General features: G+C 65.7%; 29 protein-coding genes and 1 pseudogene. 1 reads left to right on the forward strand and 29 read right to left on the reverse strand.

Translation table 11 applies throughout. The annotated features are described in order from the left end of the window. Positions 1-742: 742 nt before the first annotated feature. The 6 genes from nifS to ACQRCJ_RS04195 all read right to left on the reverse strand — a co-directional run bounded on the left by nifS (position 743) and on the right by ACQRCJ_RS04195 (position 5,596). The gene (gene nifS, locus ACQRCJ_RS04170; protein ID WP_168934631.1) at positions 743-1,897 is read right to left on the reverse strand and encodes a cysteine desulfurase NifS; all 1,155 of its coding nucleotides are present in this window, start codon (positions 1,895-1,897) and stop codon (positions 743-745) included. Positions 1,898-1,899: 2 nt separating this feature from the next. After that, positions 1,900-2,742, reverse strand: a complete 843-nt coding sequence (nifU, locus tag ACQRCJ_RS04175; protein ID WP_040368928.1) for a Fe-S cluster assembly protein NifU — start codon at positions 2,740-2,742, stop codon at positions 1,900-1,902. Beyond that, complete coding sequence (locus tag ACQRCJ_RS04180; RefSeq protein WP_168934630.1) at positions 2,726-3,175, reverse strand: RrF2 family transcriptional regulator; 450 nt, start codon at positions 3,173-3,175, stop codon at positions 2,726-2,728. Before ACQRCJ_RS04180 ends, nifU begins: the two co-directional genes overlap by 17 nt. 11 nt (positions 3,176-3,186) lie before the next feature. Next, positions 3,187-4,113, reverse strand: coding sequence for a homoserine O-acetyltransferase MetA (gene metA / locus ACQRCJ_RS04185; RefSeq protein WP_168934629.1), 927 nt, complete (start codon positions 4,111-4,113; stop codon positions 3,187-3,189). 91 nt (positions 4,114-4,204) lie between these two features. Beyond that, the gene (locus ACQRCJ_RS04190) at positions 4,205-4,927 is read right to left on the reverse strand and encodes an ATP-binding protein (RefSeq protein ID WP_302261304.1); all 723 of its coding nucleotides are present in this window, start codon (positions 4,925-4,927) and stop codon (positions 4,205-4,207) included. Positions 4,928-4,933: 6 nt separating this feature from the next. After that, entirely contained in the window at positions 4,934-5,596 is a 663-nt protein-coding gene (locus ACQRCJ_RS04195; protein WP_320861635.1) for an HAD family hydrolase, read from the reverse strand. Positions 5,597-5,793: 197 nt separating this feature from the next. Here ACQRCJ_RS04195 and ACQRCJ_RS04200 point away from each other — a divergent pair, with 197 nt between their 5' ends. Then, entirely contained in the window at positions 5,794-6,690 is an 897-nt protein-coding gene (locus ACQRCJ_RS04200; RefSeq protein ID WP_168934626.1) for an ornithine carbamoyltransferase, read from the forward strand. A 113-nt stretch (positions 6,691-6,803) separates the two neighbouring features. Here ACQRCJ_RS04200 and ACQRCJ_RS04205 read toward each other — a convergent pair whose 3' ends face one another. From ACQRCJ_RS04205 to fusA, 23 genes and pseudogenes are all read right to left on the reverse strand, one after another. Continuing rightward, the gene (locus ACQRCJ_RS04205) at positions 6,804-7,538 is read right to left on the reverse strand and encodes a 4'-phosphopantetheinyl transferase family protein (protein WP_204674017.1); all 735 of its coding nucleotides are present in this window, start codon (positions 7,536-7,538) and stop codon (positions 6,804-6,806) included. After that, positions 7,538-8,365, reverse strand: coding sequence for a class I SAM-dependent methyltransferase (locus tag ACQRCJ_RS04210; RefSeq protein ID WP_297137610.1), 828 nt, complete (start codon positions 8,363-8,365; stop codon positions 7,538-7,540). The genes ACQRCJ_RS04205 and ACQRCJ_RS04210 overlap by 1 nt, the downstream gene beginning before the upstream one ends. 32 nt (positions 8,366-8,397) lie before the next feature. Beyond that, the gene (locus tag ACQRCJ_RS04215; protein WP_427799387.1) at positions 8,398-9,732 is read right to left on the reverse strand and encodes a DUF1302 family protein; all 1,335 of its coding nucleotides are present in this window, start codon (positions 9,730-9,732) and stop codon (positions 8,398-8,400) included. Between the two features lie 91 nt (positions 9,733-9,823). Beyond that, positions 9,824-10,633, reverse strand: coding sequence for an outer membrane lipoprotein-sorting protein (locus ACQRCJ_RS04220; protein WP_303955901.1), 810 nt, complete (start codon positions 10,631-10,633; stop codon positions 9,824-9,826). 30 nt (positions 10,634-10,663) lie between these two features. Beyond that, a complete protein-coding gene (locus ACQRCJ_RS04225; protein ID WP_427799388.1) occupies positions 10,664-13,006 on the reverse strand; it encodes an efflux RND transporter permease subunit in 2,343 nt (780 codons plus the stop codon). Next, entirely contained in the window at positions 13,003-13,773 is a 771-nt protein-coding gene (locus tag ACQRCJ_RS04230) for a thioesterase II family protein (RefSeq protein WP_006003916.1), read from the reverse strand. The genes ACQRCJ_RS04225 and ACQRCJ_RS04230 overlap by 4 nt, the downstream gene beginning before the upstream one ends. 58 nt (positions 13,774-13,831) lie before the next feature. Further along, positions 13,832-19,453 (reverse strand): amino acid adenylation domain-containing protein, encoded by a 5,622-nt coding sequence (locus ACQRCJ_RS04235; protein ID WP_427799395.1) that lies wholly within the window; start codon positions 19,451-19,453, stop codon positions 13,832-13,834. A gap of 114 nt (positions 19,454-19,567) precedes the next feature. After that, positions 19,568-23,572, reverse strand: a pseudogene (locus ACQRCJ_RS04240) (KR domain-containing protein); the annotation flags it as partial. Between the two features lie 13 nt (positions 23,573-23,585). Then, positions 23,586-26,705: a type I polyketide synthase gene (locus ACQRCJ_RS04245; RefSeq protein ID WP_427799389.1), complete on the reverse strand. Its 3,120-nt coding sequence runs from the start codon at positions 26,703-26,705 to the stop codon at positions 23,586-23,588. Between the two features lie 45 nt (positions 26,706-26,750). Beyond that, complete coding sequence (locus ACQRCJ_RS04250; protein ID WP_427799390.1) at positions 26,751-35,435, reverse strand: amino acid adenylation domain-containing protein; 8,685 nt, start codon at positions 35,433-35,435, stop codon at positions 26,751-26,753. Positions 35,436-35,468: 33 nt separating this feature from the next. Continuing rightward, entirely contained in the window at positions 35,469-44,366 is an 8,898-nt protein-coding gene (locus ACQRCJ_RS04255) for an amino acid adenylation domain-containing protein (protein ID WP_427799391.1), read from the reverse strand. A 616-nt stretch (positions 44,367-44,982) separates the two neighbouring features. Beyond that, positions 44,983-45,540, reverse strand: a complete 558-nt coding sequence (locus ACQRCJ_RS04260) for a hypothetical protein (RefSeq protein ID WP_006003923.1) — start codon at positions 45,538-45,540, stop codon at positions 44,983-44,985. Between the two features lie 7 nt (positions 45,541-45,547). After that, positions 45,548-46,276, reverse strand: a complete 729-nt coding sequence (queC, locus tag ACQRCJ_RS04265; protein ID WP_168934618.1) for a 7-cyano-7-deazaguanine synthase QueC — start codon at positions 46,274-46,276, stop codon at positions 45,548-45,550. A 4-nt stretch (positions 46,277-46,280) separates the two neighbouring features. Further along, positions 46,281-46,982: a thermonuclease family protein gene (locus ACQRCJ_RS04270; RefSeq protein WP_297137602.1), complete on the reverse strand. Its 702-nt coding sequence runs from the start codon at positions 46,980-46,982 to the stop codon at positions 46,281-46,283. A 2-nt stretch (positions 46,983-46,984) separates the two neighbouring features. Then, entirely contained in the window at positions 46,985-48,754 is a 1,770-nt protein-coding gene (gene rpoD, locus ACQRCJ_RS04275; RefSeq protein WP_006003927.1) for an RNA polymerase sigma factor RpoD, read from the reverse strand. Continuing rightward, positions 48,741-50,468, reverse strand: a complete 1,728-nt coding sequence (gene dnaG / locus ACQRCJ_RS04280) for a DNA primase (protein ID WP_427799392.1) — start codon at positions 50,466-50,468, stop codon at positions 48,741-48,743. The genes rpoD and dnaG overlap by 14 nt, the downstream gene beginning before the upstream one ends. 28 nt (positions 50,469-50,496) lie before the next feature. Next, positions 50,497-52,878 (reverse strand): endonuclease MutS2, encoded by a 2,382-nt coding sequence (locus tag ACQRCJ_RS04285; RefSeq protein WP_303955889.1) that lies wholly within the window; start codon positions 52,876-52,878, stop codon positions 50,497-50,499. An 8-nt stretch (positions 52,879-52,886) separates the two neighbouring features. Next, the gene (locus ACQRCJ_RS04290; RefSeq protein WP_297137599.1) at positions 52,887-53,342 is read right to left on the reverse strand and encodes a GatB/YqeY domain-containing protein; all 456 of its coding nucleotides are present in this window, start codon (positions 53,340-53,342) and stop codon (positions 52,887-52,889) included. A 90-nt stretch (positions 53,343-53,432) separates the two neighbouring features. Next, positions 53,433-53,636 carry a 30S ribosomal protein S21 gene (gene rpsU / locus ACQRCJ_RS04295; RefSeq protein ID WP_040368982.1) on the reverse strand — a complete coding sequence of 68 codons (204 nt, stop codon included), beginning with the start codon at positions 53,634-53,636 and terminating at the stop codon, positions 53,433-53,435. Positions 53,637-53,830: 194 nt separating this feature from the next. Next, complete coding sequence (locus ACQRCJ_RS04300; RefSeq protein ID WP_204625595.1) at positions 53,831-54,235, reverse strand: YbjN domain-containing protein; 405 nt, start codon at positions 54,233-54,235, stop codon at positions 53,831-53,833. A gap of 127 nt (positions 54,236-54,362) precedes the next feature. After that, positions 54,363-54,635 (reverse strand): HU family DNA-binding protein, encoded by a 273-nt coding sequence (locus tag ACQRCJ_RS04305; RefSeq protein WP_168934613.1) that lies wholly within the window; start codon positions 54,633-54,635, stop codon positions 54,363-54,365. Positions 54,636-54,731: 96 nt separating this feature from the next. Next, complete coding sequence (gene rsmA / locus ACQRCJ_RS04310; RefSeq protein ID WP_297137598.1) at positions 54,732-55,550, reverse strand: 16S rRNA (adenine(1518)-N(6)/adenine(1519)-N(6))-dimethyltransferase RsmA; 819 nt, start codon at positions 55,548-55,550, stop codon at positions 54,732-54,734. After that, positions 55,550-57,583 (reverse strand): elongation factor G, encoded by a 2,034-nt coding sequence (gene fusA, locus ACQRCJ_RS04315; protein WP_427799393.1) that lies wholly within the window; start codon positions 57,581-57,583, stop codon positions 55,550-55,552. Before fusA ends, rsmA begins: the two co-directional genes overlap by 1 nt. Between the last annotated feature and the right edge of the window lie 88 nt (positions 57,584-57,671).

Here is a 57,671-nt window from a genome sequence, read left to right on the forward strand (position 1 = left end):
GAAAAAACTTTTTTCAGGTCTGCATGCCGGTCCCCGTCGTTGTGTGGTGGTAGCTGGCGTCGCAGTCCGTATGTCAAAAGCCTGCCTTGCGCAGGCTTTTTTGTTTTGGGCGCTCACCGGGGATACTCGGAATGCAGGAGCGCAAGGACAGCTCGCGCCATGATGCAAGCCCGGATCAGGCATCCGCAGGAGAAGAGGAGGAATCCCTGTGATGCGCTCTCCGGAGGCTTGGGGCGAACAGCTCCGACATCCGAAAACGTTATGGCGTCGTTCGTCGTCATATGCATGAAGGCCGGATGACGATCTGCCGTCAAAATGGGGATGTGAATTTTGTCGGAGTGCCGACTGGGGAAAAGGGCGTTTTTGTAAGAGCTGGCCTTCTTTCTCCCAGTCCCCCGTCCAATCCCGAAAACATTTTTCTCGGAGCTGTGTACCGGTCCCCCTCGTTGTGCGACGGTGACCGACTTCACAGCCTGTATGTCACACGCCTGCCTTGAGCAGGCGTGTGTTTTTTTGGCGCAGGCTGGTCTTGCAGGGGACTTGCCGAAAGAAAAAAGCCCGGATGCGACATCACAGACAGCGTGGGGCAGCATGCGCCTTCCACAAGAAAGCTCTCCTGGCCTGCAGGCCAGGAGGGCTTTCTTGTGGAAGTATGAGCGGTTTTTGAAGGAGGGAGGGGTGCAGGGGAGGGAGGGAACTTTTTTCCGCAAGGAAAAGTTCCCTCCCTCCTCGCATATCCTCGTTAGTTCTTGAAGGGCGAGATGGCGCGCAGGGTCTTGATGACCTGGGGCATGTTCTCGACCACGAAGTCGATCTCTTCTTCCGTGGTGTAACGGGAAAGGGAGAGACGGACGGAGCCGTGGGCGTAGGTGAAGGGCACGCCCATGGCGCGGAGCACATGGGAGGGTTCCAGGCTGCCGGAGGTACAGGCGGAACCGGAGCTGGCACAGATGCCCAGCTGGTCCAGCATCAGCAGGATGGCTTCGCCTTCCACGTTCTTGAACGCGATGTTGGTGGTGTTGGGCAGGCGGTTCTCGGGATCGCCGTTGACCATACAGTCAGGGATGGCGGCCAGCAGGCCCTGTTCCAGCTTGTCGCGCAGGCGGGCCACCTGGGTGCGTTCTTCCTGCATGTGCTGCCCGGCCAGCTGGGCGGCCATGCCCAGACCGACGATGTAGGGCACGTTCTCGGTACCGGCACGGCGGCCGCGTTCCTGGTGCCCGCCGCGCAGGAAGGGACGGAAGCGCACGCCCTTGCGCACATAGAGCACGCCGATGCCCTTGGGCGCGTGCAGTTTGTGGCCGGACAGGGAGAGCATGGAGATGGGCTGCTTGCCAAGGTCGATGGCTTCCTTGCCCACGGCCTGCACGGCGTCGGTATGGAAGAGCACGCCCTTTTCGGCGGCCATCTCCGCCATGCGGCTGATGGGGAAGACGTTGCCCACTTCGTTGTTGGCGTACATGATGGAGACCAGCGCCGTGTCGTCGGACAGGGCGGCGGCGTATTCGTCCAGATCCAGACGGCCCTTGTTGTCCACGCCGAGCAGGGTCACGCGGTAGCCCTGGCGTTCCCAGTACTGGGCCACGTTGAGGATGGCGGGATGCTCCACGCGGGTGGTGATGAGGTGGCGCTTTTCGGGCTGGGTCTGCAGGGCGGACCAGATGGCGGCGTTGTCGCTTTCGGAACCACAGGACGTGAAGATGATCTCGTCGGGATGGGCGCCCAGCAGGGCGGCCATGCGTTCGCGGGCTTCTTCCACGGCGCGGCCCACCTGGCCGCCGAAGGTGTGCATGCTGGACGGGTTGCCGTACAGATCCGTGAGGTAGGGCAGCATGGCTTCCCGGACTTCGGGAGCCACGGCAGTGGTCGCGTTGTTATCGAGATAGATGGTCTTCATGGCTAGGCTTCCTCGACGACGATATCGGCTTCCACATGTTCACGCAGGACACGTTCCACCAGGTTGCGGATGGTCACTTCGCTGGAGCGGCACTGGGCGCAGCGGCCGCGCAGGGACACGACCACGCGCTTGCCGTCCACGTCCACCAGCTCGATGTCGCCGCCGTCGGCGGCCAGCTGGGGACGGATCTCTTCTTCGATGGTCTTCATGACCAGCTGCATGCGCTGCACGTTGGTCATGCGGGGCTTGCTGACCGGGCGCAGTTCGGTAAGGGGCTTCTGCTTGAGCTCGGCGGCCAGGATCTCGGCGATCTGGTCCTGGCAGTCACCGCAGGCGCCGCCGGCCTTGGTGTAGTTGGTGATCTCTTCCACGGTCTTGAGGCCGTTCTCGCGGATGGCGCGGATGATCTGGGCGTCGGTGATGCCGAAGCACTTGCAGACAAGGCGGCCTTCCTCATGGGCGTGGGGCACGGGCGTCTCGCCCTTCCACTGGCGGATGGCGGCTTCCAGAGCTTCCTGGCCCATGACGGAGCAGTGCATCTTTTCCTTGGGCAGGCCGCCCAGGGCTTCGGCGATCTCCTTGTTGGTGAGCTTGAGGGCGTCTTCGGCCTTCATGCCCTTGACCATATCGGTCAGCACGGAGCTGGAAGCGATGGCGCTGGCACAGCCGAAGGTCTCGAAGCTGGCCTTTTCGATGATGCCTTCATCGTTGATCTTCAGATAGAGCTTGAGGGCGTCGCCACAGGCCAGGCTGCCCACTTCGCCGATGGCGTTGGCATCTTCCATGGGGCCGGCGTTATGCGGACGGAGAAAATGTTCATGGACGGCGTTAGTGTAGTTCCACATGCTGTTCTCCCGGATCCTGGCAACAGGATCTTTCTGATTCGATGATGTTTTGCAGGGTCTGGTGGCGCAGGAAGTCGCGGACGTGTTCGTCCAGCTGATGCCAGAAGGCCCTGGTGGAGCAAAGCCCCTCGCGCTGGCAGACTTTGCCGCGTCCGAGGCAGGAAACGGGGGATATCTCGCCTTCCAGATGCAGGAAGACATCCTCCATATTGATTTCTGACGGTGGTTTGGACAGGGCATAGCCCCCGCCGGAACCGCGTACGGCACGCAGGATGCCCAGCGGCTTGAGGGCGCGCACGATCTGTTCCAGATAGCCGGGGGAGATGGATTCCTCCTGGGCTACCTGCCCCAGCTGGAGCAGGGAGTTGTCGGGCTGGGCCGCCAGGCGCAGCAGGAAACGGAGACCGTAGCGGGTTCTGGTGGAAAACTTCATAGCAGCCTCGCTCAGGAGTTTTGACTCTGCATGACGAAGTCGTAGGGGGTTTCCTGATAAACGTAGTAGTTGAGCCAGTTGTTGTAGAACAGGTGGGCATGGGCCCGCCAGTTCATGCGCGGCAGCTGGCTGGGATCGTCATTGGGATAATAGTGGCTGGGCACATGGGGGTTCATGCCGCGGGCCAGGTCCCGGCGGTATTCCGCGTCCAGGGTCCCGCGGTCGTATTCCAGATGACCGGTCATGAAGACCTGGGAGTGATCCAGGCTCTCCACCAGGGTCAGGCCCGCCTCGTCGGATTCGGCCAGGATGCGTAGGTTGGGCGTCCGGCGCACGTCTTCGGCGCGGACTTCGGTGTGGCGCGAATGCGGCGCCGGGAAGTCGTCGTCGAAGCCGCGGAACAGGCGGCAGTCGGGGTGCAGGACCTGGTGGCGGAAGATGCCCGAACGCTTTTCAGGCAGTTCGTACTTGGGCACACCGTAAAAGTGGTACAGGGCGGCCTGGGCGGCCCAGCAGATGTAGAGCGTGGAGAAGACATGCCCGTTGGCGTAGGTCATGATGTCCAGCAGTTCCTGCCAGTAGTCCACCTGCTCGAAGGGCAGATGCTCCACGGGAGCCCCGGTGACGATCATGCCGTCGAAGCTGCGGTGGCGGATCTCGCTGAAGGTCTTGTAGAAACGCTCCAGATGCTGCAGGGGCGTATTCTTGGACTGATGCTCCGCCGTGCGCAGCAGGGTGATGTTGACCTGCAGGGGCGAGTTGCCCAGCAGGCGCAGCAGCTGTGTCTCGGTGGCGATCTTGGTGGGCATGAGGTTGACGATCACGATGTCCAGCGGACGGATGTCCTGGCGGACGGCGCGTTCGTCGGTCATGACAAAGATGTTTTCACTTTCCAGAGCGCTGCGTGCGGGCAGGTCGGCGGGAATCTGGATGGGCATGGCTTCCTCGTTGGTCAAGATGTGTTCCGGAATAAAACATAGTTATCTGCTATGTTTTTGTCAAGGCTATTCCGGGGATTTTTGTAAGGATTTACCGGGGCAGGCGGACGGTGTGGCAATGCAGGGCGGCGTGGCTGCCGGCGGCTTCCTGCGCCTGGCGGGCCAGATGTTCCAGCGCGGCGCAGCAGGGGACGCTCATGCGCAGCAGGGTGACGCTGGCAGGGCGCATGGCGAACAGGCGGGCCAGACGTTCGGCATAGTCACCGTTGTTGTCCAGCTTGGGGCAGGCGATGACGGGGATGCGGCCCTGCAGCCAGTCCGTATGCAGGCCGGGCAGGACGAAGCCGGAGCACTGGGCGGCCAGCAGGACGTGGGCCCCGCTCAGGAAGGGAGCCTGGGGCGGCAGCAGACGCAGCTGGATGGGCCAGCTGGGGGTACGGGCACGCAGGCTGTCGGGGATGTCGTTGTCGGCAGCGGAAAAGAGAGGCGTCAGGGCGGGAGCGGCAGCGATGTTGCCGGGGGCGGCGAACGTGCGGGGCCGGCTGCCGGGGCAGCCCTGCGGACGGGCCTGGCCATCGCGGGCGGCCTTGGCCGCCAGGGCGGCCGCTTCGTCAAAGGCTTCGGCCTCGCGCATGACGATGCGCAGGGCTCCACGGGGACAGTTCAGGCAGGCGCCCAGGCCGTCGCAGTAACTGTCGCGGATCAGGCGGGCCTTGCCGTTTACGACGGCAAGGGCACCTTCGGCGCAGTCCAGCACGCACTGGCCGCAGCCGTCACATTTTTCTTCGTCGATCTCGATGATGGGACGTTCCATAACACCTCAGGCTTTCAAAAGGATATCTACAAGTTCTTCGGCATCGGCGGCCACCATGTCCGCTCCGGCGGCCTGTACCTCGGCCGCGCCCCGGAAGCCCCAGGCCACGCCTACGGCCGTCATGCCCGCATTGCGTGCCGTCATCATGTCCACGTCGCTGTCGCCCACATAGGCGCAGTCCTGCGGGGCCACGCCCATGGAGGCAGCCATCTGCAGAAGGACCGTGGGGTCGGGCTTGAGGGGGGCGTCATGACGGCCGCCGCGCACCGCGTCGAAACGGATGCCGGGAAAATGCAGCGGGACCAGGGCACAGGTAAGGTCTTCCGGCTTGTTGGAGAGCACGGCCAGCCGGAGCCCGGCACCCTGCAGGCGGCCAAGGGCCGCGACAAGGCCGGGATAGGGCGTGGTGTGGATGCTGAGGTGGGCGGCATAGTAGCGGCGCCCTTCTTCGGTCAGGGCATCCAGACGTTCCTGCGGTCCCTGGGCCACCACGGATTCGGGCAGGGCCCGGCGCATGAGGATGGGGAAGCCGTTGCCGACCATCCGCCGGTAGGCGCTGACAGGATGGACAGGGTAGCCGTGGGCGGCAAGGACGGCATTGCAGGCGCCGCCGATGTCGGCAAGAGTGTCCAGCAGGGTTCCGTCCAGATCAAAAAAACAGGCTTTCATGTGACCTCCGAAAGATGGGCCGGGCAGGGTGGCCGTCAAGGCAGGACGCAGTATAGCCGCAAAATCATCCGGCGGCAAATGTCATGCCGTTTTCACAAGTCGTGGATAGCCTGCAAATTCTGGACATGGATACGGGCTGTTTGCTATTCTGGAGTCCGGTGGCGGATCTCGCTGCCGTCTGATTTGGGAGGTTATGTATGCCCCGACACGTTTTGACTCTCAACGATCTTGGTGAAGAAGGCTCCTGGCTGCTGGTCCAACAGGCACGCGGGATCCCTGATGCGAAGAGCCGTACCGACTTCATGACGGAACGCACGGCTGTGCTGCTGTTCGCGCAGGATTCGTTCGCCGAGCGGCTGTGCGTTTCGGCGGCTGTGCGGCAGATGGGCGGGTCCCTCGTCTTCCAGGGCGCCACGGGCGGCTGGAAGTCCGAGGTGGAGCGTTACCAGCGCCAGATGCTGGCCGTCATCGACTATTTTGTGGACTGCATGTACGTCTACGGCATCCCCGGTCTGGCCACCTCGGTGGACAGGGACCTGGTGCAGTTCCCCATCATCAATGCCGGCAGCCCTGATGCCCATCCGGCCCATGTGCTGGCCGACGTGGCCTGCATGCTGCGCTATACCCGGGACGATCTCAAGAAGGCCCGCGTAGGCTGGCTCGGTTGCACCAACGGCACCCTGTTCTCCCTCATCGAGGCCCTGCGCTACTTCCCCTTCAGCCTGCAGGTGGCCCTGCCGCCGCTGGAGGACCGTCCCACGCTGGAGACCTATGCCCGTCATTGCGGCGTGAAGGTGGACTTTGTGGATACGCCCCAGCAGGCCGTGGAAGGCTGCAACTTCGTCTATGCCGGTTGCCGTTCGGGACTGGATGACGAGCTGGCGCAGCAGTGGAAGGTGGATGATGCCCTGCTGTCCCATGCCGACCAGAAGGCCCGCGTCCTGCTGGGCACCAGCCCCATGCAGGCCATCGAGGTCGCCAGCGACATCCTTGCCAGCCCGGCATCGCTGCTGCTGTTGCAGTCGGAAAACCGCCTGCGCGTGCACAAGCGCCTGCTGCACTGGGTCTTTTTGGAAAACGAACGGGTCATCTAGCCCCCGATCATCCTTCAGATGTTCACGATGGCTGTCCGGTCTTGCCGGGCAGCCATCTTTCATTTTTGGGGCTCTTTCCCCTTCCTGGGCGGGCAGCTCGTTCCCTGGGGCTTTCAGCGAAAGGGGATCTCCAGACGATGCCGGATGATGGGGCGGGGGGCTTCGTTCTCCGGGATGGCCAGAGCCACGGCATAACCATCCCGGCCGATGGCGCAGGGGGCCCACCAGTGTTCGCCTTCGTCCGGAAGGGCTTCCTGGATGCTGGCATGGTGCCCTCCGCTCTCAGCGGAGACGAGCACCCTGTCCAGACCGGTGCCCAGCCCCTTGCCGCATGCTTTCATCACCGCTTCCTTTCTGACCCACATGCGATAGAAGCCGCGGGCATAATCGTCCGGGGGCAGCGCATCGAGGGCCAGACGTTCCCGGGGATGGAAAAAGTCCGCGATACCGCGTGCATCCACAGCGCTCCCCGTCCACTGGATGTCACAGCCGATGGGGCAGCCCTCACAGACGGCCAGCAGGGCTTCCGTACCGCTGTGGGAGATGCTGAAGGGAAGGTCGCGCCAGCAGGGTTTTCCCCACGGACCGTAGGAGAAAACGATGTCGCAAGCCCGGACATCCGGCCTGTGGGCGGCAAGTATGGTCTTTGCGCAGGCCCGGCAGAGAAGGAAGCGGCTGCCGTCGCGGGGCCTGCAGAAACGGGCCCCGCGTTCCAGCTCCTCGGGGGAAAGAAGGGGGCGCGCCCAGGAAATGCCGTTCTCCGCATGGGCCAGGCTGAACCGCCAGAGATGGATGGCGGCCGAGCGGTACACACGTTTGCGGCCGGAACAGAGGACACCAGTGGTCATCAAAGGAACTCCCGGAAGCGGATGGTGACATATTTGAGCATGCCGAAGAGCTGCACGATGGCGATGTTCACACGCGTAGACAGCGTCAGGCCGCTCAACGGCAGGCCGTGGAAGAAAGGAGTTTCGCTCACGGCGGCGAAACGGGGGGACAGGGAGGCCAGGGCCGGGACCTTGTCGATGCAGAACGTCATGGGCGCATTCCTGTTGCCGGAGCGGGCCACATAGCGGTTGCTGATGCGCATGCCGAGGGAGGACACCGCATCGAAAAAAAGCGTCCCCCCGGGAAAACGCCCGCTGAGGAAGGGCAACAGCGCCCCCATCAGGTCCGTGGGCTGATAGTGGAACACTCCGGCTGCCAGAAGGAGGACGCCCCGTTGCCCCGGGGCCTCCACGGCATCCGGCCAGAGGGGATCAAAAATGTCCCGTGCCAGGAGCCTGTGCCCTTTGGCAGGCGGCAGGAGCGCCTGCCGGGCCCGGATGACTTCCGGCAGGTCCACATCATACCAGACAGCCTCGGCAGGGGGCTTGCGGTAGACGGCGGTGCTGAGGCCGCAGCCCAGGTTGATGATGGTTCCTTCGGGGTGGCGGGCAAGGAAATCCCGGACGGTGCGATCGATGTTCATCTCGCGGGCCAGGCAGCAGACCTGGCCGTATTCCTTGAAGGATCTCCTGATCTCCGAGAAATCGAAGTCCAGTTGTTTCAGAACGTCCACGGCGACGGGGTCGTAGGCGGCCCGCGGGTTGGCCCGGCAGGGGGTGGCGCAGCACCACAAGGGGATGAGGAGCGTTCTGGCGATATCGTCCGTGAGGCACGCTTCTATTTTCATGGCAGCTCCGTGGATCGGCATCCGTTTGGGGTTCAGAACGAGTACCGGACGCCGAGATAGAGATGGTCGTTCCTGTCATACTGGCCAAGGTCGTTGCGGCGGTCGCCGCCAAAAAGCATGTAGCCGGCCAGGAAGTGCAGGTCGTCGCTGTATTCGTATTCGGAAAAGATCTCCACGCAGTAATCCCCGTTGCTGGCGAAAAGCTCCCCGCGTATGCCGGCCGTCAGGCTCTCGTCCAGGAATTTGTCGGAGACGGACCAGCTGATGCCGTAGCGGTCCCTGTCCTTGCCGGGCACGGCATCGCCGTCGTGACTGAAGAAGAAGGCCTGGAGGTTGACGTTCAGGTTTGTCAGAAAATTCCTGTCCCATCCGAGGATGGCCTCGTAGTCCGTGCGGCGCTCCACCGTGATCTCTTCGGACTGGAAGGGATAGCCCGCCTTGATGGTGAATTCGCCCCGGAAGGTGGAGTCCCACAGGGATACGGCGGTATTGATGCCGAACGCCGTATAGGGCTCGTAGATCTCCTTCACCAGGGCCTGCATGCGCTGCCTGTCCAGACTGGCCGTGTAGAGAGGCTTGTGCTCGTAGCCCCGGTAAAAAAGGAAAGCCACGTCATAGCCCGGGCGGAAAAATTTGAGCCGCGCTGCCGCTTCCGGCTCGAAAGGGCCGTCCTCACGCTGGCGGCAGACGAAACCCGCACGGGCGTACTGGCGCAGGGTCCGCAGCGAGCTGTCTTCCCAGGGCGATCCGTATTCGGGCAAGCGGCTGAAACGGGGGAAGGGGATGAGCACAAGGTCGAGCAGGCCCGCGCCGTCGAGGTTGGCCCGCAGGTCGACGGCCCCCACCGAAAGCCTCTGGCTGCTGCGGGCTGTGGCGATGGGGTTGCGGAAGTCCACGGGATTGATGATGTCGAAGGTGCTCAGGCTGTCGGCTTCTCCCCAGCGTATCTGCTGCATGCCGATGATGAGGTCCAGATACCGGGAGTCCAAGGTCACATAGGCCTCGCCCAGTTCGGGCGTCACAATGTGTTCCTCGGAGTCCCGGCGCCCGGGCACGGAAAGGTCGGCATCCACATGGCCGCTGACGTAGCCCCGTATCCAGGAGTCCTGGTTGATATTGGCTTCGAGCCGGAAGCGCTGGGCCGCGGACAGGGGGGTCGCCTTGTAGGGCGACTGACGGTAGGTCGTTTGCAGACTGCCGGACAGTTTCAGCCAGTCCGGCATGAGGGGCCTGTCCCCGTCCGCTCGGGAAAGGGAGGGGAAGAGCAGCAGGGCGGCAGCCAGCAGCATGGCCGCGGTACGGAAGCGGACAGAGCGGCACAGGTGCATGCCTTCGGCTGCGGGGCGGGGAAAACTGGCAAAGGGCATGGTGGGCGATCCGACGGGAAAGGTTGTGGAGAAGGTCTGCCGGGGCGGGGAACCGGGAAGGGCCGTGGAGGCCCCTCCCGGAAGGACGGAGCTAGCGCTGCAGGGCGCTGTGCTCGAAATAGGCGTCGCTCAGGCCGACGTCATAGCGCAGGTTGGACCAGTCGATGACGGTGAAGGAGCCTTCCCTGGGGCGTTCGACGCGCATCTGCGTCACGGTCCAGATCCCGTCAATCTTTTCCTGGCGGGAGAAGAAGAGTTTTCTCACCAGACGGTCTTTCTTGTCATAGTAGTCCGCCCGCAAACGCAGCAGGGTATCCTTGCGCACCCACTGCACCTGGCGGGAATACTGGGTCTCTTTCCCCTTTTTGGGGGTACGCTCCAGGACATAGCAGTCGATGCCGTCCACGTTCTCCTCGCCTTGCAGCAGGTAGTCGTATTCGTCCACGTCATCGAGGTTCTGGATGTCTTCATTGGAGAGGTCACTGCGCATGAATGAGGCGAACTTGCTGGAACCGCTGATGCGGCGGACAAGGCTCTCGGCCGGCAGGTAGACCCACATGTCGTCATCCTGCTCCAGGCCGCGGTAACTCCAGACGAGATATTTGGTGCCGTTGACGTCGGCGGGCCTGTCGAACACGATCAGGCTGTATTCGTCTTTGCCGTCCTTGCCGAAATGCTTGGAATAGGTCTTGAAGGAGCGCGTCAGCACCTTGCCGCCGCGGTTGATGCTCATGACGGCTTCGCTGTAGGAGTCCTGGCTCGTGTCGACCTGGTCCATCCGGACGGCCAGATCGTAGCCCGCCTTGACGGGGTCTGTGATCGCGGGAGCGGCCTGGGCGCTGCCGGCAAGGAGCAGCGTGCAGAAGAAAAGGGCAAAGAGTCTGTGCGATGCGATGGTCATGGAGTTCTCCTTTCGGGATGATGGTGATGCTCAGGCACGGACCTGCGGCTCGTGTTCCTTGCCCAGGGGCTTGAGGAGGGAGAGCAGGGCCGGGGAAAGGGTGAGGTCGGCGAGGCAGCCCCAGAAAAAGGCCGCCGCCCCAAGGATGCCGAATTGCCCCGTGGTCCTGACGGCAGAAAGCGTGAAGACAAGGAATCCCAGCATAAGGGATATGGTCGTGAAGGTGACGGGCTGTCCTACCGTGCGCACGGTCGCCAGCAGGCTTTCACGATAGGTCCCCTTGCGGGCGAACATGCGCTGGAAGGTGACGTAGAAGTGGGTGGTGTCGTCCACGCATACGCCGATGATGACCGAGGAGAAGATCATCAGGACAAGGCTCAGGTCGATACCGGCAAGCCCCATGAGGCCCATGGGCATGAGGATGGGCACGATGTTGGGCAGCATGCTGATGCAGCCCAGCACCACGGAGCGCAGGCACAGGATCATCATGAGGCCGATGGTGATGACGGCGCTGGCAAGGCTGGCGGCCTGGCCGGAACCCACATAATCGGCCACGGCGGTCAGCCAGGCCATCTGGCCCGTGTATTCCACGCGCAGCCGTCCGCCCAGCCGGTCGCGGACGAAGGCATCCATCTCCTGCATGAAGGCCCGTACTTCCTGGGTGCCCATATTCCGTGTCTGGATATGGATGCGCGCCACATCGCTGAGCAGGCTCAGCTCCCTGTCCAGGTTCTTCCCGCCCGACGTTTCGTAGAAGAACAGGTACTGGCCGGCCAGTTCCTGGGAATCCGGCAGGCGGTGGAAGGCCCCGTCATCCCCGTGCAGGACTTCATTGATGCGTTTGATGATGTCCACGATGCTGTGGGTCTTGACGGTGCCGGGCAGGCTTTCGGCGTGGCGCTGCAGGAGCTCCATGTCCTGCAGGAAACGGAGCTCGCGGGCGCCGTTGGCCTTGCCGCTGTCCACCATGATCTCCAGGGACATGGAGCCGCCCATGAAGGTATCGAAAAAGTCGGAGTCCCGGCGCAGTTTTTCCGAGGTGCTGATGTCCTTGACCGTGTTCGTTTCCACCACGATCCGCTGGTACAGGCAGGCCCCGGCCAGGGACGTCACGAGGAAAAAGACGATCACGAGACGCGCATGATCGATGGACCAGCGGGCCAGTCCTTGCAGGGCCGCATCGAGGCGGCAGAGCAGACGGTCATGGACGCCCCGCCGGATGGTCGCCTCCTGTTCCGGGCGGATCATGTAGGCGATGGGCGTCAGCGTGATGGCCAGGACGAAGGCGATGGCCACGCCGATGGCGGAGTAGATGCCGGCCATGCGTATGGGGATGATGTCCGTGGTGAGGAAGGAGAGGAAGCCCATCATGGTCGTCAGCGACGTGAACAGGCAGGGGATGAAGACCTCCCGCATGGTCTCGACCATGGCTTCATGATGGACGGTCCCCCGACTGCGGTGCAGGTGGTACCCGGCGATGATGTGCACCGTGTCCCCGATGCAGACGGAAAAGAGCATGGTGGGCAGCATGATGTCCATCATGGAAACGGTCCAGCCCGCCAGGCTGATGATGCCCATGGTCAGGATGATGCTGATGCAGATCACGGCCACGGGAGCGATGACGGCCCGGATGCCGTTGCCCATGCGGAACAGCAGCAGGGCCTGGAGCATCAGGCAGACCAGGGTCAGCTTGACGGTCTCCTTGCGGGTGATCTTGTCGCTCTCGTAGTCCTGGACGGGCGGCCCGGCCAGATGGGTTTCCAGAGAGGCGAATTCCGGCCGTTGCAGGACGCGGTACACTGCCGGGGCGATGTCTTTGCGCGGGTCGTCGGCCCCGTCGGGATAGCGTTCGCATTCGAGCACTATGGTGGCGATGGTGGCGTCGGGCGAGATCAGGACGTTCACGAAGTCGTCCAGGGCCAGAGCTTCTTTTTTGAATGCCCTGATGGCCTCGGGATCATCAGGGATCTCTTCGAGGCCGGGACCCACCATGACCTCGTCCCCGTGAGCGCGGATGTATTCCGCCGACCCCAGCCACTTGACCTCCCTGATGTGGGGCACGTCCTTTTCCAGGGCCAGCGCCAGGGAGTCCAGGAGTCGCAGCGTGTCACGGTCGAAGATGTCCCCGCCGTTCCTGACGGCCACATAGACGAAGTCTTCATTGCCGAAGAGCTCCCGGAAGCGTTCGATGGCCACGACGGCGGGATCGTCGTCCGTGAAGAAGGATTCATCGGAGTTGTCGAAGCGGAGGTCACGCATCAGGAAAAGGGACCCGAACGTGAGCACGGCCACCAGCAGAAGGACGCCGTAGCGCCAGGTCTCCAGAAAGCCGACGAACGTGCGGGCGCGGGTCAGGGCGCGGGACTCCTTCATCGGGTCTGCTCCAGCATGCGGCCGAGTTCCTCACGCAGGAGCATCAGGAAGGTGTCCTCGTCCTTTTTGAGGAAAAAGTGGTCGCCCGGCAGGATGTGCGCGGCGAACGCCCCGCGGGTCTGTTCCCGCCAGGCCTCGAGGTCCTGCCGGCAGACTTCGTCATCGGCGTCCCCGGAAAAGACGCACAGGGGCACATCCAGGCAGGCATCGCAGACATAGCTTTCGTCCATGGCGAAATCCGCCCGCAGCAGCGGCCGGAACATGCGCATGAGATCCGGCTCGCGCAGGATCTCTTCCGGGGTCCCTGCCAGCTGCCGCAATTCCGCGTCGAAAGCCTCGTCGGGAAGGTCGCTGAGCAGTTTGCGGGGCGGCATGTGGACGGGGCGGCTCCCCGAGACCAGCAGCAGAGCGGGCGGACGGCCCTGGAGGACAAGGCGGCGCGCCACCTCGAAGGCGATCTTGGCCCCCATGCTGTGGCCGAAAAGGATGCAGGCGCCGTCGAACCAGCCGCGGCCTTCCTCGGCTTCGAACAACGCATCGGCCAGGCGGTGGATGCTGTAGTAGCGCGGTTCGCGGAAGCGTTCCTCGCGACCGGGCAGCTGCACGGCCCGGACATCGGCCAGGCCCCGGAGGTTCCTTTCCCAGTTGCGGTAAAAAGAGGCGCCGCCTCCCGCATGGGGAAAACAGAACATCTTCGGCCGGGCGGGGGAGGCGCCGGCGTTCCCGGAAATCTCCTGCGGCCCCGCGAGCCATTTGCCAGTATCCATGGTTCCTCCTTGTCGTCATGCTGCCCGTGCCGGGTCGTCCCCGGCACGGGCAGACCGGTTAGGCGTGTTTTTTCAGTAGACGGGCCAGTCTGGCGGCGATGGCATCCACGCTGCCGGGATCATGGAGCAGGTTCCAGTGGTCGGCATCCACGGCCAGCTCCTCGAAGCCCGATCCCGCCAGTCCGCGCCAGTAGGCCGTGCGGTCGTCGTCCTCTTCCATGCTGTTGCTGCGGACGTAGAGCACGGGCAGGCCTTCCAGGGGCTGCGGCGCATAGGAGCGCAGGGCCCTGAGGTTGGCGTCGATGATCTCCATGACCCGTCCGGCCATTTCCAGGTCGTCCTTTTCCACGGCAAGCTGTCCGCTGCTGCGCAGGGCCTCGGCCAGGACGCGGGCCCGTGCGGGGGCATCCAGTGCGGCCAGGTCCCCTTCGCTCATGCCCAGGGCCGCAAGGGCCTTTTGGGGCGCGGGGGCCACCAGCCCGAGCAGGGCGGCAGGATCATGGGCGCGGCTGTCATAGAGGCTGTCCCAGGCGGGCTTTGAAGGCGGATCGAGCAGGACCAGCGGCAGCAGGTGTTCCCCCTGGCCGCCGGCCAGCAGACGGCGGGCCGTTTCCCAGGCCAGGAAGGCCCCCATGGACCATCCGCCCAGCAGCAGGGGCCGCGGGAGCCCCTCCACGGCCTCCAGGGCCGCGGTGACCATGTCCGGGAAGGCGGTACGCAGGGGACCACCATCAAGACCGGCGCTCTGGAGGGCATGGAAGGAGACCTCTCCGAGCTTGGCGGCCAGCGGGGCATAGGCGTTCACGAGGCCTTCCACGGGATGCATCATGCACACGGTCGCGGGGCCGTCAGCGTCATGCAGGCAGACCAGTTCGCCGGCAGAGGCACCCGGGGCCCTGTGGTCCACGAGGGCGGCCTGTGCGGCCACGGTGGGGGCCTGCAGCAGGTCACGCAGGGTCAGACGGCAACCGAACTCCCGCTCCAGCTGCCGGAGCAGCTGGAAAGCGGAGAGGGAGTCCCCACCGCTCAGGAAGAAGCTGTCCGTCACGCCCACGTCGTCCACCCTGAGGACGTTTTTCCAGATGGCGGCCACGGCCTGTTCCGTCCTGGTCCGGGCGGTGACGCCCGTACGGGGGCGCTGCCGTACGGCACCGCCTGACAGGCGTTTCCTGTCCACCTTGCCGTTGCGGGTCAGGGGCATCCTGTCCAGCAGCGTCCACGAGACGGGTATCATCCAGGCAGGCAGGTGCCCGCGCAGATGGTCTTCCAGAGGACGGGGCGTGAAGCGTGCCACGGACGACGGGCTTTCGCTGAGGATGACCTCCAGCCCCAGACGGCTTTCCAGGGAAGCGGGGGACATCAGGAAGGACGGCCGGGAAAGGCCCGCCTCCGTCAGCGCCTTCGTCCACAGTTCACGGGTCAGCAGCGGCTGCTCGGGACGGAATTCCTCGTCCCGGGCGCTGTCGAAGCCCTGCTGGAGCCCCATGCTCAGGTCGAAGGGCAGCTGGAAGACGGTCTCCTCCTGCATGAGCAGGATCCCGGACGGCTTGAGCAGGCCCGCCAGGTACTTCAGGCTCCGCCTGATGTCTGCCGCATCATGCAGGACATTGCCCGCAAGGATGAGGTCATAGCCATGCGGCTCGAAGCCCATGAGGCGGGGATCCTCATCAAGGTCCAGCAGACGGTAGTTGACGAAGGGATAACCGGCGAACTCCTCGCGGGCCCTGTTCAGGAAGAAGGGGGAGATATCCGTGAAGTCATAGGTCACGCCGTTGTCCGGCAGGCCGGGCAGGACGAAGCGCGTCACGGTGCCGTAGCCGCCGCCGACTTCGAGGATGCGGAAACCGTTTCCGGAAGCCGCCGCCAGCCCGGTCACCAGATCCGCCGTCAGCCGGTTGCTGGCGCCGAAGATCTTCTGATAGAAGCCGGGCACTTCCGCGGACGTGTAGAATTCCGCCGAGTGCACGTCTTCCCTGAGGATGGCGGGGAGCTCGCGCACGGTGCGGGCCAGCAGGGCCATCTCCTGCGGGCTGTAGCCCAGTTCTCCGGCCCTGTCGGCGCAGAAGGCCAGGCAGGCTTCCCTGTCGGGAGCCGTGCCGCGACGCTGCCATACGCCGTCGCCGTCCCTGTCCGCGAGGCCCAGATCGTGCAGGGCCTTCACGGCCCGCGCCAGCCAGCGCCCGTAGCGGGGACTGATGCCGCTGTCGTGCAGGAAGGTCTCCGTGTCACGGTAGCCGTGCCCGAAAAAGCCGAGCTCTTCCAGGGCCGCGGTGACGGCAGCCGCATAGAGTTCCTTCATCTTGTCCCAGACAGGCAGGAAGCGTTCCTCGTCAAGGCCCTCCCGGCCGTCCGTCCGGAGCGGGAGCCCGTCCTCCAGACGGCTTGCGGCGCGTTCTTCCCGCACGATCTCGCCCCGGTGTCCGGGATCGGCTTCCACATAGGCTGCCAGCGACAGCTCGCCTTCCGCGCCCTTGTGGAGCAGGACGGCCGCATTGTTCACCGCAGGATGGGCCTTGAGCACGGATTCGATCTCGCCCGGTTCCACGCGGTAGCCGTGGATCTTCACCTGCTCGTCCTTGCGGCCGAGGAATTCGAGGGTGCCGTCGTCGTGGTAGCGTGCCGTGTCTCCCGTGCGGTAGAGACGGGGATGCCCGTCCCCGGCCGGCAGGAAGGCTCCGGCCGTCTTTTCGGGATCGTTCCAGTAACCGAGGGCCAGGCCGTCTCCGCTGATGTAAAGGTCTCCGGCGACCCAGTCGGGACGCGGCTGGAGGCGGTCATCAAGGACGGCGAAGGCCTGGTTGGCCAGCGGTCTTCCGTAAGACACGGAGGCCCAGCGGGCATCGTCCGGGCCCGTCTCGTGGAAGTTGGACCAGATGGAGGCCTCGGTGGCGCCGCCCATGGCCATGACCCGGATGCCCGGGACGAGCTGCTTCAGGCGCGGCGGCAGGGACTGCGGGATCCAGTCGCCGCTGAAGATGGCCAGGCGGAGGGGCAGGGGCTGTCCTTCCCCTTCGGCCGCGGCATCCGCCAGCAGCTGGCCGAGGGCCGGGACGGAGTTCCACAGGCTGACCCGGTGCTCATGCAGCAGCCGGACCCAGGCCTGGGGCTGCAGGCTCTCTTCCTCGTCCGGGATGACGACGGCGCCGCCGGCTGCCAGCAGGCCGAAGATGTCGTACACGGAAAGGTCGAACGACAGCCGGGCGAGGGCGAGGATGCGGTCCCCGGCATCCACGCCGTACCGCCGGTTGACGTCAAGGATGGTGTTCATGGCCGCCCTGTGGGAGATCATGACCCCCTTGGGCGTCCCCGTGGAGCCCGAGGTATAGATGATGTAGGCAAGATCGTCGGGGGCGATGTCCACCTGCGGCGGGAGCTCGTCCTCGCCCGCTTCGGCCAGCAGGTCTGCCGCCACGAGACGGATGCCTTCAGGCAGGGGCGCGGCGTCCGAACGGCCCACGACGACACGCACGCCGGCATCGGCCAGGATGGTGGCGATACGGGCATCGGGCTGGCCGGTGTCCAGCGGCAGATAGGCGGCCCCGGCGCGCTGGATGCCCAGGACGGCCACGACCTGTTCCCAGCCTCTGGGCAGAAGGACGGCGACCCGGTCGCCATGCCGTACCCCGGCCGCGTCCAGTTCCCGGGCCAGGGAGCGGCTCAGGCGTTCGGTCTCGCCGTAGGAGAGGGTCCTGTCCGCACTGATGACGGCGGTGGCATCAGGCCGGGACCCCGCCATGCGCAGGAAGGGGGCGAACATGGGCTCGCCGGGCATGTCCAGGGCCGTGTCGTTGACCGCCGCGCGTACGGCAAGCTGCGATGCCGGGAGGCGTACCGGCACGGCATCGCCCCAGGCCGCGTCGTCGCGGGAGAGGCGGCGCAGGGCCTCGGCGTAGGCTTCGAACATGGCATCGACCATCCCGTCAGGGAAGAGATCGCGTACATAATCGAAGACGATGCGCAGCTCGCCGTCCACTTCGAACAGCTGATGGTCGAGCCAGACCTGCGGGGTCTGGGAGATGCTGTAGACCTCGTGCCCCATCTGCCCGAGGGCAAAGGTGCCGGAAGAGGATTCCATGGACAGGGCGCTGGTGAAGATCACGGGCATGATGCCCGCCGCCGTGCCGCGTCTGCGGCCCAGTTCGCGCAGGACGCGGATGCCGCTGAAGGAACGGTGTTCCATGTCGTCCCACAGGCGGCTCCACAGCCGTCCAGCCCGGGTCTCGAAGCTCCCGCCCTGCGTCAGGTCCACCGCCAGGAGGCTGTTGGAGGTGAATTCGCCGACCAGGGCATTGACCTGGCGATGCAGGGGCAGGCGGTTGAACAGGGTCAGATTGATGCAGAAGCGCTTTTCTTCGCTCCAGCACCCCAGGACTTCGGCGAAGGTCGCCAGGGCCACGGCCGTGGGGGCCAGGCCGCGGGCGTCGCCGCGCTGTTTGATGCGCTGCCAGGTCTCCTTGTCGAGGGTCGTCATCCTGCGGCTGAAGACGGGGCGGTCGATGGCGGCAGGGCTGGTGGCCAGCGGCAGCCGCGGCGCGGCGGGCAGGTCATCCAGACGGGCGAGCCAGTAGTCGCGGTCCCTGGCATAGATCCCGGTGGCCCGGTAGCGTTCCTCGGCTAGACGGTAGTCCCGGAAGGTGATGTCCAGCACAGGGAGCTTGTCCTCCTGGCCATTGTAGATGAGCGAGAGCTCGGCGAGCATCTGGCTGATGCCGTGGAAATCGCTCAGGATGAGGTCGAAGCTGAGGTGGATGCGCAAGGCATCATCGGGCAGCAGGGAAACCTCCACCCGGAAGTTGGGCCAGCGGCCCACGTCCAGGACTTCGTGGGACATCTCCATGCGGATGCGCTCGAAGTGGGCCGCGGCTTCCTCCGGAGAGCTCTGGCGCAGGTCATGCCGCCGGATGGTGTAATGCGGGACTTTCTCCAGCACCTGCTGGCGTTCGCCGTCGAGGATGATCGTACGCAGCATGGGCTGGCGGAGGATGAGACGGTTCCAGGCCTCTTCATAGCGGTCGGCGTCCAGACCCCGGGCCTGGGCTTCGAAGTAGAAGTGGCAGCTGACGCCGCCGAGGGCCAGGCCGGACTGGTCGCGGCCTATCCAGTAGGCCTGCTGCATGTCCGAGAGCGGGAAGGGCTCGAAAGCCTCGTCCGGCGCGGGGACGAGCAGGGCCGAAAGGCCGGCGCCTTCCTCCTTCGTGGCGGGGGGGCCGGACTGCACGGCCGGTGCCGTTTCCTCTTCGCCGGAGGCCGGGCCGAGGTCACGGGCGAACCTGGCCGCCATGGCCTGCACCGTGGGCGTGGCGGAGACTTCGTGCGGCGCGATGCGGATCTTCAGATCCCGGCTGATACGCTGGAACAGGTCGAGGCTGATGAGCGAATCCATGCCCAGGCTGGTCAGGTTGACATCCTCGGGGATGGCATCCTCTTCGAGGCGCAGGAAACCGGCGATCTCTTTCTTGAGATAGGCGCGCAACCGTTCTTCCCTTCCGCTCATGGGAAGGGCGCGCAGTTCCGCGGCAAGCCTGCTGTTGCCCGCGGTCTCGGCCGGGCGGGCGGCAGCGGCGGCGGGGCTGTGCCGGAGCTCTTCGTACATGGCGGCGCCGGCAGTGGCCTGCAGGATGGGCAGCATCCGGTTCCAGTCCATGCGGGTGACGACCTTGCTCCCCTCGCCGGACGCCATGAGCCTGTCGAGGACGGCAAGTCCTGTGGCCGTATCGAAGCCCTCGACGCCCTGCTGGCGGACGCGGTCGAGGATGCCCAGGCGCACCACGGTCCCCAGCTCGCCCCAGGCTCCCCAGTTGATGCTGAGGCCGGGGAGGAAGTCAGCGCGGCGGGCAGCCACAAGGGCGTCCATGAACGTGTTGGCGGCCACGTGGTTGGCCTGGCCGTGCGTACCGAAGACCGAGGCGATGGAGGAGAAGACCACGAAGTGGTCGAGCGCCAGATCGCGTGTCAGTTCATGCAGGAACCAGCTGCCGTCCACCTTGGGGGAGAGGACGGTATTGAAGCGGGCCCAGTCGAGACGGGACAGGGGCGCGTCGTCCAGCAGGCCGGCCAGATGGAAGACGCCCGCCAGCGGCATGGGAGAGGGCAGCAGATGTGTGCCGAACGCCTCGGCCAGGGCGGCCCTGTCCGTCACGTCCACTTGCAGGAGGCGGACATCTCATCCTGTGGCGGCGATCTTTTCCACCGCGGCCGCGCCGGCGGAACCGGCCTCAGGCAGGCGGCGTCCCAGCAGCCATACCTGTCCGGCACCGCGGGCAGCCAGGTGGGCGGCCAGCGCCAGGCCCAGGTCGCTCAGGCCACCAGTGACGAGATAGGCCGCCTCCCGGCGGATGCCTTCGTGCCTGGGGGCAAAGTCGTTGCGTACGACGACCTTGCCGATATGGCGTCCTTCGAGCATGTAGCGGAAGGCGTCCCTGGCGGCATCCATGGTGAAGACGCGCCGGGCTATGGGGGTGTAGTGCCCGGCGGCAAAACCTTCCATGACGGCGGCGAAGATGCCGCGCATCTGCGCCTCGTCCTCCTTGCCCAGTTTTTCAAGGTCGACGATGTGGTATTCGATATCGTCACGGATGGCCGCCACCTGTGCGGGCGTGCGCAGATCGGTCTTGCCGATCTCGATGAAACGGCCACCTTCCGTCAGGCAGCGCATGCTGCTGTCGGCCAGCTCGCCGGTAAGGAAGTTGAGGACCACGTGCACGCCCTGTCCGCCTGTGGCCTTGAGGACCCGGGATTCGAAGGCCGTGGAGCGCGAGGAGAAGACGTGCTCTATACCCATGGAGCGCAGCAGGGCGCGTTTGCGCTCCGTGCCCGCCGTGGCAAGGATGACCGCGCCGCGTGCCCTGGCGATCTGGATGGCGGCAAGGCCCACGCCCCCTGTGGCCGAGTGCAGCAACACCCGTTCGCCGGGCTGGAGGCGTGCCGCATGGACGAGCGCCTGCCAGGCGGTCATGAAGACGGTGGGGATCACCGCAGCGTCGGTGAACGGCATGCCTTCCGGTATGGAGGCCGCAAAGGCTTCCCGGGCATAGACGTGGGAAGCGAAGGGGCCGTACACGGTGGTGAAGACCCGGTCGCCGGGGCTGAAGCGGGTCACGCCTTCACCAACGGCGGAGACCGTGCCCGCGCAGTCGAGCACCAGGGTCCTGATCTTGTCGGCCACGCCCATGGCTACCATGACGTTCTGGAAGTTCATGCCGTAGGCTTCGGCCGCGATCTCGATCTCGCCGGGCCCGGGAAGACGCCGCTGCAGCGGGGCGACCCGGATGTTCTCGATGCCCGCGCCGCCGAGATCCAGATGGTAGGCCTGCGTTTCGGGACGGGCCAGCGGGGCGTTGCGCACCTGCCGGGCGGCAGGCAGGCCGCGTACCAGACGGGGGGCCAGCAGGCTGCCGCCGCGCAGGGCCAGCTTGTCTTCCTTGTATCCGCGGGCGGTCAGCAGGCCGCACAGAGTGGGAAGCTGGGCCTCGGGAGCGGCCACGGGGTCCATGTCGATGATGACCGGCGCGATGTTGCCCAGTTCGTTGGCCACGGATTTTTCCAGGCCCCAGAGCAGGCTTTGCGCGGGGACGGGCTGATCCGAAGCGCGGGCGGCCTGTGCCTGGCAGGTCAGCACGGCCAGGCGCACGGAGGGGCCGTCCTCCTGTGCCGCCAGAGCCTGGGCCAGATGCAGGAAGGCCTGGGCCGTATGGTTCTTGAAGGGAACTTCGCCGCCGCTGCCCAGGAAGTCGGTCTCGTAGCAGTCCAGGCCCCAGAGGAACACGACGCCCCGGGGCGTGCCGCCCTGCCGCCAGTCGCGGATCAGGCGGGCGAAGGCGTCGGCATCGCCGGGATCGACGGCAGCCATGTCGTCAGGATGTCCCGTACCGGCGCAGGCCGCGAGCATGGCCGTAGCGCCCTGCTGTTCCAGCGAACGGGCGAGGGCACGGGCAAAATCCGTATCGCGACCGGCCAGGATGAGCCAGTGCCCGGCAGCGTCCCCGGCTTCCGGCATCAGGGCCTGGCGCCAGACCACGTCATAGCACAGGTCGGTATGCTGCCGCTGCCCGGCCTTGAGCAGTTCCAGCGTCTCCTTGTTGGTACGGCGCATGGTAAGGTTGACGATCTCGCAAACGGGCTCGCCTTCGGGGGTGAAGATGGTGAAACTGGCAGAGAACATCTCCTGCCGGAAGCTGTCGCCTTCCTTCATGACGGCCCGGCACCAGACCGTTTCGGGCGCACGCTCGTGGAAGATGACTTTTTCCACGCTGAACGGCATGAAACCGTCGCCCGTGAGGTCATCCTCGGTGGCGGCAAGAGCGGCGACCATGCTTTGCAGGCAACTGTCGAGCAGGGCCGGGTGGATGATGAAACCGCCTTTTTTGCCGCGTTCGGCGCTGTCCAGGGCCACTTCGGCCACAGCTCCGCCCCGGGTGCGCCACAGGCGCCGCAGGCTGCGGAAGGCCGGACCGTACTGCACGGCCCCGTAGGCATCGAATTTTTCGTAAAAGGCCTGTACGTCCACCTCGTCGCAACCTTCACGCAGGCGGTCCAGGTCGACGTTTTCGGCAGAGCGCTCGTGGGCGGGGGCGAGCTGGCCGGAGACATGCTGGTGCCATTCCCCCTGTCCTTGCCCGGCGCCCCGGCTGAAGATCTCGAAATCGGCCCCGTTTTCCGTGGGAGAGACAAGGACCTGTACGGTGCGTTCGCCTTCGTCGAGCATGAGGGCCTCGCGCAGCACCACATTCTCGAGCCGGATACGGTCCGTACCGAAATGATCCATGCCCGCGGCGGCGGCCAGGTCGAAATGCGCCGTGCCCGGAACGACCACGATGTCGAAAACGCGGTGCTGGGCCAGGAAGGGTTGCAGGGTGCCGCTCACCGCCGCCGTATACTGGCTCACGGCCAGGGGGGAGGAGAGGCGCCGTCCCAGCAGGATATGGCCCGTGTCGTCTCCGTCCGGTGCGTCCGTCCGGGCGGGCGCGATCCCGGTACTGAAGGCCTGGCGGCTGCCGTTGCCGTTGCGGGCGATGATGACATGTTCGTCAAGGTCGCCGTCGGCGGGGGCAGGGTAGCAGGCCGTCCTGTCGAATCCTTCCGTGTCCAGCAGGCGGGTCCAGCCCTCGGCGGTCAGGAAGGGATTGTCGCCGCGCAGCTCCCCGTCACGCAGTTTGTCGAGCAGGCAGCCGAAGGATATCTCGAAGCCCATGGCCGGCCGGGGCAGGGTGATCTCCCGCAGGAGGAGCAGGCCGTCCGCGGCCAGCACGGCGCTGATGTGGCGCAGGGCGGCGGTCAGGTCGGCAGTGGCGTGCAGGACATTGGCGCAGACGACGATATCGAACTCGTCGGCATGGAAGCCCTGAAGGAACGGGTCGCGGCTGATGTCCAGCGTGGCATATTCCACGAAGGGGAAGGCGGCGAAGCGGTCCCGGGCCCGGGCCGTGAACAGGGGGGAGACGTCCGTATAGACATAACGGGTGCGTCCTGCGGGCAGGACGGGCAGCAGGGCCGAGGTCGTCCCGCCCGTGCCGGCGCCGATCTCCAGGATGGAGAGGGCGCGGTCCATGGGCAGGGCATCGGCAAGAGCCTTCAGGCTCCTGGCCATGATCCCGTTATAATAACGGCTTTGCGGGGTATCCTGGTAGATGCTCTCCACGGCGTCAGGATTGCCGCCGGGGAACATGACCTGTCTGGGATCCTTGCGGCCTCCCAGTATCTCGCGGAAATTCTCGCCGCAGCGTTTCATGAACGAGAGCAGCGGGATGTTGTCCAGGACAAGGTCCTGACGTTTTTCATGGCATCCTTGTGGCATGGTCATTTCTCCATGTTTCCTATGATTGACGGTCAGAGAGGCCGGAGGCCTCCTGCCGGTCGAGCAGGCTGGTCACACGATCCCTGAGATCCCTGTCCGGAGCGGCCGGGCGGCCGTAAGAGCCGGCGGCGTCACGGGCCAGGAGGCCTTGTTCGGCTAGGTTCTCCAGCAGGCGCGGAAGAAGCTGGTCGAACCGTTCCGGCAGGCCTATGCGTGCGGCGATGTCCCGGGCGGTATGGAAGCCCTCATCCGGGAAGGCCCCCAGATCCGTCAGGGCCTCGAGGGCATAGCCGGAGCAGAAGGTCTCGATCATCCGGGCATGCTCCCGGTATTCGGTGCCGTCGGGGCGGTCGTCTTCAGCGCCGGAGGCGGATTCGGCAGCCCGGGTCAGACGCTGCCAGATGTCGTCCTGCGAGGCGGCCGGGGCGGCGGTGCTTCCGCTGGCTATGCCGCGGAACGAGTCGTCCACCCAGTGGCGTTCCCCCTGGAAGGGGTAGAGGGGCAGGTGGAGGCGGCCCCAGTGCTGGTCCTGGGCAAATGCTGCCCAGTCCACATCCGCTCCACTGCGGTAGAGGGCGGCCAGGGCCTCGCATGTCTGGCGCCATTCCGGGGTCCCGGCATGCATGGCGGCGACCCAGACGCCGTCTTCCCCGCTGTTCTCCAGGGCCTGTTCACGGCGGCAGAGGGCCGTCAGCACGCCGGACGGGCCCAGCTCCAGCCAGGCCGCGGGAGCCATGTCCCGCAGCGTGCGGAAGCCGTCGAAAAAGCGCACGGTGGAGCGGATATGCCGCACCCAGTAGTCGGCCCCGGAGATCTCGGCAGGCCCGACCAGCCGGCCGGTGACATTGCTGACCACGGGCAGGCCGGGGGCGTCATAGGCGATGCTTTCGGCCACACGGGCGAAGTCGTCGAGGATGGAATCCATCAGGGAAGAATGGAAGGCATGGGAGACCGGCAGGTGGCGGATGCTGATGCCCAGGCTCCCGGCCTTGTCGGCGATGCGGGCAAGGTCTTCCAGCGGGCCCGACAGGACGGTCTGCGTGGAGCCGTTGACGGCGGCGATGCCTGTCCGTTCCGGCGTGCCGCAGGCGGCGAGCAGGGCGAGGACGTCCTTTTCGGAAGCCAGCACGGCGCTCATGCCGCCCCCGGCGGGCAGGGAGGCGATGAGGCGCCCCCGTGCGGCCACAAGACGTGCGGCATCCTCCAGGCTGAACACGCCTGCCAGGGTCGCGGCCACATATTCGCCGATGCTGTGCCCGGCAGCGGCCAGAGGCTGGATACCGAAGGACTGCCACATCCGGGCAAGGGCATATTCCAGACTGAACAGGGCCGGCTGGGTGAAGGCGGTGTTGTCGAGCAGCGCGGCCTTGTCGGCGTCCCACATGACGCGCAGCAGGGGCTCGGGCAGCAGAGGGTCGAAAAGGCGGGCGCAGCGGTCGAGCTCCGCACGGAAGCACGGCTGCGCCTGGTAGAGTTCCTTCCCCATGCCCGAACGTTGCGCCCCCTGACCGGTGAAGAGGAAAACGGGCCTGTGTTCGTCGCCCGTGTTCGTGGCGGTCCACTCCCCGTGCGTCATCGCCGCGTCAAGGCCGGAGCGCAGTTCTTCCAGGCTCTCGCCTACCACGGCGAGACGGACGGCGTGATGTTCCCGGCCTTCCTGTGTGGTATGGCAGAAGTCGGCCAGATCGAGACCGTCGGCATCCTGCCCGGCCAGGAATTCCCCATAGCGTCCTGCCAGTTCCTTCAGGGCCTTTTCGCTCCTGGCGGAGACCACCATCAGAGGGTTGGCGACAGCCCCCGCACTGCGGGAGCTTTCCCGCTGCGGCGCTTCCTCGAGGATCAGGTGGGCATTGGTCCCGCCCACACCGAAAGAGCTGACGGCGGCGCGCCGGGGGGAGAAGCCCTGCGGCCAGTCGATGGCCGTCTTGTTGACGAAGAAGGGGGTGGACGCGAAATCGATACGGGGGTTGGGGCTGTTGAAGTGGCAGGTAGGGGCAATCCGGGCGTGCTTGATGGAAAGGATGGCCTTGATGAGGCTGGCCACCCCCGCCGCCACTTCCAGATGGCCGACGTTGCTCTTGACCGATCCCAGAGCGCAATAACCGCGTGCGGGGTTGTTGCGGGAGTAGATGCGGTTCAGGGCCTCGACCTCCAGCGGGTCACCGAGATAGGTGCCGGTACCGTGCCCTTCCACATAGGCGATGGTGGCGGGATCGACGCCGCTGACGCCCAGGGCCTCGGCGATGACTTCGCTCTGGCCTTCGAGGCTGGGCGCGGAATAGGCGACCTTGGAATTGCCGTCGTTGTTGATGGCCGTCCCCAGGATGACCGCGTGGATGTCGTCGCGGTCGCGCAGGGCGTCTTCCAGGCGTTTGAGCAGCACGACGCCCACGCCGTTGCCCGAGACGATGCCTTCCGCCTGGGCGTCATAGGGGCGGCAATGCCCGTCAGGCGAAAAGATCATGCCTTCCTGGTAAAAATGGCCGTGCTCCTGCGGGATGTCGATGCCGCTGGCGCCGGCAAGGGCCATGTCGCACTCGCCGTTGAGCAGGCTCTGGCAGGCCAGATGCACGCTGACGAGGGAAGTGGAGCAGGCGCATTGCAGGTTGAAGGCCGGGCCCCGCAGGTTGAGCTTGTAGGAGACGCGGGTGCACAGATGGTCGCGGTCCGTACCGATATGGCCCTGCATGAAGCGCGCTGTGCCGTAGTCCGCTAGGTCGGCGCACATATAGTTGACGTAGTAGGTGCTCAGGCGCGTGCCGCCGAAGACGGCGACGGCGCCGGGATAGGTATAGGGATTGTAACCGGCATCCTCCAGGGCGTGCCAGCAGGTCTGCAGGAACTGGCATTGCTGGGGGTCGATGCAGATGGCTTCTGTCGGGGTGTAGCCGAAGAAGGCGGCATCGAACAGTTCCGCATCTTTCATGATGCCCGCGGCCCTGACATAGGTGGGGTCGGCTATGGTCTCCGGATGGATGCCTGCCCCGCGCAATTCGTCGTCCGTGAAAAAGGTGATGGACTCGGTCCCGCTGACGAGGTTTTTCCAGAATTGCCGGGTATCATTGGCACCGGGGAACCGGCAGTCCATGCCGATGACGGCGATGGCGTTCTCCGGGACCTTGTTCGTTTGTGGATGCATGGCATGCCTCGTGCGCATGGCGCTTTTGAAGGGTTGGTGAAAGGATCAGCGTCCGGTCCGTTGCCTGGAGCGGGTGCGCATGCGCCGTTCGGCCCGGTCCATGCCGCGGTCGAAGGCGGAGGCGCTCCCGCCGCCTTCCGGCGCGGATATCTCTTGCGCGGTCGTGCGCGGCGTCCTGTTGTCCAGCCAGGCTGCCAGTGCACGGATGCTGGTGTGCTCGAGCAGGGTCATGAGCGGGATATCCGTGCCCAGGCGTTCCCCGAGGGCGGCCTGTACGGCGACAAGATCAAGGGAACTCAGGCCCATTTCGAAGAAGCGGCTGTCGATGCTTATGTCGTCGCGGCCCAGGACATGCGCGATGGCTCCGGCCACCAGCCGTTCCGTCTCAGATCCGGGCTGTGCCCCCTTCATCCGGGGGAGTTCCTGGTCGGGGTCGAGTACGAGGCTCTTCCTGTCGACTTTGCCGGAACTGGTCAGGGGAAGGCTTTCCCGCATCAGGATCATGCCGGGGACCAGGAAGGAGGGCAGACGCTCCGCCAGCCATTGCTGGAGCTCTTCCGGCGCCGGAGACGTGCCGGGCCGGCAGGCCACGAAAGCGGCCAGCACCTGGCCCGCCTGCCTGCCCCTGACCGTCAGGGCGGCGGCCTGTTCCACGAAAGGATGCTCCATGAGGGTGTTCTCCACCTCGCCCAGCTCGACCCGGTAACCGTTGATCTTGACCTGATTGTCCTGACGGCCGAGGAATTCGATATTGCCGTCGGGCATGTAGCAGCCCAGGTCACCGGTGGCGTAGAGGTCTTCCCCTGTGCCGGGGTGGCGTATGAAGCGCTCGGCCGTGCGTTCGGGATCCTTGAGGTACCCGTCGGCAAGACCGTCACCGGCGATGTGCAATTCGCCGGGGACCCAGTCCGGGCAATCGCTGCCGTGGCGGTCGAGGATGAAGAACCTCTGGTTGGCCAGCGGTTTGCCGTAAGGGATGCTCTTCCATTGCGGCAGGACGTCTTCCACGGGGAAGAAATTGGACCAGATGGAAGCTTCTGTGGCGCCGCCGAGGCTGAAGAGCCGCAGCTCCGGCCAGAAGGCCCTGATGCGTCCGGGCAGGCCCAGGGGGATCCAGTCCCCGCTGAGCAGGGCGCAGCGCAAGGGCGGCAGGGCAGCGGGATGATGTTCCAGATGGGCGGCAAGGATCTGGAGGAAGGGGGGGACGCTGTTCCAGATGCTCACCTGATGCCGGTGCATCAGCTCCAGCCAGTGGGCCGCTTCCAGACGTCTGGCGGGATCCGGCAGGACCAGGGCCCCGCCCGCGCCGAACAGGCCGAACATGTCCCAGACGGACAGGTCGAAGGTGAAGCGCGAAAGGGCAAGGACCCTGTCCGAAGACCGCAGCCCGGTCAGTTCGTTGACGGCCCTGATGGTGTTGACGGCGCGTTCGTGGCGGATCATGACCCCCTTGGGAGCGCCCGTGGAGCCCGAAGTGTGGATGACGTAGGCCAGCGCGTCAGGACGGCTGACGCATCTTTCGAAATCAAATTCGGAATTCGATTTCAATAAATCCTCATCCATGACCATGACGGGCAAGCCCGCGGGCCAGGGCAGGGACGCATGGCGGCGCTGCACCAGGACGGCCCCGGCCCCGGAATATTCGAGCAGATGCTTGAGGCGGGCAGGGGGGACAGCGGCATCCACGGGCATGTAGGCGGCTCCGGCACTGCTCACGGCCAGGGCCGCGACCGCTTCTTCCCAGCCGCCGTTGCTGACGACGGCCACAAGGCTGCCCTGGCCGCATCCCCGGGCCATGAGCCTGCCGCAAAGGGCCTCGGCAGCCCTGCCCAGATCCCGGTAGCTCAGGCAAAGATCGCCGTCCGCCAGGGCCAGGGCCTCGGGGGCATCTCGCAGGGAACGGGCAAAAAGGCTGTCCAGCGTCCCGCGGCCCGCATGGGGGAACTCCCGGGTCGTGGCGTTGGCCGTGCGGCGGCGTCCCAGCTGTTCCTGCGGCAGCAGGGGCAAATGGGTCTGGTGCCAGATCCTGTCGTCCCGGGCCAGCATCCGGAGCAGGCGACAATAGGCGGAAAACATGCTGTCCACGAGCCCTTCGGGGAAGAGTTCGTCCACGGCATCCCAGTTGAACTCAAGGCAATCGTCCACCTCGCGGACCTGATGGTCGATCCAGACCTGCGGCGTCTGCGTGATGTTGTAGACCATGCGCCCGAACGTGCGCAGGGCCGGATGGGTGCCGTGCTCGTCGCCGAAGCCGATGGTACTGGTGAAGACGATGGGGATGATGTCGGCGCTGGAACGGCCCGTGCATCTGCTCCATTCGCGGATGACCTCCACGCCGGAGAAGGTGCTGTGATCCATGTCGGCCCACAGCTGGGCCTGCAGGGCCCGTGCGCGCCGGAGGAAGGATGCCGTGCCGTCGAAAGAGCAGGCAAGCAGGCTCACGGACGTGAAGTCGCCCACGATCTCCCCGACTTCAGGATGCAGGGGCAGCCGGTTGAAAAGCGTGACATTGAGAGTGAACTCGTCCCGGCTGCTCCAGCGGGCCAGCACCTCGGCATAGCAGGCCAGCAGCAGGCCGGAGACCGTCAGCTCGTGCGCGGCGGCCTTTTGGCGCAGGTCCGCCCAGGTCTTCCGGTCGAGCTGCGCCGCATGGCGGACGAAGCGCGGGCGCTCCACCTGCGCGGGCGGGACGGCCAGGGGCAGGTCCGGCGCGGGCGGCAGGGCGGCGACACGCTCCAGCCAGTATTCTTTGTCCTTCCGGTAGCGCGGGCTCTTCCTGAAGGCTTCCAGTGCCAGCACATAGTCCCGGAACGAAAGGTCCAGGGGGGCCGGTTCCCGTTCAGGATACCGGTAGAGGCTTTCGAGCCCGTTCATCATCAGGTTCATGCTGTGCAGGTCGGCTACCAGCAGGTCCAGGCTGATGTGCAGGCGGATGGGACCGCCCGGCATCCGGGTGGCGGCCACACGGAACAGGGGCCATTCCTTCGCGGAGAGCACTTCATGCCCCATACGTTCCCGGCATTCCAGCACCATTTGTTCGGCAGCCCCGGCATCCAGGCCCGTCGCGTCCTGTACCGTGACGGTGAAGGGCGGCACCTCGGGCAGGATGCGTTGCCGTCCGTCCTCCATGATGACGCAGCGCAGCATGTCGTGATGCCGGATCAGCCTGTTCCAGCAGGCCTCCCAGCGGGGAAGGTCCAGATCCTCCGTTTCCAGCTCGAGATAGACGTGGCAGGAGACATTGCCCAGCACGAGGGCGCCTGTCCGGCCCACCCAGTAGGCCTGTTGCATGTCCATGAGCGGGAAGGGCTCATAACGGGCGGCGCTGTCGGGAAGGATGACGGGCAGGTCCCCGTCCTGAGCCCTTTTCCCGGCGTCGAGCAGGGAGGCGATCCGGGAGGCCAGAGCATCGATGGTAGGCTCCTTGAACAGCAGGCTGCGATCCACCCGGATGCGGAACTGCTTTTCCAGCGACTGGAACAGGTCCAGGGCCAGCAGGCTGTCCACGCCCAGCTCGATAAGGTTGGCATCGCCGGACAGGCTCGCGGCGTCGGTCCGCAGGATGGTCGCCACCTTGGCACGGACGGCCCGCATGACGGCATCCCGGCTGTCCCGGCCCGCGCTGTCCGCTTCGGGCGATACGGAGGCTTCGCTGTCGTCCGCTGTGGCGGGGCAGAGCGATCGCAGCAGGGGCGGCAAACGGTCGCTGTCGTAGCCTGCGGCATAGCGGGGCCAGTCCATATGCAGCACGGCGGCCCTGCACTCGTCGCGGGAGAGGAGGCGTTCCATGACGGCAAAGCCTTCCTCGGGCGCAACGGTATGGATGCCTAAACGGGAAAGGGTGCGGAGGTCGGCCTGACGTACGGCCATGCCGGCATCACGGAAGGCGCCCCAGTTGATGCTGAGGGCGGGCAGGCCCAGATGGCGGCGGTACAGCGCGAGCTCGTCAAGGAAGGCATTGGCCGCCGCGTAGTTGCCCATGCCCATGGGGCCGAGGAAGGAGGCCGTGGAGGAGAACAGGACGAAGGCTTCCAGCTGGTGGTCCAGCGAGAGCCGGTGCAGGTTCCAGGCGCCCTCCGCCTTGGGGGCGAGGACCCGTTTGAAGCGCGACGCATCGAGGCGGAGGAGCCTGTCGTCATCCAGCGTCCCGGCCAGGTGCCAGATGCGCTTCAGAGGCGGCATGTCTTTCAGGGCGGAGTCCACGGCATGTCGCAGGGCGCTGCTGTCGGACACGTCGGCCAGGGCCAGACGGACAGTGCAGCCCTGTTGCCGCAGGTCTTCCAGCAGGGCCGCTTCCTCCGCCGCAGGCTGGCGGCGGGCCAGCAACAGCAGGTGACGGCAGCCCCGGCGTACGCGGTCGGCGCACAGGCGCAGGGCTATCCCGCCCAGGCCGCCGCTCACCAGTTCCGTGCCGGAGCATGCGGGATGCCCGGTTTGGACGGCGGCGGGCCAGCGCAGGATGATCTTGCCCGTGTGGCGCGCCTGCATCATGTGCCGGAAAGCAGCGTCATGGCGGTCGGCGGCAAAGACCGTGACCGGCAGCAGGGCCAGCTCTCCCCGGGCGCACCCCTGCATGGCACGCCGGAAGATCCCGGCCATCAGGTCGGGCCGGTCGCGTCCCAGCTCCACCAGATCCAAAGGACGGTAGCGCATGAGGCCGCGTTCGGTCCGGTAGTCGCCCGCCTGGCGCAGACCGCTCTTGCCCAGCTCCACGAAGCAGCCATTGTCCGCCACCAGCGTGAAGGAGGCTTCCTGCGTCTCGCCGGCCAGGGAGTTGAGGATGATGTCCACCCCCCTGCCGCCGGTGGCGTCCAGGACTTCCTGGGCGAAGGCGGTGGAACGGGAATCCATGACCAGTTCCGCCCCGAGCGATCGGACCAGCTCCCGCTTGGCCGGGGTGCCTGCCGTGGCGAAGATGCGGGCACCGGCCCTGCGGCACACTGCCATGGCGGCGAGTCCCACGCCGCCGGAGGCCGCGTGGATGAGGACGGTCTGTCCGGCGCGGATGCCGGCAAGCTCCTCAAGTCCGTAGCAGGCCGTGATGTAGGCGACGGGCAGCGCGGCGGCCTGTTCGAACGAGATGTCCGCGGGCAGGGGGCAGGTCATGGCGGCAGGCAGGGTGATGTGGGTCCGCAGGCAACCATAGGCGCTGACCGCCACGCGATCCCCTACCTGGATGCCGGAGACGCCGTCACCCACAGCGGTGACGATACCGGCCCCGTCACTGCCCACGGCGGTCTCTTCGCCGGGGTAGATGCCCATGACCATCATGACGTCACGGAAGTTGAGGCTTGAGGCCGCAAGGGCCACTTCCACCTCGCCCGCTTCCGGGGAGCGGCGTTCCAGCGGCTGCCAGCGCAGGTTGTCGAGACCGGGACCTTCCATGACGAGGGCCCGGGGGCCTGTCGCTCCGTCGTCCCGGCCGTCGTCCGCCCTTTCAAGGCGGGGCAGGAGGCGGCGGCCGTCACGCAAGGCCTGACGGTCTTCCCCGTCTTCGCAGGCAAGGGCCCGGAACAGGGTATCGTCGGCCTCCGGGTGCTGAAGATCCATGAGGCGCACGCGCAGGGCGGGATGCTCCATGCACACTACCGGGCCGAGGCCCCAGACGAGGGACTGGCCGGGCAACGGCCGTTCATGGGCGCCGGCCGCAATATCGGGGCCGAAAGTCCCGCTTGTGAGGATCACGAGATCGAGGCGGGCCTCCATGTCCCGTGCCCGCGCCTGCCGGACGATCTCCAGCAGGGGCAGCACGCTGCGGTCATAGGTCCCGTCAGGATCAGTCATGCCCGGGACGCCCAGGGGCCAGGCATCCACCACATGCAGGCGGCCCTGTCCGTCAGCAAGGGCATCCAGAGCCGCAGGAAGGCCGTCCCGTTCCGCATGGGAAAGGACGCGGCAGTGGCAGCCGTCAGATTCCAGGCGCGCCGCAAGTGCCTCGGCCAGGGGGCCGGGATCTGCCAGTACGAGCCAGCGCCCGTCCAGCCGGGCCCGGCCGGGGAGCTGTTCCCCCTCGATCCAGCGGACAGCGTAACGGGCGGCCTCCGGGTAACCGGCCTCTTCCTCGACGCTTTCAGGCGGCAGGGCACTCATGCGCAGGCCTTCCATGCGACCGACGGCTTCGCCGTTGCCGTCGAAAAGGCTGACGTCCAGCAGGAACGTGCCCGTATCGCCGGGATCCCCGGCCGGGCTTTCCCGCAGCTCCAGCATGACCTGCACATCAGCGGGGCACTGTTTCGGCAGGTCCAGATGCCGGCAACCCGCCGGGACGAAGATCCTGTCCGTATCCCTGTCCTGCTGGGGGATGCAGGAGAGCACACCCTGCAGGCAGGCGTCCAGCAGGGCGGGATCCCAGCCCCAACCGTCGCTGGAGTTGCCGGAGGAGACACGGGTCCTGGCCCTGCCCCGGCCGCTGCGGATCTCCCGCAACAGGCGGAAGGAAGGCCCGTACGAGACGCCAAGACCCTGCATGGCGGCATAATAGGCCGCTATGTCCTCGGGCATGTCTTCGTCGCTTGCCGGTGCCGCCGCAGGCATGGAGCATGCCGGGCCTTCGATGCCGGCTCGCGCGGTCCTGTGCCAGGCCCCGGGAGCTTCGGGGGCGGTAGAGGTGAAGAGCTCCATGACGCCCCGTTCCCTGTCGCCTTCCAGGATGAGCTGGAAAAAGACGTCCCGGTCCCCGTCCAGCGGCAGGGGACGAAGCAGGGCCACATGACCGAGACCGCAGTCCGCGCCGTATTCCCGGGCGGCGGCCGCGCGCAGGAGCTCGAGGAGCAGGCTGCCCGGGGCGATGCTCCTGCCCGCTACCCGGTGTTCCCGCATGCGTTCCAGTTCCTTGCCGCCAAGGCGGCCCCCGTAAAGGATCTTTCCTTCCGCAGTTGTGAAGCGTTCGCGCCACACGGGATGGGAGAGGGCTTCACGGCCGGTGCCATCCGTGCCTGTGCTGTCTTCTTCAGGCCAGAAGCGGCGGCGCTGGAAGGGAGTCAGGGGAAGCCGGACGCGGCGGGCGCCCAGGCGCAGGGCTTTTTCCTGGAGGGCGTCCAATGCCTTGTCGTCACCGGCCATGTAGGCCAGGGCCACCCGCTGGAGTCCGTCATCCATGAGGTCGCCGGGCACGTCCCGTGCCTCCGTATGTCCGGAAAGCAGCATCCCCTCGGGCATCCCGCCCCGGGCAAAGGCGTGCAAAGCCTCCCGGAGCGCGCCGGTCGAGGTGGCGCGGACGGCCAGCCGGACCTTGTCCCGGCTGCGTGAGGCCCTGGCCGTGAAGCAGATGTCGGCAAGGGAGGCGGACGGGGCCTCCAGCGCCCGGGCCATGCGTCCGGCAAGGGCACGCAGCATGGTCCCGGTGCGCGACGAAAGGACGAAAAGATCCGGCGTGCCGTCAGGCAGGTGGCGGGAATTCACCGGCTCTTCGGGAGCCTGCATGATGACGGCATGGGCGTTGGACCCGCCGATGCCGAAGGAGCTGATCCCGGCGGCGCGTGGTCTTTCCGCATCCTTCCAGTCCGCAAGGGCCGTGTTGATGTAGAAAGGGCTGGCGTCGAGGTCCAGGGCCGGATTGGCTTCCTCGAACAGGGGGTGGGGCGGAATGTGGCCGGTATGGACGGCCATGACGGCCTTGATGAAACTGGCGATGCCCGACGCGGCATCGGCATGGCCGATGTTGGCCTTGACCGCGCCGAGGGCGCAGAAGCCCCTGTCCTGCGTGAAATGGCCAAAGGCCTTGCCCAGGGCGGCGAATTCGATGGGGTCGCCGAGGGCCGTCCCGGTGCCGTGGCTTTCGACAAGGCCGATATCACGCGCGGAAAGTCCCGAGAGGGAGATCGCCTCGCCGATGACGGCGGTCTGGCCGAATTCGCCGGGCGCGGTATAGCCCACCCGCCGGGAACCGTCATTGTTGACTACGGAGGCCAGCACCACGGCATAGATGTGGTCGCGGTCGCGCAGGGCATCTGCCAGCCGTTTCAGGACGACGACGCCCGCCCCGCCGGAAAAGACCGTGCCCGAGGCATTTTTGTCAAAGGGGCGGCAGTAGCCGTCACGGGAGAAGATCATGCCTTCCTGGAACAGGTAACCTTTCTCCTGGGGCACATCGATGGCCACCCCTCCGGCCAGGGCCATGTCGCACGCGCCGCTGCGCAGGTTCTCGCAGGCCACGTGCACGGCGGAAAGCGAGCTGGAGCAGGCCGTCTGCACGCACAGGCTGGGCCCGTTCAGGTTCAGCTTGTAGGAGACGCGCGAGCACAGGTAATCCTTGTCGTTGCCCACCAGGCACTGGAAGGCTTCGGCACCGTTCCCGGCTTTCAGGCCGCGGCACGCATGTTCCAGATAGGCACTGATGCGGCTGCCTGCAAAAACGCCGACGCTCTTGCCTTCCAGCCCGCCGCCGGGCAGGGGCGTATATCCGGCATCCTCCAGCGATTCCCAGGCGCATTCCAGGAAGGTGCGCTGCTGCGGGTCGATCTTTTCCGCCTCGCTGCCGGCATAGCCGAAAAAGGCTGCGTCGAATTTGTCGATGTCCCCCAGGCTGTAGGTCGCCGGGACGTAGTTCGGGTCGCGCAGCAGGCCGTGATCCACGCCCGCTGCGGCAAGGTCTTTCCGGTCCAGGAAGGTCACGCTGACCTTGCCTTCGCAAAGGTTGCGCCAGTATCCGTCGAGGTCGGGAGCACCGGGAAAACGGCAGCTCATGCCGATGACGGCGATCGCTTCGTCAGTAATGTTCATGCTGTCCATGACTTTCTGTCCTGCGGCATCTTTCGCTGCCGGTTACGAATTGCTTTCCGTGCCGGGAAGGCTGTCCTGCGGGCCGAAGTTCCGGGGCGTGACGGCATGTGCCGGGCCGGGCCTGCGCATCTGCCTGCGCAGCCGGGCACGCCGTCCGGCCATGGACATGGCGTCCTCTGCGCTGTCCTCCCCGCCCTGCGGGGCCAGGAAGGCGGCAAGGTCCCTGATATTGGGATGGGCGAAGATGTCCGTGATGGCCACCTGCCTGTGGAGGAGTTCGCTGATGCGCCGCTGGAAAAGGACCAGCTGCAGCGACGTGGCGCCGAGATCGAAGAAGTTGTCCAGCACGCTGACCGTCTCCTTGCCGAGCATGTCCCGGATGATGGCGGTGAGCTGTTCTTCGGTCTCGCCCTCGGGATGCACGCATGCCGGTCCCGCAGCGGGGCTGGCCCCCAGCGCGGCCAGCTGCCTGCGATCGACCTTGCCGTTGGCGGTGAGCGGTATGGCATCGATGACCGTCAGGGTCTGGGGCACCATGTAATCGGGCAGCCACTGCCGCAAAAGACCTTGCAGGTCTTCGGGCGAGAGCCCCCCGGCCGCGGCCTGGTGGGGAAGGGATTCCGCCAGGGCACGGGTGAAGTCCCAGCCCGGTTCGCGGGTCACCGCCCCCCCCGTCAGGCAGTGCAGGTAGCGGTGCCCGGCTCCCAGGGAGAAGCTGCCGCGCAGCCTGTCGAAATCCAGCGCGCCTATCTGGCACAGACCGGCCCGCTGTTCCATGGCGGTCTCTTCCAGCAGCTGGCTCATGAGTCCGGCTTCGATGAGGACGAACTCTTCGGACCTGTCCCCGTAGAGCGGACGGATGGCCTCCATGTCGGCCACGAGGAACAGGGCGAAGGCACTGTGGGAGAAGATGTCGGCATTGTGGCCGGGGAAGACGGTGGCCGCATCTTCAGGGGCATCGGCCATGCGGACGAGGGCGTTTTCCAGCGGATGATAATAATAGCAGCCGCCATCCAGCTCCCGGATCCTGCCGGGCCTGACCAGGACATAGACCTGTACGGCATAGGTCCAGCCCGCGGAGCCGTAGCGGTGCCTGACCACCGGCCACTGGGGGATGTCCAGGCCGCGCAGGCAGCCCAGCAATCTTTCGAACGCTTCCCGTTCCATGGGGGCTTCGGTGAAGCGGCGCGACGAGATGCGGCGGGAGAACAGGGACAGGCTGGTGGCCTCGTCCTCCGTGGCGAGACCGATGCGGGGCAGGCTGTCGAGGTCCTTGCGGAGGTTGTGCCCCGCCTGTTTGTAGGCCAGGCGTTCCACGTCATCCACAAGGGTGATGCCGGCGTCCCTCATGCTCCGGTACCGGGCTTCACGGGCTTCCGGGCTTTCATCGGACGGTGCCGGCATGACTGCCTGCGGTGCGGGAGACACGAAGCCGGCGAGCCTGTCGCCCTTGTCGCTCCTGAGGGCGATGACGGCGGCATTGCCCACGCCGGGGAGGGCGTTCAGGGCCCGTTCCACCTCGCCCAGCTCGATGCGGAAACCGTTGATCTTGACCTGGCTGTCTTTGCGGCCAAGGAATTCCAAAGTGCCGTCAGGCCAGTAGCGGCCCAGGTCTCCCGTGCGGTACAGGGCCTGCCCGCTGCGGGGATGGCGGAAAAAGGCCGCGGCCGTTTTGGAGGGATCGTTGAGGTAGCCGCGGGCCAGGCCCGCCCCGGTGATGTACAGGTCACCGGCCACAAGATCCGGGCAGGGGCACAGGTCCTGGTCGAGGACAAGATATCCCTGGTTGGCCAGCGGACGGCCGTAGGGGATGCTGTGCCATTCTGCCGGGATACGGTCCACGATCTGGATGTTGGACCAGATGGCGGCTTCGGTGGCCCCTCCGAGGGCGGCAACGGTCATGTCCGGCCACAGTGCGTGCATGCGGTCCGGCATGGCAAGGGGGATCCAGTCGCCACTGAGCAGGGCCAGGCGCAGTTGTTCCGGCCTGTCCTCGGGGTGGTCGTCCAGATAGTCGAGCAGCAGCTGCATGAGCGAAGGGGTGCTGTTCCAGACGGTCACGCCCTGTTCCCGCATCAGGCGGCACCAGGCCGCGGGATCCCTCTCCTGTCCGGGAGCGGGGATGACGACGGCGCCTCCCGCTGCCGTGACGCCGAAAAGGTCGAACACGGAAAGGTCGAAGGACAGGCTGGCAAGGGCGATGACGCGGTCACGGGGCCCAAGGCCCAGACGCTGCCCCAGGTCCGCCAGAGTATTGTGGGCTGCGGCATGGCTGACCATCACCCCCTTGGGCAGACCTGTGGAGCCGGAGGTATAGATGACATAGGCCAAGCCCTCCGGCGATACGTCCGTATCCGGAAGGGGCGCCGCGGCCGGGGCCGCTTGTTCCGGGAAGGCGCGGAGGACGGGGACAGCCTCGCTGCCGCAGGCTTCGGCCCTGGCTTCCAGGCCGGGCTGCACGAAGCAGAAGCGGACACCGGCATCCTTGAACATGTAGGCGATGCGCTTGTCCGGCAGGGAGGGGGACACGGGCAGATAGGCGCCCCCGGCCCGCAGGATGCCCATGACGGCCACGACCTGTTCCCAGCCTTTTTCCATCATGACGGCCACGATCTCGCCGGGACGCAGGCCCCGCGAACGCAGCCCGTTCCCCAGCAGGCGGGAGATGGATTCGGCCTCGGCTCGGGACAGGCTGACGCCTTCGCCGATGACGGCGGCAGGGGCTCCATCCCGGGAGGCGTGGTCCAGGAAGGGGGCGAACAGCGTACGCGGCGGGATGGCCGCTTCTGTGGCATTGGCCGCATGGCGGACGTCTGCCTGTGATGCGGGCAGACGGTGCAGGGGCACAGGCTGCTGCCAGAGAGCGGCATCCTCGCACAGGGCCGTGAGGAAGTCGCCGTAGACGGTGAACACGGCATCGAGCATCCCCGAGGGGAACAGGTCTTCCACCGCATCCCAGGTATAGACGAGCTGGCCCCGGTATTCGCAGACCTGATGGTCCAGCCATACCTGCGGCGTCTGGGAGACGGCATAGGCCAGCTTCGCTCCCAGGCCGTCGGCCGCGGCGAACGGATCGTCACCGCTGAGGGGCAGGGCGCTGGTGAAGACGACAGCGGAGCGGGAGGACGTCATGTCCTCGCCGTGATCCTTTGCCAGTTCCCGCAGAACGTCCACGGCGGAGAAACGGCTGTGTCCCATGTCCCGGATCAGCTGCCTGCCGAGAGCCGTTGCGTGCTCCAGGAAGGTGGCGCCTTTTTCCCTTTGGACTTCGAGCAGCAGCAGGCGGGTGAAGTCCCCCACCACGGCCCCCATTTCCTCATGCCGGTACCGGCGGTCGAAGGTCGTGAGCATGAGGCAGAAGTGCGGTTGCGCCGTCCAGCGGGAAAGGACGAGGCTGAAGGCCGCCAGCAGCAGGCCGGAGGGCGTGAGCCCCTGTGCGCGCCCCATTTCCTTGAGGCGGGCCCAGCGTGCGGCATCCAGCATCGCCGTGCGACGATGGAAGCGGGGGGTGCCGAGGCTTTGCGGCGTCCGTGCCAGAGGCAGCTCGGGACCTGCGGGCAGGAAGGGCAGGCGCTGCAGCCAGTACTCCCTGTCCGCCTGCCAGGCGGGCGTGTCCTTTTCCGCCTCGGCCGCCAGGACGCAATCCCTGAAGGAAAGGGCCAGAGGGCTTTTTTCCATTCCCGGGTCGGCATACCAGGCGGCGAGATCCTGCATCAGGATGCCGAAACTGTAGGCATCGGCCACCAGCAGATCCAGCTTGACGTGCAGGCGTACGGTAGCGGCATCCAGACGGCTCGCCGTGATCTCCAGCAGAGGGGCCTTGTCCGTGGGCAGTACCTTGTGGGAAAGCTGTTCCCGTTTCTGCCGGAGGACGCGTTCCTTCTCCTCTTCGGGCAGGGCGGAAAGGTCTTCGAGCGGGATGCGGCAGGCAGGGATCGCAGGCAGGACGCGCTGCCGTCCGTCAGGCGTGATGACGCAGCGCAGCATGTCATGCCGCCTGACGAGGGCATCCAGGGCTTTTTCCAGCCGGGGGACGTCCAGTCCCGTGAAGTCCGCTTCCACATAATTGCTGCAACTGACGCCGCCCAGCGTCATGCTGCCGTCCCGTCCGATCCAGTAGGCGTGCTGCACGTCCGTCAGGGGGAAGGGCAGGTGCCTGTCTTCGGGACGGGCAAGGATGTCCGTCATCGCCTGAGGGGCGGGAGCGGTCTGTCCCTGCAGGCACAGACGTTCCCGCAAGGCGGCCAGGGTGGCAGTTTCCATGAGCAGGGCTGGAGGCAGCGTCATGCCGAGGCGTCTGCTCAGGCGTTGCGCCAGCTCCATGAACAGCAGGGAATCGAAACCGGCCCTGACCAGGGGTGTCTCAGGGGACAGGGAGACGTTTTCGGGCAGGCGCAGGACGGCGCGGGCCTCGCGGGAAAGCAGCGCCAGGAGCTCCGCATCGTCAAGACGGTCCGCACGCGCCGTCTCCTGCATGACGCACGATACGTCGGGGATCTCCAGCGGGGCGGGAGAGCGGCGTGCGGGCAGGGCGGCAGGGGCGTCTGTCATGTCCGTGCCGCCGAACCAGAAGTGCTCGCGTGCAAAAGGATAGGTCGGCAACGGTATGCGCCGGGCAGCACTGCCCGCATGGACGGCAGCCCAGCGCACGTTTGTACCGCGTGTCCAGCAGCAGGCCAGCACCGCGGCCATATGCTGCGGCGTCGCGGCGGCATCGGGAGCGAAGGCGGGGAGCAGCAGCGGCGTGTCCGCGGTATTGCCGTCGGGAAGGTCGCCGGGACGCATGGCCAGGATGTCGGCGGATGGGGCAAGGCGCCGGGCCTGGGCGATGGCATGGGCTTCTTCCGGGGCCCCGGTCGTGGGGGCATATGCCCGCCAGAAGGCTGGATCGCGGGCTTCTTCGGCGGAGATGAGCCTGCTGCTACCCAGATCGAACAGGGGGAGGGAGACGGTCCCGGCTTCCGGGGCGCGGACCTTGAACTGCGGGATGGGGGCTCCATCACCTTCAAGGGCCCGGTACAGGGCAAGGCCTTCTTCCGGGTCGAGATGGCCTGCAAGGCAGGCCGCCACAGACACCGTCGCCGGTGTGCAGAGGATGGCCGCAGGTTCGCCGAGCATACGGCGCCAGGCTTCGGCCGTGGCCATAAGAGCCAGGAACGCCCTTGCCTGTCCATCCGTCTCCGTTCCGGAGGGCAGCTGCTCCAGCAGTGCGGTGCGGGCGGAGGCCAGCGGCGGGACATCCGGGAGGGAAGCATCGGGGCAGCCCGTCATGCTGTTGAGGAAGAAGACCACCGGACGGTGCGGCGCGCTGTCCGGCACATGGCCCATGAAGGGCACGGGCATCCCCGAGGCGAGCTGTTCCAGCCCCCGGACGATATCCGGGCCCGCGAGGGCCGCACGGCAGGGCAGGGAGGCCCGGCCGGCGCCGCAGGTCAGGCAGGCATCGGCCATCTCCCGTTCCGGCGCCCGGGCAAGGTGTTCCCTGTAGTCTGCCGCCAGCTCCCGCAGCTGGCCTTCCGATGCGGCCGCCAGCGGCAAGACGGGGAGAGGTCCGGGGAGCGTGCCGGAAGGCGCGTCTGTCAGGGGAGCTTCTTCGAGGATGACATGGACATTGGTCCCGCCAAAGCCGAACGAGCTGACACCGGCCCGGCGGGGACGTCCCGGGGTCCGGGGCCACGGGGTGGTGGCGACGGGGATGGCGGCCGGGATGCCGTCTGTCCTGATTTCGGGATTGAGGCGTTTCAGGTGCAGGTGCGGCGGGATGGCCGCGGCCTGCAGGGAAATGAGGACGCGGCAGACCCCGGCAAGACCGGCGGCAGCCTCAAGGTGGCCGACGTTCGTCTTGATGGAGGAGATCAGCAGGGGGCGATCGGCCTCCCTGCTGCCGCTGTAGACATCGCTGATGGCGCCGAATTCGATGGGGTCGCCCAGGGGCGTGCCGGTGCCGTGGGCTTCGATGCCGTCGATGTCCGCGGCCGTAAGCCCGGCGTTATGGAGAGCTTCGCGCAGCAGGCGGGCCTGGGCCCGGCGGCTGGGGGCCGTAAGGCCGTTGCTCCGGCCGTCCTGGTTGACTGCCGAACCGCGGACGATGCCCAGGATGGGGTCCTGGTCGTTCAGGGCCCTTTCCAGCGTTTTAAGAACGAGCACCACGCAGCCTTCGGCGCGGACATAGCCGTCGGCGTCGGCGGAAAAGGTCTTGCAGCGGCCGTCCGGGGCCATGAGATGGGCGTCGGTGAAGATATCCTGTCCTTCGCTTCCGGCCAGGATATTGACGCCGCAGGCAAGAGCGGTCTCGCATTCGCCGTCCCGCAGGCTGCGGCAGGCCAGGTGCAGGGCCAGCAGCGAGGACGAGCAGGCGCTGTCTACGGCCATGCTCGGGCCTTCGAGCCCGTAGAAATAGGAAAGGCGGTTGGCCGCGATGCTGTGGGCGTTTCCCGTCCCCATATAGGCGTTGAGGCTCTGGCCGCACTGGAGACGGCGGTTCTCGTAATCGGAAGAGCTGATGCCCGTGAAGACGCCTGTGCGGCTGCGGCGCAAGCTGTCCGGCGCGATCCCGGCCCGCTCCAGGGCCTGCCAGGAGACTTCCAGCAGCAGGCGCTGCTGGGGATCGATCTCCACGGCTTCGCGGGGAGAGATACCGAACAGAGCGGCATCGAAAGCGCTGATGTTGTCCAGAAAACCGCCCCAGACAGCCCTGTCCCCGTCTTCAGGAGCGGCCGTACCATCCCGGTGGGCGGGGTCGCGCCGGGTGATGGCATCCTTGCCGCCGAAGAGCAGTGCCTCCAGAGCCTCGGGGCTGTCGGCGCCCGGCAGACGGCAGGCCATGCCGATGATGGCCACCGCCTGTTGTCCGGCGCAGTGCGCGGGCAACGGGGCTTCATCGGAAAGGTCCCCGGCCATGAACGACGCCAGCGAGGCGATGTCGGCATGGTCATAGAACAGGGTCGTGGGCAGAGGACGGCCGCAGGCCTGCTGCAATTCCCCGGTCAGGGCCACGGCCGTGGCCGATCCCATGCCCAGGGAGCTGAACGGCGTGTGCAGGCCCACGCTGTCCGGGGAAAGCCCCAGGCGCGCGGAAAGGCCGTCACGCAACCAGTTTTGCCAGGCCTCGCGGGAGGCGAGGCCATCCTGCTCCTGCGGGGGACGAGTCCAGGCGGGGGCCCCGGCGCGGGGCTCTTCCCGCCATTCCGCCAGTACGGGCAGTTCGCCGTGAAGGTAAAGATGGCGGCACAGGGACTGCTGGATCTTGCCGCTGGTGGTCTTGGGCACGCCATGCCGTTTGCAGAGGACGACGGCGCAGGGGGAGATGTCGAATTCTTCGGAAAGGCTGCGCCGGATGGCCGCCAGCGTCGCCTCGTGGGCTGTCGCGGGCAGGCGGGTCTCGAAGACCATGACCAGCCGTTCGCCGGCATCGCTGTCGATGCCGAAGGCGGCAGCGCCATTCTGCTCCAGCCCCGGCACGTTCTGCAGGACGCATTCCTCAAGGTCCTGCGGGAAAAAATTGCGGCCGTTGAGGATGATCATTTCTTTGCATCTCCCGGAGACGAAAAGATGCCCCCCGGACATGAAGCCCATGTCACCTGTCCGCAGGAAGGGCCCTTCGCCGGATCCGGCCAGCACGGCATGCAGGACGGTCTTCGTGGCTTCGGGCTGTTCCCAGTATCCCGGAGAAACGCACGTCCCCCTGATCCAGATCTCGCCCAGCTCCTTTTCTTCGACCTCCCGGCATGTCTGGGGATCGACGATGCGCACGTCGTTGTTACGCCCGGCCGTGCCGCAGGAAAGCAGCGGCATGGCATCGGCGTGCTGCTCCTGCAGGAAGCGTATGCGGCCTGCGGCATATTCCTGCTTGTCGAGAAAAACGGCAAAATCGCCGTCATTTTTCCAGCAGCCTGTGGTGAACAGCGTGTTCTCCGCAAGGCCGTAGCAAGGATAGAAACTGGCAGGATCGAGACCGGCGGAACTGAAACGCTCCAGGAAACGGCGGATGGTCTTCAGGCGGATGGGCTCGGAGCCGCAGTAGCAGACGGAAAGCGAACTGAGATCCAGCTCCCGGAGCCGATCCTCCGGGATGCGGTCGCAGCAAAGATCGTAGGCAAAGTTGGGGCCGCCCATCAGCTGGGCGCGATAGTGGGTGACGGCGCGCAGCCAGCAGAGAGGTTGGCGCAGGAAGGCCATGGGAGGCATGGTGACGCACAGGCAGCCCAGATGGAGCGGCGTCAGGATGCCGCCCACGAGGCCCATGTCGTGGAAGGGGGGCAGCCAGCTGACGGTGGGAATATTTTCCCGGAGCCGCATGTGCCCGGCGATGCTGTCCAGATTGGCCATGATGTTGCCGTGAGTGATGATGACTCCTTTGGGGCTGCTGGTGGAGCCGGAGGTATATTGCAGCCATCCGGGCGTATGCGCAGTCAAAGGAAGTTCCTGCCAGGACCGGGACAGGGCATCGTCGGTCTCATCAAGGCAGATGATCCGTATGCTGTCGGCAAAATGGACGCGTTCGGCCAGTTCTTCCACCGCCTTGCGCAGACGTGCGGAAGTGATGAAGACGCGTGAGCCGGAGTCTTCCACAATGCGGGCCAGACGATTGAATGTGCGGGCCATGCGGGCCAGGCCCGGAGGTGTCATGGGAACGGCGATGGCCCGCGCGTACAGGCAGCCGAAAAAGGCCGCGATGAATTCCAGGCCCGGCGGCAGCATCAGCAGGACGGGACGGCCGTCGCCCTGACCTGTGGCCTGGATGGCCGCGGCAATGGCACGCGCCCGCATGTCGAGGCGGCTGTACGAGCAGAGCTCGGCATTTTCCGCTTTTCCGTCGGGAAGAAAACTGAGCGCCGGAGAGTCGGGGTGGCTCAGGGCTTTTTTACGGATGCCGTCGATGATGGAGACGAAGGCATCATCTCCGGTCTTGCATGTCGTACCGGGACACTGCGTCGCCATGTGCCCTCCTTTTCTGGGTGAGCCAGAGCAAAGGGCATCCCGTGGGCACGGCGGACAGACCGGTGCAAAGCTCCGGTCATGCAGACCGGTAGCGGATAAGCGCACGAAGGAGCGGGGCCGTTACACCGGGGGGTGTTTGTTCTGGCAAAGTGCCCTGGAGCGTTCAGCTGGAAGCTGGCCCCGGGCATACAGGACAGCAGGGAGCTCCGCAGAAAGGAGCAAAGGAGGATCTTCTGGATATGATGCCGGGGAGAATCATGGAGGGCAGGACGGTGAGGGACACGGGGAGGCGTTTGCCGCGGGGCAGGCTGGATGCGGCGGAGAGCGAGCGGGAGGCAGGGTAGTGCATGGCAATGGGGTCTGGCTGAGGGTGTGGGAGGTTTCTTGATAAGACATATTGAAAAAGAATTTCAAAGTCAATAAGGAAAGCATAATTCTTCAAAAGAATTATATTTTCGTAAAAAAGTCGTGCCTCCTCGTGTAAACGAAGGCACGACATGCTGAAAATCATCGGGGGGCTTGCTGGTGGTACGGCAGGCTTCGCCGGGAGCAGACAGGGACAAAAAAAGCCTGTCCCCAAGGACAGGCTTTTTTACATGCAATGTGTGTGTCGCAGCTAATCCGCCGCGATCTCGTACTGGTCCAGTTTGTCCCAGATGGCGGTGATGACCAGGGCCATGACCGCGGCCAGACGGGCCTGGATCTTCTTCAGGATCTCGGGCGTGATGCGGCTGTCCTCGTCATAGCCCAGGCGGCGGCAGAAGAGCACGGGGCACTGGTGTTGCTTTTCCTGCGCCAGCAAGGGCATGTAGGCGGCAAAGGGGCCGTCCACGAAGGCATTGAGGCTGTCCTCGGAGACAGGCACGGCCTGGGTATGCAGGCTGGCGCCTTCGGCTTTGGCCGTGGCGGCCAGCAGTTCGCCGGTGCGGCGCAGATAGCCCACCAGCACGCTATTGGGCGCGTGCTGCATGAGCCCGGCCGTGACCGTGGCGTGGACGAAGGCCCGCCACTCGGCGCAGAAGTCGGGCAGGGCGCCGGGCTCCGTCAGGCAGGCTTCGGGGATCTCCGCACCGAAAGCCAGATTGACGATATGCTCGCGCTTGCTGTTGAGCTCAAAGAGGATGCAGGCGGCATCCATGCCCTGGGCGGCGGTCAGTTGTTTCTTGGCTGCCATGACGGCCTCACTTCTGGTGATAGCGGGAAAGATAGACCTCATAGCCGTGGGCGCGCAGCTTGCAGGCCGGGCACTGGCCGCAGCCGTAGCCCCAGGGATAGCGCTCGCCGCGCGTGCCCTCGTAGCAGGTATGGCTCTGCTCAAGGATGCAGTCCACCAGCGGCATGCCGCCCAGATCTTCGGCCAGGCGCCAGGTATTGGCCTTGTCCAGCCACATGAGCGGCGTATGCAGCACGAAATGGCTGTCCATGCCGGTATTGAGGGCCACCTGCATGGCCTTGATGCTGTCGTCGCGGCAGTCCGGGTAACCGGAGGAGTCGCTCTCGCACACGCCCAGCACCAGATGGCGGATGTTTTTGCCGTAGGCCCAGGCTGCGGCGTGCATGATGAACAGCAGGTTGCGGCCCGGCACGAAAGTGTTGGGGATGCCTTCGCCTTCCTGCTCGATGGGCATGTCCGAGGTCAGGGCCGTGTCGGCCAGCTGGCGGAACAGGCTGATGTCCAGCAGTGTGTCGGGCCCCAGACGGTCCTGCCATTCCGGCTTGAGGGCCGCGATGGCGCTGCGGACCTTGCCGCGGCATTCCAGTTCCACGGAGTGGCGCTGGCCGTAATCGAAGCCCAGCGTATGGACGCGGGCAAAGCGGGAAAGGGCCCAGGCAAGGCAGGTGGCCGAATCCTGGCCGCCGGAAAAGATGACCAGGGCCTGCTGGTCGGAAAGAGGAGGCTGATGGGACATGATCTTATTTTTCCTCCGGCCAGAAGGGGCAGACTCGGGCCGGGGCATAACCGGCCATGAAGGCATCCATGAGGGTGCCGAAATGGATGCGGTTGCGGGGCTTCATCTTCTGGGCGTCAGGGCAGTCGGCAGGGAAGAAGCGCAGGGAATTGCGGTTGCCGGTGTAATTCTTCAGGGCTTCGGGGCGGGAGAGCACCTCGGCCCACATGCCGCGCCGTTCCTTGATGGCTTCGGCCTGCAGGCCCAGCAGCCAGTCCTGGTACTCCTTGTCCAGCCCCTTGTGGGGATAGAAGAAGGCCGCGCCTTCACGCACCATGATGCCGTTGAGCGAGCGACCGTCCTTGAGGCGCACGTCCGCGACGATGCGGCCGTACTTGTCCTTGCCTTCCTTGTCCACGGCAAAGAACCGGACCTCCTGGCCGCGGGCCAGACGGGTGAGCAGTTCCCGCGCTTCGCGGGCGTAGAACTGGGGCTTGCCCTTGCGGGGCTTGAGCTCCGGCGTGTCGATGCCGGCCAGGCGCACGCGGCTGCGGTTGGTCAGCTGCATGGTGTCGCCGTCCAGACAGGAGGCCACCGAGGTCTTGCCCCGGACGGCGATCTGTTCCAGATGGGGCAGGGCGTCCGTCTGTGCGCGGCCCGTGCCGGGGAGGGCCCCGGCCACGAGCACGCAGCACAGGAAAAGGATCAGGCAGAGGCTACGCAGCATGACTAGTTTTCGTAGTAGGAACGCAGGGGCTGGCTGCGCACGGGATGACGCAGCTTGCGCAGGGCCTTGGCCTCGATCTGGCGGATGCGTTCACGGGTGACGTTGAAGAGCTTGCCCACTTCTTCCAGGGTATGGTCGCTCTTTTCGGCGATACCGAAACGCTTGCGCAGCACCTGTTCCTCGCGGGGCGTCAGATCGGCCAGCACGGCCGCCAGCTGTTCGGACAGCTTGGTATTGATGACTTCCTCGGCGGGGGCCACGGCCTTCTTGTCCTCGATGAAATCGCCCAGGCTGGAATCTTCCTCGTCGCCGATGGGCGTTTCCAGCGAGATGGGTTCCTTGGCGATCTTGAGCACTTTCTTGACCTTTTCCACCGGGTATTCCATGCGCTCGGCGATCTCTTCGGGCGTGGGATCACGGCCCAGCTCCTGCACCAGGTAACGCGAGGTGCGGATGAGCTTGTTGATGGTCTCGATCATGTGCACCGGGATACGGATGGTGCGGGCCTGGTCCGCGATGGCGCGGGTGATGGCCTGACGGATCCACCAGGTGGCGTAGGTGGAGAACTTGTAACCGCGCTGGTACTCGAACTTGTCCACGGCCTTCATGAGGCCGATGTTGCCTTCCTGGATGAGGTCCAGGAACTGGAGACCGCGGTTGGTGTACTTTTTGGCGATGGAGACCACCAGACGCAGGTTGGAGCGGATGAGCTCCTGCTTGGCGCGCATGGCGGCGGTGTTGCCGCGCTTGATGCGCCACAGCACTTCTTCCAGGTCGTTGACGTTGTGGCAGCACTTTTCCTGCAGACGGCTCAGGATCTCGATCTTGCCGATGATCATTTCCTTGAAGGAGAAGAGCTCGTCCACGCTGAGCTTGAGGTCGCGGGCGGCATCATTGGGATTGATGGTGCGCTGCTCAAGGCCGGTGAACATCTCCTGGATCTCGGCCTGGGTACGCCCGGTGGACAGGATGTAGGCCGAAAGGTCGCGCTGGCAGTTGTGCATCTGGCGCACGTAGTCCTCGACCGTTTCGATGATGCGGTCGATGAGGGTCTTTTCCAGCTTGATGTCGCGCAGGCGGGTGACGATCTCTTCCTTGTAGCTGATGATCTCCTTCTGGATGGCGGTCACCTTGCGGTCAAGGGTGTTGCAGTCGTCCAGCTTCTTGTAGATCTTGCGCTTTTTCTTGAAGATCTGCTTGATCTCGTCCAGCAGCAGGATGACGCGGGAGCGCTGGTTGAGCTCGTCTTCGCTGGGATCGTCTTCTTCGATGGTCTTGACCACGTCCTTGAGCTTGATGCGGTTCTGGCGCAGGTCCTCGCCCACGTTGATGAGCTCTTCCACGGCCACGGGCACTTCCACCAGGGCGTAGAGCACGTCCTGCTCGCCCATCTCGATCTTTTTGGCGATGACCACTTCACCGTCGCGATCCAGCAGGGGCACGGCGCCCATCTCGCGCAGGTACATGCGCACCGGGTCGGTGCTGCGCGAGGAATAGTCGGCGGATTCTTCGTCTTCGGCCAGCTCCAGGGAGCCGTCCATGGCGTCGTCGTCGGTTTCGGTGGGCGTGGCGGAGATTTTTTTGCCGTCCTTTTCGGAATCGACGATGGCGATCTCCAGCTGCTCAAAGATGCCGATGATCTCCTCGAACTGCTCGGGAGTGTTCATCTCCACGGGAAGGGCTTTGTTGACCTCGTCGAAGGTCAGGTAGCCCATGCCCTTGCCCTTGGCGATGAGGCTTTGAATTTGCTGGATATCTTTAAGATTGCTCATGTCCCTGCTCCAAGGTTTCCTGCAGTGCGCGAAGATATTCCAAATCAGCGGCAAAGTCGCCGGTGCCGGTGTTCTGCCGCAGGGCGGCCGTCACGGACTGGCGCTGGGTTGCCGCATAATAGGCATCAAGATCATGGCGCAGGGCTTCCAGCTCCCTGTCGCCGTCATCACGGGGGGCCGCTTCGGCGCCCCGGCAGAAGGACCAGAAATTCTTTTCGCGCTGGTCCAGATGGTAGGGGGCCTCGTCAGAGCCCCATTCTTCGATCTTGTCCCACAACTGACGGGCGATGTCCGACTGCAGGGCCAGGTCAGCGCCCAGATCCCGCAGATCGTCCAGTCGGTCGGGGTAGCGGACCGCATACATCATGATCTGGCGATCCCGCATGTTCTGTCGCGCCCGGCTGGGGCGCGTGGTCTGTCCGTCAGGGCCGGGACGTCTGCTGTCGGCCAGTCCCTGACGCAATTCCGCCTCGGAAAGCTGCAGGTGGGTGGCCAGCCGTGACACATAGGGGCTGACCAGCTCCGGCACTTCCACATGGCGCAAAAAATTCTTGGCCCATTCCACGGTCTCGCGCGGGGCCAGGGCGCGCAGCACGTCCAGACAAAAACGCAGCCCGTCCGGCGCCTGGGCCTGCAGGGCCTCGAAGGCCTCCACGCCCTGCGTGCGCAGCAGGCTGTCGATGTCCTCGCCTTCGGGCATCAGGACAACGGTGCAGGCCAGACCGCGGGTGAGCAGCATCTCGCAGGAACGCAGGGCGGCCTTACGGCCGGCGCGGTCCCCGTCGAACAACAGGGTGAGCTGCGAGGTGAAGCCCGAAAGACGTTTGATCTGGTCCGGGGTCAGGGCGGTGCCCAGCACGCCCACGGCATTGTCGTAGCCGAACTGGTGCAGGGTCAGCACGTCCATGTAGCCCTCGGTCAAAAGGGCCCGTCCCTTTACAGTAATGCCTTTTCTGGCCTGGGCAAGACCGTAAAGATGTTCTCCTTTCTTATAGATGGGCGTATCGGAACTGTTGATGTACTTGGCTTCGTCCTCGTCCGCGATGATGCGCCCGCCAAAGGCGATGACCTGGTTGGAAAGGTTTTTGATGGGAAAGATGAGACGGCCCCGAAAGCGGTCATAGACCGAGCCCCGGTCCGAGCGTCCCACCAGTCCGGCCTCGGCGGCCAGGCGCATGTCGTAGCCCGCGCGCTGCAGGGCCAGGTCCAGCGAATGCCAGTCACGCCGCGCCCAGCCCAGACCGAAACGCTCCACGACATCCGGGCTCAGGCCGCGCCGCTGTATGTAGGCCCGGCACTCCTCGGCTTCCGGGCTTTTGAGGGCCGCGGCAAAATGGGCCGCCGCCAGCTCGTACATGCGCAGCATGGTCTGGCGGGAAGAACGCCACTGCCGGTCCTCTTCCTGCCGTTTTTTGTCAAAGGGCCCGCGATCCAGCGTGATGCCGGCCTCGGCGGCCAGCTGCTCCAGGGTCTCGCGGAAATCCAGGCCGTTGATGCGGCCGTAGAAATCGAAGATGTCCCCGGACGCCTGGCAGCCGAAACAGTAGAACAGGCCCTGTTCCTCGTTGACCGAGAAACTGGGCTTGGTCTCCTGATGGAAGGGGCAGGGCGCCACCCAGCGCGGCCCGTTACGCTTGAGATCCACGTAACGGCGCACGATATCCGTGATGTTGAGCCGCTCCTTGATGGCGCGGATGGCATCTCTGGACTGCATGAGGCCCTCGCCGGACTGCCCGGCTGTGCTAGCGCAGGTTGACGATGGTCATGCCATCGCCGCCGCGATCCTCCGGAGCGGTGGCAAAACGGGCCACGGCCGGGAAGGAGCGCAGAAAATCATGGATCTGGCGACGCAGGGCGCCGGTGCCGCGACCGTGCACGATCTCCACTTCACTGAAGCCGGAAAGCAGGGCCTTGTCCAGGAAGCGTTCCACTTCGGCCTGGGCTTGGTCGGCACGCATGCCGCGCAGGTCGAGGCGCAGGGCGGGCGCATCGTCGTTGGCGATGGCGGCCTTGACCGGGGAGACGCGCTGCGGCGCACGGGGGGCCGCAGCCTGGGCGGACTGGCCGCTCTGGCGCACGTCCTTCATGGCGGCCCACAGGCTCACGCCGTTGAGGTCCACGCGCACGCGCTTGCGGCGTTCGTCCACGTCGGTCACCACGCCGCGCTTGTTAAACACGGTATGGAAGACCTGCTGGCCGGGCGCGAAATGTTCGATCTGCGGCAGCACCGAGGTCTCTTCCTGCACCACGGGCGCGGCCAGATCGGCACGCAGGCGCGACATCTCTTTCAGGGCCTGCTTGTGGGTGGCGCGGCCTTCCTTCCAGGCGCGCATGAGCTCGCCGGCCTTGGCGCGTACTTCGTCATGCAGGCGCAGGCGTTCCTTCTCGGTCTTCTCGCGCATGATCTTGGTGTCGCAGCGGGCCTTTTCCTGCTCCTGACGCAGACGGGCGATCTCCTGCTCGCGCTCGGCGGCCAGGGCATTGAGGCGGCCCAGCAGGGCGCTGGTGTCCTGCCCGTCCTGCAGGAGGTAATGCTCCGCACGGCGCAGGATGCTTTCCGGCAGGCCATGCTCGCGGGCCACGTCCAGGGCCTGGCTGGCGCCCACCTGATCGTAGGCTAGTTTGAAAAGGGGCTTCTTGCTCTGCGGGTCGAAGAGCACCGAAGCGGCCCGCGCGCCTTCGCGCGACAGGGCATAGGTCTTGAGGGCCGGGAAGTGGGTGGCGGCCAGCACGAAGGTCTGCTTGTCCAGCAGGCCGTCCAGCACGCCCTGGGCCAGAGCCGCGCCCTGGGCGGGGTCGGTGCCGGCGCCGAATTCGTCCAGCAGCACGAGGCCGGTGCTGTCCAGATGCTTCCAGGCCTTGGCCAGATGCTGGATCTGGGCCGTGAAGGTGGAAACGTTGTCTTCCAGGCTCTGCTCGTCACCGATGAAGGCATCCACACGGCCGAACCAGGGCAGATGCGAACCGGCGGCCGCGGGCACGGGCAGGCCGCTCAGGGTCATGGCCACGCACAGGCCCAGGGTCTTGAGGCAGACGGTCTTGCCGCCGGCGTTGCCGCCGGTGATGATGAGGGCCCGTTCGCCGGGACGCAGCACGATGTCCAGCGGGCGCACCTGCTGCAGGCCGCCGCTCTTGCCGCGTTCGTCCTTGCGCTGGCGCAGGCTGACCAGGGCCAGCAGGGGATGGCGGGTCTCCAGCAGGCAGACGCCTTCCTCCACGGGCGAGAGCGGCACGCAGCGGCCGTCGTATTCGGCGGCCAGGCGGCGCTTGGCCTGCAAAACGTCCAGCTGGGCCAGCAGTTCCAGGGCGGCACGCGCCCCGGGCAGTTCGGCCAGCAGCAGGCTGCGCAGATAGGCCAGCACCTTGTGCTCTTCCTCGCGCTCCTCGCGCTTCAGCTCCTGGAGGCGGTTGTTGATCTCCACCAGGAACATGGGCTCGAAATAGCAGGTCTCGCCGGTCTGGGACCAGTCATGGATGATGCCCTGCATACGGCCCTTGAAGTTGGCCTTGAGGGGCAGCACATAGCGGTCCGAGGACAGGGTCATGAACTCGTCCTGCAGCCAGGCCAGCATATTGTACTGCATGGCGTAGTCCTTGACCCGGCGCATGCAGTTCTGGTGCAGGCGGCGCAGTTCGCTGCGCACCTGGAAGAGTTCGGGCGAGCTCTCGTCGCGGATCAGGCCGTCATCGGAAATGCAGCGCAGCAGGGCCGCCGTGAGCTGCACGGGCAGCGGCGTTTCCTGGGCCAGGGCCAGCAGGTGCGGCCACTGGTCCTCGGCTTCGGGCAGGGCGATGGAGGCATGGGCGGCCTTGGCCAGCCGCAGCATCTCGCGCAGGGCCCAGAAGGCATCGGTATCGGGCTGCAGGCCGGGCTTTTCGGCCACCCGCAGGAAGGCGCCCACATCGGGGAAGGACCCCAGGGCAAAGCCGCCCTCGCCCATGGGACGGGCGGCCCAGACGGCGGATTCGTCATACAGGCGCGCCGCGTGGGTGACGGCGGCGGCGTCTTCCAGCGGACGCAGCTCAAGAGCACGCTCGCGGCCGGCCGGGGAAAGGCACAGGCCGGCGAGGTGCTCCGTGATCTGCGGGAATTCGAGCGCGTGGAGAGTGCGGCTGTGGATCATGGATGCTCTTAGGCGGTCAGGCGGGCCTTGACGGCGGCGGAAAGGGCCTTGCCGTCCACACGGCCCTTGTGGGTGGCCATGATGGCGGAGATGACCTTGCCCATCTCGCGGGGCGAGGTGGCGCCCACTTCGGCGATGGTGGCATCGATGAGGGCGGTCAGCTCTTCTTCGCTCAGGGGCTTGGGCAGGTAGCTCTGGATGACGGCCAGTTCGGCGGCTTCCTTGTCGGCCAGATCCTGACGGCCGGCGGAGGTGTACTGCTCGATGGAGTCCTGACGCTGCTTGCCTTCCTTGATGATGAGGTCGAGCATCTCGGCATCGTCCAGGGTGCCGCCGGGACGGCACAGGTCCACCAGGCGGTTCTTGACGGCGGTCTTGAGCAGGCGCAGGACGGTCAGACGCACGGCGTCCTTGGCCTTGTAGGCCTGGACGTAATCTTTTTCGATAGTTTCAAACAGGCTCATGGCGTTGGGATGGGTAGGGGGTGAAAAGAGGAACTGCGGAAGACCACGAGGGCCTTCCGCAGTTCAAAGGTGACGTGCAAGGCCTGAGAACTAGGCCATGTTCATCTTTCTGATTTTCTTCATCAGGCGCTTACGGGCAGCAGCCTTCTTCTTCTTGCGCATCACGCTGGGCTTTTCGTAGTGCTGGCGCTTTTTCATTTCGGACAGCACACCGGCCTTTTCCACCTGCTTCTTGAAGCGGCGCAGCGCGATATCGAAGTTGTAATCGTCTTCGTTCAGAAACACTCCGGGCACGAATATCACCCCCTCCTGCGAGAGCTCCGGCCAGGCCGGGCAATGACGCGGGCGTCATTCGACCTTGTTTGCAAGGTCAAGGACAGTCTTGTAGTCCTGATGCCCAAAAAAGGCAAGCATTTTTTTACAGGACACATGAAGGAGAGGGCAGCGGGCGCGGGCCCCTGCCGAAAGGTGCCGAAAGGACGGAAAGGCTACTCGGCGTCGGAGTCGTCTTCTTCGCAGGCGTCAAAAACGCTTTCCTGCATGTCCAGCAGCAGCTCCACATAGCGGCGCAGGTTGCTGCGGAAGAGTTCCGGCGTGGCCAGGCCTTCCACACAGAAGCGGATCTCGAAGCATTCGTCTTCGATCTCGCCGATGTAGGCCTTGGCGATCCGGTATTCGCGGGAGGCTTCGGAAGCGGCGCTGTAGAAGAGCTCCAGCTGATCCATGTCGTCCACTTCGAAGGCGCAGACCAGAGAGAAGAAGTCCTTGTCTTCCTCGTCGAGGATGAGGGAAAGGGAGATCTCGCCCGCGAGGAAGGAGATGTCGCCGTCTTCGTCGATCTCAGGCTGGAAGCCTTCTTCAGCCAGGGCATCGAAACAGAATTTCTTGTCCATTGGGGGTGATCCTTTTCCCGGCGTGGCCGGGGTCGGGGCTTGGCGGTCCTGGGGACCATGAGGAGGCGGCGGAGAAAAGATAAAACAGGCGGGGCCTGTTTTATCTTTTCCGGAAAATGGGGGTCGGCTAGTCGAGGGCGTCCTTGAGCATCTTGCCGGGACGGAATTTCACCATCTTGCAGGCGGGGATGGTCAGGGTCTCGCCGGTACGGGGGTTGCGGCCCTGGCGTTCCTTGCGGGTCTCCACCACGAAGGTGCCGAAACCGGTCAGGGTCAGCTTGTCGTCCTTGGCCAGGGATTCTTCCACAGAAGCCAGGAAGGCATTGAGCGCGCGTTCGGCAGCGGCTTTGGTCAGATTGGCCTTGGCGGCAATCTTTTCAACCAGGTCAGCCTTGGTCATTGGGATATCCTCCTCATCTCGTCAGTGATACGCCATGTCCGCCGCGGGGCGGATCCCCTCTGGCGTGTTGTTTTTGTAAAACTACCTGTCAGGCAATCAGTTTTTCAAGGGGTTGTCAAGCAAGGAAGCCCCGAAACGGCTGATATGCTGAAAGTCCGCCACAGTGAGCTGTTCCGGCCGCAGGGTGGGCGTGATGCCGGCCTGCTCGATGGCCGCGGACAGCCACGGGGCCAGCGGGCAGCGGCGGGCGATGCTGCCCAGCTGCTTGCGGCGCTGCTGGAAACAGACCTTGATGACCAGGGCCAGCAGATCCGGGCGCTCCGGGCGCTGGTCCAGGGGCAGGGGCTCGAAGGAGAGCACGGCGGAATCCACCTTGGGCGGCGGGCTGAAGGCGCCGGGGCCCACGATGAACTCCATGCGCGGCCGGGCAAAACTCTGCACCCAGACCGACAGGGCCCCGTAATGGCCGTTGCCCGGCCCGGCGGCCAGGCGCTGGCCCACTTCCTTCTGGACCATGAAGGCCGCCCGCACCAGGCCCGTGGCGCGGGAGAACAGGTCCCACATCATGGGCGAGGCCACGTTGTAGGGCAGGTTGCCGATGATCTTCCACGGATTGTCGGGCGTGATGCGGCTCCAGTCGAAGCGCAGGGCGTCCGTCAGCACGGCCTGGGTACGCGCCGCGCCCAGGCGCTGGCGCTCGGCGGCCCAGTGGCTGTCCTTTTCCAGCAGCACCAGCCGGGCATGGGGCTGGGCCTCGATGGCGCGGGTCAGGGCGCCGGGGCCGGGACCGATCTCGATGACGTTGTCCGTGTCCTTGGGCAGCAGCAGGGAGGCGATGCGGTTGCAGATGCTCTCATGCCGCAAGAAGTGCTGGCCCAGACTTTTTTTGGCCTTGGGTTGGGTGCTTTCGTTCATCAGGGCAGGTCGAAGCGGTCAAAGGTGAGTACGAGCCCGGCCCGGCCCTGGGTGGCCGAGCGCAGGGAGGTCGAAAAACCGAACAGTTTGCGCAGGGGCGCCAGCCCGCGCACATGCTTGAGCCCGGAGCGGTCCTCCAGGTCTTCCACACGTCCGCCGGCCGTGCCGAACAGGCTGATGGCCGCGCCCAGGAATTCGTCGGGCACGCTGATCTCCACCTTCATGAGCGGTTCCAGCGCCACGGGCGATGCCGCGGCCAGGGCCTCGCGCAGGGCCATGCCCGCGGCCATGTGGCAGCCGGGCACGGTGGTCTGGCCCTCGCGCCGTTCCACGGCGGTCAGGGTCACTTCCACGTCCTCCACGGGATAGCCGGTCAGGGCACCGCTCTGCAAGGCATCGCGCACGCCTTCCAGGGCGGCGTCCAGCAGGGGCTTGGGCAGCAGCTTGCGCGCTTCGGCCTCGTCGGCGGGCAAAAAGTCGCCCACCAATACGCGGTTGCCCGTGCCGCGCGGCAGGGGACGCACATGCAGTTCCACATGGCCGAAGTGGTGCTCCTTGCCCAGCTCGCGGTCGAATTCGCCCTGGCCGTCGGCCTCCTTGCGTACGGTCTCGCGCAGGATGACCTGCGGATGTCCGGCCCGGGGCGAGATGCCGTATTCGCGGGACATGCGTTCCAGCAGCACGTCCAGATGCAGTTCGCCCATGCCGGAGACCATGCGGCAGGCCGTTTCCTCGTCCATGCGCACTTCCAGCGTGGGGTCTTCGGCGGCGTAGCGTTCCAGGGCCTCGTCCAGCACCTTGCCTTCGTCGGCATTGCGCGGCTCCAGGGCCAGGGTGATGACCGGCGCGTAGGAGTCGATGGCTTCCAGGGCCAGCAGGCGGCTCTTGTGGCAATAGGTCTCGCCGGTGTGCGCGCCGCGCAGGCCCACGAGGGTCACGATCTCGCCGGTGGAGGCGCTTTCCAGCTGCTCGCGGCGGTCGGCATGCATGCGGTAGATGCGGCTGATGCGGTCCTCGGTCTTGCCGGCGGTATTGGTCAGGGCGTCGCCCTCGTGCAGGCTGCCTGCGTAGACGCGGGCAAAAGCCAGCTTGCGGCCGTTCTCCATAAGCACCTTGAAGATCAGCACCACGGCGGGCGCGGCGGCATCGGGAGGCACGGGCACCTCGTTGCCCTCGCTGTCGCGGCCTACGGGCGCGGGCACGTCCAGCGGCGAAGGCAGCAGGTCGCAGACGGCATCCAGCACGGGCTGTACGCCGCTGTTGCGCAGGGCGGAGCCGCAGAACACCGGGGTCACGGCCCGGCTCAGGGTGGCCCGGCGCAGGGCGGCACGCACGTCGTCCAGGCTGTATTCCCCGCCCAGATACAGGTCGAGGAAGGGCTCGTCGGCCTCGGCCAGATGCTCCAGCAGGCTTTCCCGCCAGGGCTCGGCCACAGCGGCTTCCGCATCGCTCCAGGGGCGGCGGGTCACGGTGCGGCCCTGGTCGGCCTGGTCGAAGTCCAGATGCTCGCGGGCCAGCAGGTCCAGCACGCCGTCGAAAGCCTCGCCCTCTCCTTTGGGGATGGTCAGGGGCAGGGGATTGGCGCCCAGACGTTTTTTCATGTCTTCCAGCACATTGGCGAAATCAGCGCCCATCCGGTCCATCTTGTTGATGAAGGCGATCTTGGGCACGCCAAAACTCTCCGACTGCCGCCAGACCGTCTCGGACTGCGGCTCCACACCGGCCACGCCGCAGAACACGCCCACCGCACCGTCCAGCACGCGCAGGGAGCGCTCTACCTCGATGGTGAAGTCCACATGGCCGGGTGTGTCGATGAGGTTGATGGTGTGCTCGTTCCACTGGCAGGTGGTGCAGGCCGACATGATGGTGATGCCGCGCTCCTGCTCCTCGGGCATGTAGTCCATGGTGGCGGTGCCGTCATGGACTTCCCCCAGGCGGTGGATCTTGCGGCTGTAGTAGAGCATGCGCTCCGAGAGCGTGGTCTTGCCCGCGTCGATGTGGGCGATGATGCCGATATTGCGGATGTTTTTCATGGCAGTCTCGTCAACGTATGGGCCGGGAAGTCCCGGCAGGATGGCGAAAGTATGCGCTTTCCCGCCGTTGCGCGCAAGCGGCGGGGCT

Source organism: Desulfovibrio sp. SGI.102, from assembly GCF_050314315.1.
GTDB lineage: Bacteria > Desulfobacterota > Desulfovibrionia > Desulfovibrionales > Desulfovibrionaceae > Desulfovibrio.

Bases quoted from the DNA above. Each gene is read 5' to 3' on its own strand.
- nifS (WP_168934631.1), bottom strand. From the start codon at position 1,897: ATGAAGACCATCTATCTCGATAACAACGCGACCACTGCCGTGGCTCCC.
- nifU (WP_040368928.1), bottom strand. From the start codon at position 2,742: ATGTGGAACTACACTAACGCCGTCCATGAACATTTTCTCCGTCCGCAT.
- ACQRCJ_RS04180 (WP_168934630.1), bottom strand. From the start codon at position 3,175: ATGAAGTTTTCCACCAGAACCCGCTACGGTCTCCGTTTCCTGCTGCGC.
- metA (WP_168934629.1), bottom strand. From the start codon at position 4,113: ATGCCCATCCAGATTCCCGCCGACCTGCCCGCACGCAGCGCTCTGGAA.
- ACQRCJ_RS04190 (WP_302261304.1), bottom strand. From the start codon at position 4,927: ATGGAACGTCCCATCATCGAGATCGACGAAGAAAAATGTGACGGCTGC.
- ACQRCJ_RS04195 (WP_320861635.1), bottom strand. From the start codon at position 5,596: ATGAAAGCCTGTTTTTTTGATCTGGACGGAACCCTGCTGGACACTCTT.
- ACQRCJ_RS04200 (WP_168934626.1), top strand. From the start codon at position 5,794: ATGCCCCGACACGTTTTGACTCTCAACGATCTTGGTGAAGAAGGCTCC.
- ACQRCJ_RS04205 (WP_204674017.1), bottom strand. From the start codon at position 7,538: ATGACCACTGGTGTCCTCTGTTCCGGCCGCAAACGTGTGTACCGCTCG.
- ACQRCJ_RS04210 (WP_297137610.1), bottom strand. From the start codon at position 8,365: ATGAAAATAGAAGCGTGCCTCACGGACGATATCGCCAGAACGCTCCTC.
- ACQRCJ_RS04215 (WP_427799387.1), bottom strand. From the start codon at position 9,732: ATGCCCTTTGCCAGTTTTCCCCGCCCCGCAGCCGAAGGCATGCACCTG.
- ACQRCJ_RS04220 (WP_303955901.1), bottom strand. From the start codon at position 10,633: ATGACCATCGCATCGCACAGACTCTTTGCCCTTTTCTTCTGCACGCTG.
- ACQRCJ_RS04225 (WP_427799388.1), bottom strand. From the start codon at position 13,006: ATGAAGGAGTCCCGCGCCCTGACCCGCGCCCGCACGTTCGTCGGCTTT.
- ACQRCJ_RS04230 (WP_006003916.1), bottom strand. From the start codon at position 13,773: ATGGATACTGGCAAATGGCTCGCGGGGCCGCAGGAGATTTCCGGGAAC.
- ACQRCJ_RS04235 (WP_427799395.1), bottom strand. From the start codon at position 19,453: ATGGCGTCCGGCGAGGGGAGCAAGGTCGTCACCCGCATGGACTGGAAC.
- ACQRCJ_RS04245 (WP_427799389.1), bottom strand. From the start codon at position 26,705: ATGCATCCACAAACGAACAAGGTCCCGGAGAACGCCATCGCCGTCATC.
- ACQRCJ_RS04250 (WP_427799390.1), bottom strand. From the start codon at position 35,435: ATGGACAGCATGAACATTACTGACGAAGCGATCGCCGTCATCGGCATG.
- ACQRCJ_RS04255 (WP_427799391.1), bottom strand. From the start codon at position 44,366: ATGGCGACGCAGTGTCCCGGTACGACATGCAAGACCGGAGATGATGCC.
- ACQRCJ_RS04260 (WP_006003923.1), bottom strand. From the start codon at position 45,540: ATGGCAGCCAAGAAACAACTGACCGCCGCCCAGGGCATGGATGCCGCC.
- queC (WP_168934618.1), bottom strand. From the start codon at position 46,276: ATGTCCCATCAGCCTCCTCTTTCCGACCAGCAGGCCCTGGTCATCTTT.
- ACQRCJ_RS04270 (WP_297137602.1), bottom strand. From the start codon at position 46,982: ATGCTGCGTAGCCTCTGCCTGATCCTTTTCCTGTGCTGCGTGCTCGTG.
- rpoD (WP_006003927.1), bottom strand. From the start codon at position 48,754: ATGAGCAATCTTAAAGATATCCAGCAAATTCAAAGCCTCATCGCCAAG.
- dnaG (WP_427799392.1), bottom strand. From the start codon at position 50,468: ATGCAGTCCAGAGATGCCATCCGCGCCATCAAGGAGCGGCTCAACATC.
- ACQRCJ_RS04285 (WP_303955889.1), bottom strand. From the start codon at position 52,878: ATGATCCACAGCCGCACTCTCCACGCGCTCGAATTCCCGCAGATCACG.
- ACQRCJ_RS04290 (WP_297137599.1), bottom strand. From the start codon at position 53,342: ATGAGCCTGTTTGAAACTATCGAAAAAGATTACGTCCAGGCCTACAAG.
- ACQRCJ_RS04300 (WP_204625595.1), bottom strand. From the start codon at position 54,235: ATGGACAAGAAATTCTGTTTCGATGCCCTGGCTGAAGAAGGCTTCCAG.
- ACQRCJ_RS04305 (WP_168934613.1), bottom strand. From the start codon at position 54,635: ATGACCAAGGCTGACCTGGTTGAAAAGATTGCCGCCAAGGCCAATCTG.
- rsmA (WP_297137598.1), bottom strand. From the start codon at position 55,550: ATGAACGAAAGCACCCAACCCAAGGCCAAAAAAAGTCTGGGCCAGCAC.
- fusA (WP_427799393.1), bottom strand. From the start codon at position 57,583: ATGAAAAACATCCGCAATATCGGCATCATCGCCCACATCGACGCGGGC.